Origin of the sequence: Streptomyces sp. CC228A, from assembly GCF_021390935.1 — a bacterium.
GTDB lineage: Bacteria > Actinomycetota > Actinomycetes > Streptomycetales > Streptomycetaceae > Streptomyces.
In genome coordinates this window covers 287,255-344,925 of sequence record NZ_JAJPUI010000003.1, presented here as the reverse complement: position 1 = coordinate 344,925, position 57,671 = coordinate 287,255, and the positions used below count along the sequence as shown (strand labels likewise).

43 protein-coding genes, 2 tRNA genes and 7 pseudogenes (1 of these 52 cut by a window edge) are annotated in these 57,671 nt (G+C 73.6%); 38 read left to right on the top strand and 14 right to left on the bottom strand.

Annotated elements, in window-relative coordinates; genetic code table 11:
- Positions 1–353, top strand: a pseudogene (locus tag L6E17_RS11465) (hypothetical protein); it begins 203 nt to the left of the window's first position.
- 967 nt (positions 354–1,320) lie between these two features.
- Entirely contained in the window at positions 1,321–2,505 is a 1,185-nt protein-coding gene (locus L6E17_RS11460; protein ID WP_236240660.1) for a hypothetical protein, read from the top strand.
- A 231-nt stretch (positions 2,506–2,736) separates the two neighbouring features.
- Here the strand turns inward: L6E17_RS11460 and L6E17_RS11455 are convergent, their stop codons facing one another.
- Positions 2,737–3,816, bottom strand: coding sequence for a M48 family metallopeptidase (locus L6E17_RS11455; RefSeq protein ID WP_236240659.1), 1,080 nt, complete (start codon positions 3,814–3,816; stop codon positions 2,737–2,739).
- A gap of 271 nt (positions 3,817–4,087) precedes the next feature.
- Between L6E17_RS11455 and L6E17_RS11450 the strand changes: the two genes are divergently transcribed.
- The 7 genes from L6E17_RS11450 to L6E17_RS11420 all read left to right on the top strand — a co-directional run bounded on the left by L6E17_RS11450 (position 4,088) and on the right by L6E17_RS11420 (position 8,736).
- A complete protein-coding gene (locus L6E17_RS11450) occupies positions 4,088–4,252 on the top strand; it encodes a hypothetical protein (protein WP_236240658.1) in 165 nt (54 codons plus the stop codon).
- A 52-nt stretch (positions 4,253–4,304) separates the two neighbouring features.
- Positions 4,305–4,925: a nicotinate-nucleotide adenylyltransferase gene (gene nadD, locus L6E17_RS11445; protein ID WP_071267339.1), complete on the top strand. Its 621-nt coding sequence runs from the start codon at positions 4,305–4,307 to the stop codon at positions 4,923–4,925.
- 19 nt (positions 4,926–4,944) lie between these two features.
- On the top strand, positions 4,945–6,768 hold the full coding sequence (locus L6E17_RS11440) for an LCP family protein (RefSeq protein ID WP_236240657.1): 1,824 nt from the start codon (positions 4,945–4,947) through the stop codon (positions 6,766–6,768).
- 101 nt (positions 6,769–6,869) lie between these two features.
- Complete coding sequence (gene rsfS, locus L6E17_RS11435; protein ID WP_236240892.1) at positions 6,870–7,316, top strand: ribosome silencing factor; 447 nt, start codon at positions 6,870–6,872, stop codon at positions 7,314–7,316.
- On the top strand, positions 7,313–7,966 hold the full coding sequence (locus L6E17_RS11430; RefSeq protein WP_236240891.1) for a histidine phosphatase family protein: 654 nt from the start codon (positions 7,313–7,315) through the stop codon (positions 7,964–7,966). The genes rsfS and L6E17_RS11430 overlap by 4 nt, the downstream gene beginning before the upstream one ends.
- 150 nt (positions 7,967–8,116) lie before the next feature.
- A tRNA-Ala gene (locus L6E17_RS11425) sits at positions 8,117–8,189 on the top strand.
- Between the two features lie 313 nt (positions 8,190–8,502).
- Entirely contained in the window at positions 8,503–8,736 is a 234-nt protein-coding gene (locus L6E17_RS11420; RefSeq protein ID WP_030494108.1) for a hypothetical protein, read from the top strand.
- On the opposite strand, the gene L6E17_RS11415 is transcribed toward L6E17_RS11420, so the two are convergent.
- Positions 8,715–10,049 (bottom strand): glycosyltransferase 87 family protein, encoded by a 1,335-nt coding sequence (locus L6E17_RS11415; protein ID WP_236240890.1) that lies wholly within the window; start codon positions 10,047–10,049, stop codon positions 8,715–8,717. The genes L6E17_RS11420 and L6E17_RS11415 overlap by 22 nt on opposite strands.
- Before the next feature lie 153 nt (positions 10,050–10,202).
- Between L6E17_RS11415 and L6E17_RS11410 the strand changes: the two genes are divergently transcribed.
- Positions 10,203–10,275 (top strand) — tRNA-Ala (locus L6E17_RS11410).
- A gap of 56 nt (positions 10,276–10,331) precedes the next feature.
- Here L6E17_RS11410 and L6E17_RS11405 read toward each other — a convergent pair.
- Both L6E17_RS11405 and L6E17_RS11400 read right to left on the bottom strand, forming a co-directional pair.
- A pseudogene (locus L6E17_RS11405) lies at positions 10,332–11,926 on the bottom strand (NADH-ubiquinone oxidoreductase-F iron-sulfur binding region domain-containing protein).
- Positions 11,923–13,383 carry a hypothetical protein gene (locus tag L6E17_RS11400; RefSeq protein ID WP_236240656.1) on the bottom strand — a complete coding sequence of 487 codons (1,461 nt, stop codon included), beginning with the start codon at positions 13,381–13,383 and terminating at the stop codon, positions 11,923–11,925. Before L6E17_RS11400 ends, L6E17_RS11405 begins: the two are co-directional and overlap by 4 nt.
- Positions 13,384–13,811: 428 nt before the next feature.
- Here L6E17_RS11400 and leuS point away from each other — a divergent pair, with 428 nt between their 5' ends.
- The 6 genes and pseudogenes from leuS to L6E17_RS31430 form a co-directional block, all read left to right on the top strand.
- On the top strand, positions 13,812–16,679 hold the full coding sequence (gene leuS, locus L6E17_RS11395; protein ID WP_236240655.1) for a leucine--tRNA ligase: 2,868 nt from the start codon (positions 13,812–13,814) through the stop codon (positions 16,677–16,679).
- A 146-nt stretch (positions 16,680–16,825) separates the two neighbouring features.
- Positions 16,826–17,677 (top strand): hypothetical protein, encoded by an 852-nt coding sequence (locus tag L6E17_RS11390; protein WP_236240654.1) that lies wholly within the window; start codon positions 16,826–16,828, stop codon positions 17,675–17,677.
- Between the two features lie 99 nt (positions 17,678–17,776).
- Positions 17,777–18,622, top strand: coding sequence for a DegV family protein (locus tag L6E17_RS11385; protein ID WP_236240653.1), 846 nt, complete (start codon positions 17,777–17,779; stop codon positions 18,620–18,622).
- Positions 18,623–19,697: 1,075 nt separating this feature from the next.
- A complete protein-coding gene (locus tag L6E17_RS11380; RefSeq protein ID WP_308315866.1) occupies positions 19,698–20,435 on the top strand; it encodes a ComEA family DNA-binding protein in 738 nt (245 codons plus the stop codon).
- Between the two features lie 402 nt (positions 20,436–20,837).
- The gene (locus L6E17_RS31435) at positions 20,838–22,190 is read left to right on the top strand and encodes a ComEC/Rec2 family competence protein (RefSeq protein WP_374109038.1); all 1,353 of its coding nucleotides are present in this window, start codon (positions 20,838–20,840) and stop codon (positions 22,188–22,190) included.
- A 176-nt stretch (positions 22,191–22,366) separates the two neighbouring features.
- Positions 22,367–22,831: pseudogene (locus L6E17_RS31430) on the top strand (ComEC/Rec2 family competence protein); the annotation flags it as partial.
- 295 nt (positions 22,832–23,126) lie between these two features.
- Here the strand turns inward: L6E17_RS31430 and L6E17_RS11370 are convergent.
- Positions 23,127–23,594 carry a pyridoxamine 5'-phosphate oxidase family protein gene (locus L6E17_RS11370; RefSeq protein WP_236240652.1) on the bottom strand — a complete coding sequence of 156 codons (468 nt, stop codon included), beginning with the start codon at positions 23,592–23,594 and terminating at the stop codon, positions 23,127–23,129.
- Between the two features lie 406 nt (positions 23,595–24,000).
- Here L6E17_RS11370 and L6E17_RS11365 point away from each other — a divergent pair, with 406 nt between their 5' ends.
- Together L6E17_RS11365 and holA are read left to right on the top strand one after the other, a co-directional pair.
- Positions 24,001–24,228 (top strand): hypothetical protein, encoded by a 228-nt coding sequence (locus L6E17_RS11365; protein WP_236240888.1) that lies wholly within the window; start codon positions 24,001–24,003, stop codon positions 24,226–24,228.
- A gap of 65 nt (positions 24,229–24,293) precedes the next feature.
- Positions 24,294–25,276, top strand: a pseudogene (gene holA / locus L6E17_RS11360) (DNA polymerase III subunit delta).
- A gap of 436 nt (positions 25,277–25,712) precedes the next feature.
- Here the strand turns inward: holA and rpsT are convergent.
- Positions 25,713–25,979, bottom strand: a complete 267-nt coding sequence (gene rpsT, locus L6E17_RS11355) for a 30S ribosomal protein S20 (protein WP_236240651.1) — start codon at positions 25,977–25,979, stop codon at positions 25,713–25,715.
- Positions 25,980–26,205: 226 nt separating this feature from the next.
- Between rpsT and lepA the strand changes: the two genes are divergently transcribed.
- The 3 genes from lepA (at position 26,206) to hemW (ending at position 32,175) form a co-directional block, all read left to right on the top strand.
- Positions 26,206–28,074: a translation elongation factor 4 gene (gene lepA / locus L6E17_RS11350; protein ID WP_236240650.1), complete on the top strand. Its 1,869-nt coding sequence runs from the start codon at positions 26,206–26,208 to the stop codon at positions 28,072–28,074.
- A 342-nt stretch (positions 28,075–28,416) separates the two neighbouring features.
- Complete coding sequence (locus tag L6E17_RS11345) at positions 28,417–30,306, top strand: long-chain fatty acid--CoA ligase (RefSeq protein WP_236240649.1); 1,890 nt, start codon at positions 28,417–28,419, stop codon at positions 30,304–30,306.
- A 636-nt stretch (positions 30,307–30,942) separates the two neighbouring features.
- Positions 30,943–32,175 (top strand): radical SAM family heme chaperone HemW, encoded by a 1,233-nt coding sequence (hemW, locus tag L6E17_RS11340; RefSeq protein ID WP_236240648.1) that lies wholly within the window; start codon positions 30,943–30,945, stop codon positions 32,173–32,175.
- A 19-nt stretch (positions 32,176–32,194) separates the two neighbouring features.
- Here hemW and L6E17_RS11335 read toward each other — a convergent pair whose 3' ends face one another.
- From L6E17_RS11335 to L6E17_RS11325, 3 genes and pseudogenes are all read right to left on the bottom strand, one after another.
- Positions 32,195–33,079, bottom strand: coding sequence for an IS982 family transposase (locus L6E17_RS11335; RefSeq protein WP_236238908.1), 885 nt, complete (start codon positions 33,077–33,079; stop codon positions 32,195–32,197).
- 206 nt (positions 33,080–33,285) lie between these two features.
- Positions 33,286–34,095 carry a DUF3097 domain-containing protein gene (locus L6E17_RS11330; protein ID WP_236240647.1) on the bottom strand — a complete coding sequence of 270 codons (810 nt, stop codon included), beginning with the start codon at positions 34,093–34,095 and terminating at the stop codon, positions 33,286–33,288.
- 28 nt (positions 34,096–34,123) lie between these two features.
- Positions 34,124–34,764: pseudogene (locus tag L6E17_RS11325) on the bottom strand (MBL fold metallo-hydrolase).
- 291 nt (positions 34,765–35,055) lie between these two features.
- Here L6E17_RS11325 and hrcA point away from each other — a divergent pair.
- The 6 genes and pseudogenes from hrcA to L6E17_RS11295 all read left to right on the top strand — a co-directional run bounded on the left by hrcA (position 35,056) and on the right by L6E17_RS11295 (position 40,575).
- A complete protein-coding gene (gene hrcA / locus L6E17_RS11320) occupies positions 35,056–36,072 on the top strand; it encodes a heat-inducible transcriptional repressor HrcA (RefSeq protein WP_236240887.1) in 1,017 nt (338 codons plus the stop codon).
- Positions 36,073–37,215, top strand: a complete 1,143-nt coding sequence (dnaJ, locus tag L6E17_RS11315; protein ID WP_236240646.1) for a molecular chaperone DnaJ — start codon at positions 36,073–36,075, stop codon at positions 37,213–37,215.
- Between the two features lie 135 nt (positions 37,216–37,350).
- Positions 37,351–38,480: pseudogene (locus L6E17_RS11310) on the top strand (nitronate monooxygenase).
- Positions 38,477–39,220, top strand: coding sequence for a 16S rRNA (uracil(1498)-N(3))-methyltransferase (locus L6E17_RS11305; RefSeq protein WP_236240645.1), 744 nt, complete (start codon positions 38,477–38,479; stop codon positions 39,218–39,220). Before L6E17_RS11310 ends, L6E17_RS11305 begins: the two are co-directional and overlap by 4 nt.
- An 84-nt stretch (positions 39,221–39,304) precedes the next feature.
- Positions 39,305–39,664, top strand: a complete 360-nt coding sequence (locus L6E17_RS11300) for a histidine triad nucleotide-binding protein (RefSeq protein ID WP_236240644.1) — start codon at positions 39,305–39,307, stop codon at positions 39,662–39,664.
- Positions 39,665–39,669: 5 nt separating this feature from the next.
- A complete protein-coding gene (locus tag L6E17_RS11295; RefSeq protein WP_236240643.1) occupies positions 39,670–40,575 on the top strand; it encodes a ribonuclease Z in 906 nt (301 codons plus the stop codon).
- A gap of 108 nt (positions 40,576–40,683) precedes the next feature.
- Here L6E17_RS11295 and L6E17_RS11290 read toward each other — a convergent pair.
- A pseudogene (locus tag L6E17_RS11290) lies at positions 40,684–41,618 on the bottom strand (polyprenyl synthetase family protein).
- Positions 41,619–41,939: 321 nt separating this feature from the next.
- Positions 41,940–43,103: a tetratricopeptide repeat protein gene (locus L6E17_RS11285; RefSeq protein ID WP_236240642.1), complete on the bottom strand. Its 1,164-nt coding sequence runs from the start codon at positions 43,101–43,103 to the stop codon at positions 41,940–41,942.
- 251 nt (positions 43,104–43,354) lie between these two features.
- Here L6E17_RS11285 and L6E17_RS11280 point away from each other — a divergent pair, with 251 nt between their 5' ends.
- The 7 genes from L6E17_RS11280 to era all read left to right on the top strand — a co-directional run bounded on the left by L6E17_RS11280 (position 43,355) and on the right by era (position 49,559).
- The gene (locus tag L6E17_RS11280) at positions 43,355–44,485 is read left to right on the top strand and encodes a PfkB family carbohydrate kinase (protein ID WP_236240641.1); all 1,131 of its coding nucleotides are present in this window, start codon (positions 43,355–43,357) and stop codon (positions 44,483–44,485) included.
- A gap of 134 nt (positions 44,486–44,619) precedes the next feature.
- On the top strand, positions 44,620–45,615 hold the full coding sequence (locus tag L6E17_RS11275; RefSeq protein WP_236240640.1) for a PhoH family protein: 996 nt from the start codon (positions 44,620–44,622) through the stop codon (positions 45,613–45,615).
- Positions 45,616–45,628: 13 nt separating this feature from the next.
- On the top strand, positions 45,629–46,126 hold the full coding sequence (gene ybeY, locus L6E17_RS11270; protein ID WP_071265101.1) for an rRNA maturation RNase YbeY: 498 nt from the start codon (positions 45,629–45,631) through the stop codon (positions 46,124–46,126).
- Positions 46,127–46,131: 5 nt separating this feature from the next.
- A complete protein-coding gene (locus tag L6E17_RS11265; RefSeq protein WP_236240639.1) occupies positions 46,132–47,427 on the top strand; it encodes a hemolysin family protein in 1,296 nt (431 codons plus the stop codon).
- Positions 47,424–47,780 (top strand): MmcQ/YjbR family DNA-binding protein, encoded by a 357-nt coding sequence (locus L6E17_RS11260; RefSeq protein ID WP_236240638.1) that lies wholly within the window; start codon positions 47,424–47,426, stop codon positions 47,778–47,780. Before L6E17_RS11265 ends, L6E17_RS11260 begins: the two co-directional genes overlap by 4 nt.
- Positions 47,781–47,806: 26 nt before the next feature.
- On the top strand, positions 47,807–48,160 hold the full coding sequence (locus L6E17_RS11255; protein WP_236240637.1) for a cytidine deaminase: 354 nt from the start codon (positions 47,807–47,809) through the stop codon (positions 48,158–48,160).
- Positions 48,161–48,608: 448 nt separating this feature from the next.
- Positions 48,609–49,559, top strand: coding sequence for a GTPase Era (gene era / locus L6E17_RS11250; protein WP_374109037.1), 951 nt, complete (start codon positions 48,609–48,611; stop codon positions 49,557–49,559).
- Positions 49,560–49,572: 13 nt separating this feature from the next.
- On the opposite strand, the gene L6E17_RS11245 is transcribed toward era, so the two are convergent.
- Both L6E17_RS11245 and L6E17_RS11240 read right to left on the bottom strand, forming a co-directional pair.
- A complete protein-coding gene (locus L6E17_RS11245; protein ID WP_236240635.1) occupies positions 49,573–49,839 on the bottom strand; it encodes a protealysin inhibitor emfourin in 267 nt (88 codons plus the stop codon).
- A 9-nt stretch (positions 49,840–49,848) separates the two neighbouring features.
- The gene (locus L6E17_RS11240) at positions 49,849–50,904 is read right to left on the bottom strand and encodes a M4 family metallopeptidase (RefSeq protein WP_236240634.1); all 1,056 of its coding nucleotides are present in this window, start codon (positions 50,902–50,904) and stop codon (positions 49,849–49,851) included.
- Positions 50,905–51,197: 293 nt separating this feature from the next.
- Here L6E17_RS11240 and leuA point away from each other — a divergent pair, with 293 nt between their 5' ends.
- Positions 51,198–52,955, top strand: a complete 1,758-nt coding sequence (gene leuA, locus L6E17_RS11235; RefSeq protein ID WP_236240633.1) for a 2-isopropylmalate synthase — start codon at positions 51,198–51,200, stop codon at positions 52,953–52,955.
- Between the two features lie 170 nt (positions 52,956–53,125).
- Positions 53,126–53,830 carry a TerB family tellurite resistance protein gene (locus tag L6E17_RS11230; RefSeq protein WP_236240632.1) on the top strand — a complete coding sequence of 235 codons (705 nt, stop codon included), beginning with the start codon at positions 53,126–53,128 and terminating at the stop codon, positions 53,828–53,830.
- 57 nt (positions 53,831–53,887) lie between these two features.
- On the opposite strand, the gene L6E17_RS11225 is transcribed toward L6E17_RS11230, so the two are convergent.
- A complete protein-coding gene (locus L6E17_RS11225) occupies positions 53,888–55,255 on the bottom strand; it encodes an FAD-dependent oxidoreductase (RefSeq protein WP_236240631.1) in 1,368 nt (455 codons plus the stop codon).
- A 320-nt stretch (positions 55,256–55,575) separates the two neighbouring features.
- Between L6E17_RS11225 and recO the strand changes: the two genes are divergently transcribed.
- A complete protein-coding gene (gene recO / locus L6E17_RS11220) occupies positions 55,576–56,322 on the top strand; it encodes a DNA repair protein RecO (RefSeq protein ID WP_236240630.1) in 747 nt (248 codons plus the stop codon).
- Positions 56,323–56,373: 51 nt separating this feature from the next.
- The gene (locus L6E17_RS11215) at positions 56,374–57,252 is read left to right on the top strand and encodes an isoprenyl transferase (protein ID WP_236240886.1); all 879 of its coding nucleotides are present in this window, start codon (positions 56,374–56,376) and stop codon (positions 57,250–57,252) included.
- The last annotated feature ends 419 nt before the right edge of the window (positions 57,253–57,671 follow it).

The following is a 57,671-nucleotide window of genomic DNA, read 5'->3' as shown; positions in this document are numbered from 1 at the left end:
GTACGGCTCCCACGACCCGTACGACCCCGCCGGGCACCCCGGCGCATACGGCGACGACCCGTACGGCTCCGCCCACATCCACGACCCGTACGGCCCCTACGGCGGCGCTCTGCGCCCCTACCGGCCGGGCGGCCGCTGGTACCGGCCCCGTCGCCTGGATCGTGGCCCTGCTGATGGGGCTCGGCATGGTCGTCCTCGCCTTCACCGCCGTGTACCGCAGCGCGGCGTCCGCCGGCCGCGACGACCAGATCCCCGCACCGGCGACGACGGACCTGCCGCAGGGCGACGGCGACGCCCTCCGGGGCCCCGCCCCCGCCCCCCCACCTACCACCAGTCCCCACCCCGCCCCCTGACCCCCCGGCCCAGCCCTCGCGGGGTTGACGGCTCCCCGCCCCGCCGGGTGGGCGCTGAGGGCTCTGCGGCCCGCATCCGGCCGACTCGGGTGCCGCGGCGGGTGCCGCGGCGGACACGGTACGGACGCGGCGGCCCGAGCCCACAGCGCGCACCACGCGGCTGCCCGCGCCACCAGGAGCACCCGCACCACGGCACGAGCCCCCGCAGCCGCGCCCACCGCTCCCAGGCCTTCGCGGGCTCCGTCGCAGGAGCCCCCCGAGGAGCCGTAGCGTTTCCCCGGCCGGACCCGCAGGGCACCCCGCCGGCAGCCGCAACGTCACCAGCCACCGCGGCTCCCTCCCGACCAGGCGCCACGCCCCCAGGGCTCCGGGCCTGCACCGACGCAGCCCGACACAGATACGGAGGGCCCCTGGACCGCTGTCCCCACCGTGCCCCCGGCAGCCCGGCAGCCCGGCAGCCCGGCAGCCCAGCAGCCTGGCAGCCAACCCCCATGAGCTCGGACCCGGACCCGGCGCTGGAGCGGATCTGGAGCCCGGACCCGGCCCCGACCCGGAGCCCGGACGCCTGAGGCACAGAGGGCCGGCCGCCCCGCCTCGGCAGCCCAGCGGCCCAATGCCCCGGCAGGCCGGCAGCCGCTGTGCGCCTGCCGAGCAAGAGGCCCTCGGCAGCCAGCAGCTCCAGTGCGCCCGCTGTACTGATCTCCGGCCGCCTGGCAGGCTGCCGCGGCGCGCCCGCCGACTGGACGCCAGCCCGCCAGCCTGCCGACGGGGCAACCCGGGAGCGGGCGGTCCGCCGCTCACGGCGGTCCGTCGGCCTCGGCCCGGCAGTCTCGCCTGTCAGGCCTGCACCTCGCCCCCCGGCATGCGCCCTGTTCGACCCCGCAGATGGACCAAGGGCTGAGCGGTTACCCACAGTTGGGGTCCGTCCGGGCGTTTACCGGGACCCCGCCGGACCTACCCTCAAGGTATGGCAGGGAGTGTCGACCCGCCCGACGGGACACCCGACGGCACACCCGAGGGGCGCCCCGGCGGTGGAGAGGACGAGTACCGGTCCGTCGTCTTCGACGAGTCGTTCATCCGGGCTGCCTCCCTCCACGAGTTGTCCGCCCGGGAACGCCTGGACGACCAGACCCGTGACCCCGTCCGCCACCGGGCAGACGCTTCCGATCACGAGCTTCACGAGCTTCACGGCGGCCGCGACGGGCGCGGCCCCGAAGGGGACGGCGACCACGGCTACCTGCCGCCTTCGAGACATCGGCACGGATCCCGGACAGGCGCCCTCGCCCTGGTCCTCATCGTCGCCATGATTTTCGCTGCGGCTGTCCACCTCGCTTTCCGCGGGCCCCACGGCCCGCCGCTCGACCAGCCGGCCGAACCGGCCCGCATGGCGCTCGTCGCCCTCGCCCCTCAGGGCCCCGTCCCGGGTGGGACCCCCGCCGAGCTGTACACCCACGGCCCCGCCGCGCAGCACCGCACCGGCGCCGCGGGCATCACCCTGCCGCCCGCTCGGAGCACTGCCCACTTCACCCAGAGCCAGGTGCTCGCGGCGCTCAGCACGGCGAAGGACTACCTGGTCCAGTCTTCGCTGGACCCCGCCGTCCTGACCGGTGGCACGGACCGCCCCGTACGGCTGCTCCTCGACCCCGACCAGCTGGCGCAGTTCGACCGCAGCCTTGACCGCCCCGCCGCGGACGGCCGGCACACGGTCGGGGGCTGGCTCGTGCGGTTCGACCCGGACCATGTGGCGCTCGCCGACCCGGAAGTGCGGGTCCACGGCACCCTCGGGTACACCGAGACCTCCGCCGACGAGCTGGAGGTGGTCTCGCAGCACACCTTCACCTACGCGCTCCGCCCGGCGGCCTCCGACCCCGGTACGGCGGACGCCTCCTTGTTCACCGTCCGCCGGGAGCTCCTCTTCCGCTTCGACCGCGAGGACCTGCGCCTCCACCGTGCCGAGCTGGTCACCAGCCGCCTGTGGGCGGGTCCGCTGGACTGCGCCACGGACGTGTCCGGGACCCTGAGCCCCCTCCTGGCAGGTCAGAGGGCGACATCGACCACCGCGCCGGCCGCGGATCCCTATGCGACGGCCCCGGCCACCGGCGTACCGGCCTGCTCCGCCCTGGCTCCCGACGCCCAGCCCACGCCCCCATGACCCGGCGGGCTGACCGCTTGCCCGGCACGGATTCGGCGTGCCACCCCCTCACCGTCCCCGGTGGCGTTCCGGCAGCGCGCCGGCGGGCCGCCGGGGAAGGGGACCGACCTGGGACGGAGAGGGGCCCGGGGTGTAGCCGCCCGTCGCCGCCCGGCCGCCTGGGACGCAGCCGCCCGTCATGGGGGCAGGCCGCCCCGGCGCCGACCGGTCGTCCATGAACCGCAGACCGCCTCAGGGGGTTTTCGAGGACCCGTTGCTGTCGCCGCCGCTCCCAGCGGACCGGGACTGGCCGCCGCCCGTGAACTTCTCGAACAGCTTGCCGCCGAGGTCGCCGGCGCCGCCGGCTATGTCCCCGACCAGCTTCATCAGCGGATCCTTGCTTCCGCGCACCGAGTCCGCGTAGTGACTCGCCGACTCCCGGACGGAGTCCGTCACCGACGTGTCCTTGTCCTCCGAGCGCTTCGCGTAGTGGCCGTCCATGATCCGCTGGTAGTCGCGGCTCTCCGCCCACTTCTTCAGCTCGGCCGCCCGGACCGTGGTGAAGGGATGCGTGCGGGGCAGCATGTTGAGGATCTTCAGGACGGAATCCCGCAGGTCGCCTCCCGCCTCGTACTCCTCCGCCTGGGCCAGGAAGGCGTCCACGTTCATCTCGTGCAGGTGGTGGCCGCCGGCGAGCTTCATCAGCCCCCGCATGGACGCCTGGAGGTCCTGGCCGACCAGCAGGCCGGCCCGGTCGGCCGACAGCTCCGACTTGCGGAACCACTCCCGCAGCGCCGTGACGATCGCCGTGATGGCCACATTGCCGAGGGGGATCCAGGCGACCTTCAGCGCGAGGTTGGTGAGGAACAGCAGCACCGTGCGGTACACGGCGTGTCCGGACAGGGCGTGGCCCACCTCGTGGCCGACGACCGCCCGCATCTCCTCCTCGTCGAGGAGCTCGACCAGGCCCGTGGTGACCACGATGATCGGCTCGTCCAGCCCGATGCACATCGCGTTGGGCTTCGGGTCCTGCGTGACGTACATCGCCGGGACCTTCTCCAGGTCCAGGATGTAGCAGGCGTCGCGCAGCATCTCGTGCAGCCGCGCGAACTGCGTCTCGCCGACCCGCACCGAGTCCGACAGGTACAGCAGGCGGAGGCTGCGCTCGGGAAGCAGGCCGCTCACCGCCTTGAAGACGGTGTCGAAGCCGCTGAGCTTGCGCAGGGCGACGAGGGCGGAGCGGTCCGCCGGATGTTCGTAGGCCCGGGAGGAGATCCCGGGGAAGCGTGTGCGCCGACGGCTCGGCACGCCCTCGTGGTCGGTCTCGGTCATGGAAGCCCCCTGTTTTCGTGCGAGATGCGAAAGGTGTCTCGTACGACACCCAGCGTAGGCGCTGCCGCCGCCAGGCCGTCGGGCCTGTGGACAACCGCCTGTGGACAACGGTCGGCGGAGCTCGCCGGCGGCACCCGGTGCCCTGGCCGGCGCCCCGGCCGACGCACCGGTCACGAAGACAACGACCACGTCGGCGTGAGCGTGCCCGCGGGCCCCGCATACGATGTGCGCGAAGTCTCCGCTCCCACCCCGATGGATAGGTCTTCAGAAGATGAGCAGCCTGCACTCCGCCGCCGCCACCCTGGTCACCCTCGCCGAGGGCTCCGAGCACGGCGGCAACCACGAAAGCCTCAACCCCTACGTCACCGGCGGCGGCGCCCTCGTCGTGCTGCTCCTGATGCTGTGGGTCACCACCCGCTTCAACCGCGACCGCTGAGCCGGTGAGCGCCGGGACCGGCCGCACCACCGTGCCGTTAGGCTCTGCACGCATGGGAGAGCAGCAAGTGCCGCGGAGCTCCGGCAAACGCCGACTCGGCGTGATGGGCGGGACGTTCGACCCGATCCACCACGGACACCTGGTGGCCGCCAGCGAGGTGGCCGCCTTGTTCCATCTGGACGAGGTCGTGTTCGTACCGACCGGGCAGCCGTGGCAGAAGTCCCACAAGACCGTCTCGCCCGCGGAGGACCGCTATCTGATGACGGTCATCGCCACGGCGTCGAACCCGCAGTTCTCGGTCAGCCGCCTCGACGTCGACCGGGCGGGCCCGACGTACACGATCGACACGCTGCGCGAGCTGCGTGCGCTCAACCCCGACACCGACCTGTTCTTCATCACCGGCGCCGACGCGCTGTCCCAGATCATGCCGGGCTGGCGCAACGCCGAGGAGCTGTTCTCCCTGGCGCACTTCATCGGGGTCACCCGGCCGGGCCATGACCTGTCGGACGACGGCCTGCCCAAGGGCGGAGTGTCCCTCGTGGAAGTGCCCGCGCTGGCGATCTCGTCTTCCGACTGCCGCGCGAGGGTCGCACACGGCGACCCCGTCTGGTATCTGGTGCCGGACGGTGTGGTCCGCTACATCGCGAAGCGCCAGTTGTACCGCGGCGAGTGAGCCACGGAGAGGGGCACCGGTGAACGACCACCAGCACAACCCGTACGACCCGTACTACACGCCGCAGCCGCAGATCATCGGCTACGACGAGTACGGGCAGCCGGTGTACCAGCACGCCGAGGCGCAGCAGCAGCCCTACGGCGATCCGTACGCGGGGCAGCAGTACCCTCCCCAGCCCCCGCAGCAGGACTACGGCCAGTCCTACGACCCGTACGGCCACACCGCCCACCAGCAGCAGCCCTATGCCCCCGGCCAGGAGGACTACGGCTACGGTGGGTACGCCGCCGGCTACGGGACGCAGACCTGGCAGGACCAGCAGTCGGTGCCTCTCCAGTCCCAGCAGCCGCAGGGACTTCAGCCCCAGGGACTTCAGCAGCCCCAAGCGCCTCATCTCCCCCAGCAGCCCCAGCAGCCCCAGCAGCCCCAGCAGGCCCCCCAGCCCCAGCAGGCCCCCCAGGCCCACGAGGCCCCCCGCACCCAGCAGGCCGCGCCCGCGGCGGCCGCACCGGAACCGCACAGGTCTGCCCCCGCCGCACCGGACGCGCCTGCCCGTGCGGGCGGCAAGGCCGCCGGGGACGACGCCGACTACCGCACGGAGCAGTTCTCCTTCGTCGAGGAGCCGGACGAGGACTCCGAGGACGTCATCGACTGGCTGAAGTTCACCGAGAGCCGCTCGGAGCGCCGCGAGGAGGCCAAGCGCAGGGGCCGCAACCGCGTCGTGGCGCTCGCCGTGGTCCTCGCCCTCGCGTTGGTCGGCGGGGCCGGCTACCTCTGGAGCGCCGGCCTGCTGCCCGGCTTCTCCAAGGACGAGGACCGCAAGGGCGGCGGCAACGCGACCGGGCCGCAGAAGCGGGACGTGATCGTGCTGCACCTGCACGACACCAAGGACCAGGCCACCTCCACCGCGCTGCTGGTCAGCAACGAGACCACCCGGCAGGGCACCACCGTCCTGCTGCCCAACGCCCTCGCCGTGGGCAACGACGACGGAACCAGCACCACGCTCGCCAAGTCCGTCGAGGACGACGGCTCCTCCGGCACGCGCGAGGCCGTCGGAACACTGCTCGGCACGAAGATCACCGGCACCTGGCGCCTGGACACGCCGTACCTGGAGAACCTCGTCGAGCTGGTCGGCGGCATCGACCTCACCACCGACACCGAGATCCCCGCCGAGAAGGAGGGGGAGCCCCCGCTGGTCGCGAAGGGCGAGAACCAGACCCTGGGCGGGCGCGCGGCCGTGGCGTACGCCACCCACCGCGGCTCCGGGGAGTCCGAGGTGCAGCAGCTCCAGCGGTTCGGCCAGGTCGTGCACGGAATCCTGCGCAAGATGTCGGACGACCCGCAGAGCGCGACCATGACGGTCCAGTCGCTTGCGCAGATCCTGGACCCGTCCCTGCCCGAGAAGGACCTCGGCGCCTCACTGGCCAAGCTGGCCGAATACGCCAAGGCCGGCGACCACAAGACCGCGCTGCTCCCCGTCCAGGGAGACGGGCGGCTCAGCGAGGACGACAGCCGCAGCGTCGTGCGGGACATCCTCGGCGGCTCCGTCAAGGCACCCGAGCAGGGCTCCGCGGTCCGCGTCGCCGTCCGCAACGCCACCGGGAAGGCCGACACGACGGAAGCGGCCCGCATCGTCCTGGTCAACGGCGGATACGCCGTCATCGACAGCGGCACGGCCGACAGGGCGGGCTCGTCCCAGGTCCTCTACCGCGACGACGCGGGCAAGCCGATGGCCGAGGAGGTCGCCAAGACCCTCGGCCTGCCCGCCGGCGCGGTGGAGAAGGGCGAGGCGTCGGCGAACGCGGACGTCACCGTGGTCCTGGGCGGCGACTACAAGGGCCGGTAGGAGGCAGGGCCGGCAGGCGGAGGGCAGCGTCACGGTGTGCGGTGCCTCCGGCGCCACATGAGACCCTTGAAGTGTCCTTGACCGACGACGAAAGCCTGCCTGTGACCGCCACCGACCGATCCATCGCGCTTGTGAACGCCGCCGCGCAGGCGGCCGCCGACCGGCTCGCCCACGACATCATCGCCTACGACGTCAGCGACGTGCTGTCGATCACCGACGCCTTCCTCCTGGCCTCCGCGCCCAACGACCGCCAGGTCAAGTCGATCGTCGACGAGATCGAGGAGCGGCTCCTGAAGGAGCTCGGCGCCAAGCCCGTCCGCCGCGAGGGCGACCGCGAGGCCCGCTGGGTGCTGCTGGACTACGTGGACATCGTGGTCCACGTGCAGCACAGCGAGGAGCGGGTCTTCTACGCCCTGGAGCGGCTGTGGAAGGACTGCCCCGAGCTGGAGCTCCCCGAGGACGCCGTGCGCACCCGGGGCAAGGCCGCCGAGCACGCCCGGCTCACCGGCGCGGACGGCTCCGGCCCGGACGGCGGTGAGCTGAGCTGAGCGCCGCCAGGGGCGGCCGGGGCCGCCGTATCGTCCTCTGGCGCCACGGCCAGACCTCGTGGAACCTGGAGCGCCGTTTCCAGGGGAGCACGGACATCGAGCTCACCGAGACCGGTGTCGCGCAGGCCCGCCGGGCCGCCCGGCTGCTGGCCGCCCTCAAGCCGGACGCGATCATCGCCTCGGACCTGCGGCGCGCCGCGGCGACCGCCGCGGAACTCGCGGCGCTCACCGGGCTGCAGGTGAGCCACGACTCCGCGCTCCGGGAGACGTACGCCGGGGTGTGGCAGGGACTCACCCACGAGGAGATCCTCGAACGGCACGGCGACGAGTACCGGGCGTGGAAGCGCGGCGAACCGGTCCGGCGCGGCGGCGGCGAGCTGGAGACCGAGGTCGCCGACAGGGCCGCCCCCGTGGTGCTGGCGCACGCCGAGAAGCTGACCGCTGACGGCACCCTCGTCGTGGTCAGCCACGGCGGCACGATCCGCACCACCATCGGCCGGCTGATCGACCTGGAACCCCGCAGCTGGGAGAGCTTGGGCGGCCTGTCGAACTGCTGCTGGTCCGTCCTCGGCGAGGGCGCCCGCGGCTGGCGGCTGCTGGAGCACAACGCCGGCACGCTGCCCGAGCCGGTCCTCGGCGACGACGACTGAGCGCCGCCAGGGGCGGCCGACCCCTGGCGGCCGCCCGTGCCTCAGCCGGAACGGCGTGCCGCGGCGGCGCCGACCGGGCCGGATTTCCCTTCCGGGCGGGGGACAGGCTAAAGTTCTTCTTGTTCGCAGCGCGGAGCGCGAAGAACGCAAGGGGCTATAGCTCAGTTGGTAGAGCGCTTGCATGGCATGCAAGAGGTCAGGAGTTCAATTCTCCTTAGCTCCACAGTCAAGGATCCCGTCCCCGCAGGGGGCGGGATTTCTGCTGTGCGGTCCCGCGTGATGCCCGACGCCGCTCCCGCCCCCACCGTGCCGTGGCACAATCGGACCGCCGGAGGGGCGACGGACCGGACGGGAGGGAGTGTGCGCGCCATGGCCGCCAGCAGAAGCGAGGAACCCGCTGTCCCGCTTGCGGCCCGTCGGCGGCAGACCGGCCTCGCCTGCCCGGAGTGCGGATCCTCACATGTCGCCCAGATGCTCGGTGACAACGGCGGCGTGTCCTATGTGTGCCGTCCTGCGGCCACAGCTGGAGCTGAGTGATGGGTGCACACAGGAGGAAGTGCGACTGGTGCGGCAGCGGGACGCCGATCGTCCGCGACATGGACCCGGTGAACCCCGACTACCAGTACTGGTGCGAGGAATGCGCGCGGGCGCTGATCATAAAAGGCGACCCCATCGAGACGTACCGCGAGCTTGAGGGAGAGCCCATCTACGGGCGGCTCCTCGACGAGCACTGCACCCTCAAGAGGTTCTACTCCTTCGCGACCGCCTGAGGCCCGCCCGGGACTGCGTGCGGCACGCTCCCGACGGACCGAGGACTACCCGCATCCGCGTGCGGCCCGTTCGCGCCTCCGGGGCGGCGCCCCCGCCGCCTCGCAGCGAGAGCCGCCAACAGGCCGGTGCCCAGCAGCGTGTAGAGCGCCGACAGCAGCATCTGCCCCGGCGTCTGGTGCAGTTCCAGCCGTACGGGAGCCGGGGCGTGCGGCACCCACCACAGCGCGTTCGACGCGAAGACCAGCGCCGCCGCCACCGCCCACACGGGGCGGGCCCGGACCGCCAGCAGCACCAGCATCGGCACGCACCACACCCAGTGGTGCGACCATGAGATCGGACTGACCAGCAGCCCCGTGGTGGCGCACGCCACCACCGCCACCGGCCGGTCCCCGCGCAGTGCCGCCCGCACCGCCACGGCCAGGCCGAGCACCGCCACCGGAACCGCCGCGGCGATCCACCACACCCCCGGGTCCGTGGTGTGCAGCAGCCGCGCGACCACCCCGCTCAGCGACTGGTTCGCCGTCTCCTCCGTGCGGCCCACCCGGCTCGTCTCGAAGATCATCTCGGTCCAGAAGCGGCGCGAGTCGTACGGCAGGACGAGATGCGAGGCCACCGTCACCACCAGGAACGCCCCCGTCGCCCGCACCGCCTGCCGCAGCCACGGGTTCCACCACTCCGCTCGGCCCCCGCCACGCGCGCGTGCCACCCCCGCGAGGACCAGGAACGCCACGAACAGGCCCGGTGTCAGCTTGACCGCGGTGGCCAGCCCGATGCCCACCCCGGCCCACCGGCTCCCCTCCCGGCGCGTGAGGTCCCACAACACGGCCACCGTGATGAGCAGGTTGATCTGCCCGTACCGGAAGGTCTGCCACACCGGCTCGCACCACACCACGACCGCCGCGAGCAACAGCGCGGCCCCCGGGCGGGCGGCCAGGGCCGCCACCCGGCCGCCCCGACCCGGCGGTCCCGACCGGACCAGGCGCAGCGACAGATGCGCCAGGGCCACCAGCAGCAGCAGGTTTCCCAGCGCGGCCAGCACCTGCATCTCCGGCACCCCGACCAGCGTCAGAGGCGTGAACAGCAGCGCCGCGAACGGCGGATACGTCGTCGGCAGGTTCGCCGACGTGGCGCGCATGGCGTACAGGTCGCCGCCGGCCAGCACGGTCTCGGCCTCGGCCCGGTAGACGGACAGGTCGAGCAGGTTGACGTGGGCGGCGCGCTGCGCCACCCAGAAGCCGGCGAAAGAGAGCAGGCAGGCCGCCGCGGCGGCCCACGGCACGCCCCTCAGACGGGTCTGCGCGGTCGCGGTCAGGGTCACGACAGCCGACGCTACCCGCCCCCGATCCCGCCCCCGCGCGGTGGTCGGACAATCGATTTGGAGATTCCCCGGAGGACCCCGTAATGTTCTCTGTGTCGCCGCGAGGGCGCCCGGAGTGAGGGAAACCAAGCGGGCGGCACACCGCAAGGGGCTATAGCTCAGTTGGTAGAGCGCTTGCATGGCATGCAAGAGGTCAGGAGTTCAATTCTCCTTAGCTCCACAGGGAAGGAAGCGGGCCATCCGATCGGATGGCCCGCTTCGTCGTCGTACGGGCCGTCAACTCCTTCCCGGCCCCAGAGCCTTACGGCTCGCCGCAGGCAGCGCCGGCCGCTCCACGGGCCGCGGACCACCGCCGCCCGCCGTCTGCTCAAGCCGCAGCGCCAGGGCCGGGCACCGCCGCACGGCCCGCTGGGCGCGCCCCCGCAGATGCGTCGGCACCGACGTGTCCGCGAGGACCGGGAAACCGTCGGCGCCCATGCGGACCAGCTCGGGTGCGATGTCCGCGCACAGCCCGTGGCCCTGGCACAGCGTCCAGTCCACGGCCAGCCGCTCCCCGGTCGGGATGGACTCCTCGGCCTCCTCGTAGCCCGGCGAGGGCAGCGGCAGCACGCCCGTCGTCGGACGCCCGCAGCCCCCGTCCAGGACGTGCGCCGCCAGATCGTCCGTGAACGCCGAGAGCGACGACGAGAAGAAGCGCGCGGAGCCGTCCGGATGCTTGCACGCCCCCCGGCCCTTCACGGCCCCCACGACCTCCCGCAGCGCCTCCAGCGCGGCCGGGCCGCCGCCGTTCAGCACGTCCGACAGCCCGCCCGCGGCCGCGGGCAGCCCCAGCCGGCACGGACCGCACTGCCCGGCCGTCTCCGCGGCCAGCCAGTTCGCCACCCGCAGCGCCTCCCCCAGGGGGCACGTCTCCGGGCCGATCGGCAGGATCGCGCCCGCGCCCAGCGAACCGCCCACCGCCGCCAGGGAGGCCTTCGACACGACAGCCTCGTGCACGGCCGCCGCATCGATCCAGTTGCCGTGGTAGCCGCCGGTCAGCACGCCCTGCGGCAGCGGCGGGGCGCCCGCCAGCTGCAGCACGTACCGCAGCGGCACCCCCGTGGGCACCTCCACCACCATGGGGCGGGCCACCGCACCGGACAGCGTCAGCAGCACCGTGCCGGGCTCGCCGTCCACACCGGCGTTCGCGTACCGGTGCGGGCCGATCCGGGCGGCCACCGCGAGCTGCGCGAACGTCTCCGCGTTCGACAGCAGCGTCGGAGCCCCGCCCACGCCGGACTCCGACGCCCGCTCCCGCCGCCCCGGCGGCAGCGCCGCCCCCCTCCGACGGCGCGGATCACCGCCGACGCCTCACCGGACACCATGCGCTCCGGCGTACGCACCACACGCGCGCGCAGCGGCTGCCCCCGCCGGTCGGACAAGCCGCGCTCGGCGAGCGCGGCCCGCACGGAGATCTCCGTCGAATTGCGGGTCACCGCCACCACCAGGGTGCGCGCGCCCAGCGCCTCCGCAGCCAGCAGGGCACCGTCCAGGATCAGGTGCGGGGCGCGGTTCAGCAGCACGGTGTCCTTGCGGCAGGCGGGTTCCCCCTCGCTGCCGTTGACCACGACGACGGGCCGCACCCCGCGGCGGATCGCCGCCTCCGCCACCGCACGCAGCTTGCGCGCGAACGGGAAGCCCGCGCCGCCCCGCCCGCGCAGGGAGACCTCCTCGGCCAGAGCCGCCAGCCGCTCCCCGGCGATCGGCTCCAGCGGGCCGTGCACCTTCAGATGCATCGGCAGATCCAGGCGCTCCACCAGGTCGAAGCCCTGGGTGAGCTGGGGGAGGCCGACGACGCGGACTTCGGGGACGTCGGGCAGCGGGGCGTTCACGGGCGGTCTCCTGCGGGTGCGGTCCACGGCTCGCCGGCGGCCGGGCGGAAGGCGGGACCGGACGAGGGCCCGGCGGCCGGCTCGCTAAACTGGTACGTGCCGGAGGGTCCGGTTTGCTCATCGGCCGGGAAGAACGCACCGTGCGGCTCCCCCTGCGGGGGCGGTGCGTACGCGCGCGGAGCGGGTGACGGAGTCGGCGGCGGCGGAGACGGAGTGGGCCAGAAACCGGGACGCACCGAAGGCTCCTCCTCGACGACGGGGAGCTCCTCCGTCATGGGGACGCGCTCGGCGAACGGGATCCTCTGGGTCGGGTCCGCCGCCCCGGGACGCACGCCGGACGGCCCCGATCCGCCCGCCGATGCCGTCCCGTCCGCGCCGGCTCTGTAGGGCACGGAGCCGTCCGGCGGCCCGGAGCCCGCCCCCAGGGACACCGCCCGGTACCCGGCCGAGATACCCCCGCCGGGGCCGCGCTCGCCGCGCAGCGGCGGCTCGCTGCCGGGCCGGTACGCGTCGGCTGCGGCGCCGTAGTCCCGCGCCCCGGTCCCGTACGCGCCGTAGTCCGGTGCGGACAGCGGCGCGTCGCCCTGTCGGGCACCCGCTCCCTGCCGGCCCGGTTCCGGCTCGTACGGGTGAGGGCGCGGCGCCTCGGCCCCGAACGAGGCGCCCAGGGCCGTGGCACCCGGCAGCGGTGCCGTCGCCGGGTCGCGCCGGCCGCGACCGCGCCCCCGTGCGCGCACCGGCGCCTGAGCACCCTCCGGGGCGGGACCGACGAGCATGAGCACCCGGTCGGCCAGCCGCTCCTGCAGCGGCGCGGGCAGGAACCGCACGGACACCGCCGCCGCGACGGCCAGCAGCGCCAGGCAGTACAGCGCCGTCACCCATCCGGCGGCGGGGCGGCCCGCGTACAGGCCGTGGATTAGCGCCGCGCACCACGCCGGGTACGCGAGCATGTGCAGCGGCCGCCAGCGGGCCGCGATGGCGCCCCGGCCGGCCAGGGTGCTGCGCAGGGCCCCGGTCGCCGCGACCACCACCATCAGCAGGCCCGCGAGCGAGCCGAACCCGATGAGGCCGGCCGTGCCGGTGACGCCCAGGCCGAAGGGTATGAGGGCGCCCACGAGTTCCACGTGGCCGAGCGACACCTTCACGGTGCCGTGCAGCAGCAGGAACCCGAGGGACGCCACGGCGGTGCCGCGGTGGATGCCCTGGGCCAGGAGCCGCTGCCGGGGGGTGAGGAGCAGCCGGTCGGTGGCGACGATCGCCCAGGCGACGGACGCGGTCAGCGACACGAGCGCCAGCACGCCCGTGCCGAAGTCGAGGAACTCGCGGAAGCCGTCGCTTCCGCCGAGGACCAGCAGGGGGAGGAGGACCACGGCGGCCGCGTACAACCCGCCCTGGACCGGCCGGCTCAGCCCCTGCTTCTCGGCGGGCGACGTGCGTGTCTTGCGATGAGGGGTCATGGGCGACTCCGAATGGTGCGGATGGGGTCCCGTTCGCGCATGCTAGGGCGACGCATACCAGTGAGTACGGTGTTTGCGCGTTTACCGTTGAGATCGGCCGCCAACTGACTCGGAGGTTGCCCGGGAACGCGCCGATACGCCGAGTAAGCGGTACCGCCCGCGTAGTGCGACCGTCACGCCACTGCGCGTGTCCGACCCTCGGGGCACTCCGATGCGGCCGGGAGGGGCCCTGCGGTACCCTGACGCCATGCGTGCCGTACGCCTTCTGCTTAGCGAGCCGCGCTGATCAGTGCCGACGGGTGAAGAAACCCGGTCGGAATCGGCGCGGCGTCCCCTCCTGTGCGAGGGGCTTTTTCATTTCGCCGCGCTGGGGAATTCCGCGCGGCAGCGGCAGCCAGGCAGAGACGATCGATGGAGCTTCAGAGGACATGACCGAGACGAATTCGGCTGCCGAGACGGCGGCCCCGCATCGTTATACGGCGGCCATGGCGGCCGACATCGAGGCACGCTGGCAGGACTTCTGGGACGCGGAGGGCACGTACGCCGCCCCCAACCCGAGCGGCGACCTGGCAGGCGACCCGGCCGTCGTGGCGCAGCCCAAGAAGTTCATCATGGACATGTTCCCGTACCCGTCGGGTGCGGGCCTGCACGTCGGCCACCCCCTGGGCTACATCGCCACCGACGTGTACGCCCGCCACCAGCGCATGACCGGGCACAACGTCCTGCACACCCTGGGATTCGACGCGTTCGGCCTGCCCGCCGAGCAGTACGCGGTGCAGACCGGCACCCACCCCCGGGTGTCGACCGAGGCGAACATCGCGAACATGAAGGCCCAGCTGCGCCGCCTGGGCCTGGGCCACGACAAGCGGCGGTCGTTCGCCACGATCGACCCCGACTACTACAAGTGGACCCAGTGGATCTTCCTGCAGATCTTCGACTCCTGGTACGACGAGGAGGCGCAGAAGGCGCGGCCCATCGCCGACCTGGTCGCCCGGTTCGAGAGCGGTGAGCGGCCCGTACCCGGCACCACGCGCGCGTGGAGCGAGCTGACCGCCGCCGAGCGCGCCGACGTCCTGAGCGGCTTCCGCCTGGCGTACGCCTCCGACGCGCCCGTCAACTGGTGCCCCGGCCTGGGAACCGTCCTGGCCAACGAGGAGGTCACCGCCGACGGCCGCTCCGAGCGGGGCAACTTCCCCGTGTTCAAGGCGAAGCTGCGCCAGTGGAACATGCGCATCACCGCCTACGCCGACCGGCTGCTGGACGACCTGGACGCACTGGACTGGCCCGAGGCCATCAAGCTGCAGCAGCGGAACTGGATCGGCCGCTCCGAGGGCGCCCGCCTGGACTTCGCCGTCGGCGACGAGGCGATCACGGTCTTCACCACCCGCCCCGACACGCTGTTCGGCGCCACCTACATGGTCCTGGCGCCCGAGCACGAGCTGGTCGACACGATCGTCCCCGAAGCCTGGCCGGCGGGCACCAAGCCGCTGTGGACCGGCGGGCACGCCACCCCCGCGCTGGCCGTCGACGCCTACCGCAAGCAGGCCGCCGCCAAGTCCGACGTCGAGCGGCAGGCCGACGCCAAGGAGAAGACCGGCGTCTTCACAGGTGCATACGCCACCAACCCGGTCAGCGGCGAGCAGGTGCCCGTCTTCATCGCCGACTACGTCCTGATGGGCTACGGCACCGGCGCCATCATGGCCGTCCCCGCCCACGACACCCGCGACTTCGCCTTCGCGCGCGCCTTCGAGCTGCCGATGCGCTGCGTCGTCCAGCCGACCGACGGCCGCGGCACCGACCCGGCCGCCTGGGACGACGCCTTCGACTCGTACGACGCGGTGATCGTCAACTCGACCGGCGACGGGCTGTCCCTGGACGGGCTGGGCGTCGTCGAGGCCAAGACCAAGATCACGGAGTGGCTGGAGGCCCGCGGCACCGGCGAGGGCACCGTCAACTTCCGGCTGCGCGACTGGCTGTTCAGCCGGCAGCGCTACTGGGGCGAGCCCTTCCCGATCGTGTACGACGAGGACGGCGTTGCCCACCCGCTGCCCGAGTCGATGCTGCCGCTGGAACTGCCCGAGGTCGACGACTACGCGCCGCGCACCTTCGACCCGGACGACGCCGACACCCAGCCCGAGACCCCGCTGTCCCGCAACAGCGAGTGGGTCCACGTCACCCTGGACCTGGGCGACGGCCCCAAGCAGTACCGCCGCGAGACCAACACCATGCCCAACTGGGCCGGGTCCTGCTGGTACGAGCTGCGCTACCTGGACCCCCGCAACAGCGACAAGCTGGTCGACCCGGACATCGAGCAGTACTGGATGGGCCCCCGGGAGGGCATGCCGCACGGCGGCGTCGACCTGTACGTGGGCGGCGCCGAGCACGCCGTACTGCATCTGCTGTACGCCCGGTTCTGGTCCAAGGTCCTGTACGACCTGGGCCACGTCTCGTCCGCCGAGCCGTTCCACAAGCTGTTCAACCAGGGCATGATCCAGGCGTACGTCTACCGCGACGCCCGCGGCATCGCCGTGCCGGCCGCCGAGGTCGAGGAGCGCGACGGCGCGTTCTGGTACCAGGGCGAGAAGGTCAGCCGCGTCCTGGGCAAGATGGGCAAGTCCCTGAAGAACGCCGTCACCCCCGACGAGATCTGCGCCGAGTACGGCGCCGACACGCTGCGCCTGTACGAGATGGCCATGGGCCCCCTGGACGTGTCCCGCCCCTGGGACACGCGCGCGGTCGTCGGCCAGTTCCGGCTGCTGCAGCGGCTGTGGCGCAACATCGTCGACGAGGCGACCGGCGAGGTCACCGTCACGGACGCCGAGCCCGACGAGGACACCCTGCGGGCCCTGCACAAGGCCGTCGACGGCGTCACCCAGGACATGGCCGGGATGCGCTTCAACACGGCCATCGCCAAGATCACCGAGCTGAACAACCACCTGACCAAGGCGAACCGCCCCGTGGCCCGCTCGGTCGCCGAGCCTCTGGTCCTGCTGGTCGCGCCGCTGGCCCCGCACATCGCCGAGGAGCTGTGGCGCAAGCTGGGCCACACGGACTCCGTCGTCCACCAGGACTTCCCCGTCGCCGACCCGGCGTACGTCGTCGACGACACCGTGACCTGCGTCGTGCAGATCAAGGGCAAGGTCAAGGCGCGCCTGGAGGTCCCGCCGGCCATCAGCGACGCCGACCTGGAGGCGCAGGCCCTGGCCGAGCCCACCGTGGTCAGCGCGCTGGGCGGCGCCGGCATCCGCAAGGTCATCGTCCGGGCGCCGAAGCTGGTCAACATCGTCCCGGCGTAGCACCCCAAGGCCCCTACGGGCCGACCGGGAACCCGGCGCGGCCTCGTGCCGGGTTCTCCCCTACGGGCAGGTTGGGGGTTCCGAGGGAACCGCCAACCTGCCCGTTCCGTTTACGGTGGAGAGAACAACGACATCGAGGGGACCCCATGGAAGCCGCGATCACCGCGATCACGATCCTGGCGCTGCTCATCGTCGCCCTGGTCGCCCTCGGTGTGTACGCCACGGTGAAGCTGGTCCGCGCGACCAAGCGGGGCGTCGACCGCACCATCGACCAGGCGCGGCGTGCCGTCGAGGACACCACCCTGCGGGCGAAGAGCCTCGGCCAGGCCGGTGTCGCGGGGGAGCTCGCGCAGCTGCGGCTTTCCCTGCGCACGTCGATGCGGGCCACCCAGGACGCGCTGCAGGCCGGAGCGGTGGAGGACGCGTCGCTGAAGGAGTCGCTGGACGTGTTCCACCGGCTCAGCGCCCACGGCCGCGAACTCGACGACGAGCTGCGGCGCATGGAGCAGGATCCGGACCGCGCCCGGGTCGCCGCATGCCTGGAGGAGCTCAAGGAGCGCACCCGCAAGGTCACCGAGTCGGCGGACGCGCTGCGCTGGGCCGCCCGCGACCGCGCCCGGCGGTTCGCGCAGGAGGACCTGGACGCGCTGAGCCGGCAGATCGAGATGGAGGCCGGCGCCCTGCGCCACTGGACGGAGTCCGCGCCGCCGACCGCCGCCCCCGGCACGTCGACGGGCCCCGCGCAGCCGCCGGCCGGCCGGGACCTGTCGGGGGCGCCCTGGCCGCAGGCGTCGGCGGACACGGCGTCCGACCAGGTCTGGCCCGCCGACGCGGAGCATGACCGCACGGTCGTGGATGCGCCGCGGGGCGAGGAGCGGCCCCCCGCGGACGGACAGCGCGAACCCGGCGGCGAACGACCGGCGATCACCGCCCGTGACCCCCGTCTCGACCTCGGATACCCGTGGGAGAAGTCGCCGCGGCGCGAGACGTCCACCTGATCGCGGACCGCCCCGGCCGCTCCCCGGGAAGGGGCGCGGCACGGCTGCGGCACCGGCCCGGGCTGCCCTCGGACGCCGCCTGCCGGTAACCTCCCGCTCATGTCCCGCCATGTCGCGATCGTCACCGATTCCACGGCCTACCTGCCGCCGCAGGCGATGGAGCGGCACGGTATCACCGCGGTCCCGCTGACCGTCGTCCTCGGCGACCGCGCACTCGAAGAGGGCACCGAGATCTCCGCCCGCTCCCTCGCCGAGGCGCTGCGCAAGCGGCGGCCCGTCACCACCTCGCGTCCGAGCCCCGAGACGTTCGCCTCCCACTACCGGGCCGTCGCCGCCTCGGGGGCCACCGCGATCGTCTCCCTGCACCTCTCCGCCGAGCTGTCCGGCACCTACGAGGCCGCGCTGCTCGCCGCCCGGCAGGCACCCGTGCCCGTCCGCGTCGTGGACACCGGGATGGTCGCGATGGCGCTGGGATTCTGCGCGCTGGCCGCGGCCGAGGCGGTCCAGGCCGGCGCCACACCGGACGAGGCCGTCGCCGCCGCGGAGAAACGAGCCGCCGGGACGTCCGCGTACTTCTACGTCGACACGCTGGACTACCTGCGCAGGGGCGGCCGCATCGGGGCTGCGCGCGCGCTGCTCGGCTCCGCCCTGTCGGTGAAGCCGCTGCTGGAGCTCGCCGGCGGCCGGATCGAACCGAAGGAGAAGGTGCGGACCGCCTCGAAGGCCATCGCACGGCTTGAGGAGATCGCCGTGGAGCGCGCGGGCGCCGCGCCCGTCGACATCGCGGTGCACCACCTCGCCGCCGACGAGCGGGCTGACGCGCTCGCCGAGCGGCTGCGCGAGCGTGTGCCGGGGTTGACGGACCTTCACGTCAGCGAGGTCGGCGCGGTCATCGGCGCTCACACGGGGCCCGGTCTGCTCGGCGTTGTCGTGTCGCAGCGCTGACCGGGGCCGGGACCCGCCCCCCATGGGTGGGGGACATCGGCTGCTTCCCTCCTGTGGGTGACCTGGTTATCCACAACTGCGGGGTTTTCCACGGAAATACGGTTCACTCAGCGCGTTCGGGCAGATACGCCTACCGTGCTGTGTCATGACGACTCCATCACCCTCCGTAACGGACGCGGGAGTGGCGACGCCCCGCACCTCGGTCCAACCCGGCACCTCGGTCCCATCCCGCACCTCGGTCCAACCCCGCACCTCGGTCCAACCCGGCACCTCGGTCCCATCCCGCACCTCGGTCCAACCCCGCACCTCGCTCCAGCCCGGCACCTCGGCCCGACCCCGTTCCCTCGCGGCGACCAGCGGCCCGGGGCGGGCCCGGGGCAGCGACGGCCGCGCACGCGGCCGCCACCGGGCTCCCGCCCGCGGGCTCGGCCTTGGGGCACGCGCCGCGGCCCGGAACCCTGGCACGGACTCCTCCGCGGCCGCGGCTGCACTTCGGTCGCGAGCCGACGCCCTGCTGGCCGGGAACGCCCCGCCGTTTGCCGCCTCCCCAGAGCCGCCGTATGCCGCTTCGCCGGAGCCGCTGCCTGCCGCCTGCCCAGAGCCGCCGGTCGGCGGTCCGTCCGCCCCGGGGTCCGCTGTTGCTGCCGGTGCGGCAGCGGGCGTCTCTGCTGGGCCGCTGACCGGCGTCTGCGGTGGGCCATCGTTCTGTGCCTCCTGTGCCTCGTCTGCCTCCTGTGCCCCCGCCGAGCCGCTGCGCGGTGCCTCCGCGGCGCCGCTGTCGGCTGGGCCGGCGTCCGCTGTCCCTGCCGGTGCACCGACGGCCGCCTCGGGTTCGTCGCTGTCCGCTGCCTCAGCCGGGCCGCTGTCCGCCGTCTCGGGTTCGCCGCCGTCCGCTGCCTTCGCGGAGCCGCACCCCACTGCCGCCATCGCCCAGCCGTCCGCACCCCCGGCCGGTCTCCGGACGAGCCCGCCCAGTAGCCGCGAGGCCCCGCTCTCGGCGAACCCCGCCGAGGCGGCGGCATCCGCCGAGGAGGCCCCGGCCCCGCTGGGACGGCGGGAGCGGTGGCGGCTGGCCGTGCGGGAACGGCTGCCGCTGTGGCTGTGGGGCCGGTGCGGCATGGAACGCAGGACACTGGCTGCGCTCGCGGTCGTCCTCCTGCTGGGCGTCGTGCTCGCGGGGAGGTACTTCCTGGCCGGACGCCCGGAGGTGGTGCGCGCCCCGGATGTCGTGGGCCACGCTCGGCCCGCCGGCGCAGAGCCGCCTGCGGTGGCCGCCGCGGCGCCGGGGGCATCGGCCGACGGCCCCACCGCCCCGGTGGAAGCACGGCAGGCGGGCACCGCGCGCCCCGACCGGCAGGCATCGGGGTCGCCGCCGCCGGTGGTCGTCGTCGATGTGAGCGGCAAAGTGCTGCGCCCCGGCGTGCTGCGGCTGCCGCTCGGGTCGCGGGTGGTGGACGCGCTCCGCGCGGCGGGCGGTGTCCGACCGGGTGCGGACGTGACCGCCCTCAACCGGGCACGGGTACTCGTCGACGGCGAGCACGTGGTGGTGGGCGTCCCGGGCGTCGTCCCGGCTCCCGCGGCAGCAGCGCTCTCCGTGCCCGCGGCGGGCCCCGCCGCTACGGGACCGGTCAGCCTGAGCACCGCCACCGCCGAGCAGCTCGACACCCTTCCGGGAGTCGGCCCCGTCCTGGCCCGGCAGATCATCGACCACCGCACCCGCAACGGCGGCTTCCGGTCGGTGGAGGAACTGCGGGACGTGCGGGGCATCGGCGCACGACGGTTCGCCGATCTGCGGCCGTTGGTGCGGCCGTGACAGGCTCGGCTGAGGCTCCCCCGGCGGCGGCCCCGGGAGGCGCGTCGCCCGGGTGTACCGCCGGATCGGGGACGGACCCGCCGAGGCGCTCGCCACCCGAAGCCGGCACCCTGTCCGCCACGGTCGGGACGGGCACCGGGGAGGCGGCTGCGGCTGACAGCGCGACCGCGAGCGGACTGCCGCCCGGCGCCGGGCACGCCCCGGACGGCCACCGCTTGGGGAACCTGCCGCACCGGAAGGACGAAACCGTCGACCTGCGGCTCGTCGGGCCGGCCCTCGCGGCCTGGGGCGCGGCCGCATGGGCGGTCGCCGCCCCCGGCGGCGCCACGGCCCTGGCCGTCGCCCTCTGCGGCGCGGCGGCGGCGGCCTTGCTCCTTCCCGGGTGGGGAGAGGCACCCGTCGATGGCGGACCACCGCCGTGGCCGCGGCCGGAGTGCTGCTCGGCGCGGCGGCGGCGCGGCCTCGGCCGGCCTGCACGGCGCCGACACCCGGCGCGGCCCCGTGCCCGAGCTGGCGGGGAAGGACGCGCGGGTCACCGCCGAAGTCGCCGTCTCCTCGGACCCGCGGCCGAGTGTTCCCGCAGTCCGCGGTGGCCGCGCCGCTCCGGCGTCCGTCATCGTGAACGCCGTGGTGACCCGGGTGACCGCCCCGGACGGAACGGTGACCCGGGTCAGGACCCCTGTCCTGCTCATCACCCAGCTCGGGGACGGCGGACGCCAGGGGAAGGAGTGGCTGCGGCTGCTGCCGTCGACGCGGCTGCGGCAGCACGGCCGGCTGGCTCCGCCCAGAGGCGCAGGTGAGCCCTTCGCCGCCGTGCTGTACGCCGACCCGGGACCACCGCGGATCACCGGCCGGCCGAATGCCCTGCAGCGCACGGCGGGAAGCCTGCGGGCGGGGTTGCGGGCGGCGACCGACGGGCTGCCCCCCGACGCCCGCGCCCTGCTGCCCGGCCTGGTCGTCGGCGACACCTCGCGCATTCCCGAGGACCTGCGGGCCGCGTTCGAAGCGACGGACCTGACGCATCTCCTGGCAGTGTCGGGTTCCAACCTCTCCATCGTGCTCCTGCTGCTCATCGGTCCGGCGGGGACGGCGGGGAGAGCGGAGCGGGGCGGGCTGGCGCCCCGGCTCGGGTTGTCGCTGCGTGTGACGGCGGTGGCGGGCGGGGCGCTCACCCTCGCGTTCGTGGTGGTGTGCCGACCCGAGCCGAGCGTGCTGCGGGCCGCCGCATGCGGACTGGTCACGCTGCTCGCCATCGGCACGGGCCGCCGCAGATCCCTGCTGCCCGCGCTGGCGGCCGCCGTGCTGCTGCTGGTGCTGTACGAGCCGTGGCTCGCGCGGAGTTACGGATTCCTGCTCTCGGTGCTGGCGACGGGGGCCCTGCTCACCATCGCTCCGCGCTGGAGTGCCCGGCTTCAGGCCCGCAGGGTGCCGCCGCGGATCGCGGAGGCGCTCGCCGCGGCGGCCGCAGCGCAGGCGGTGTGCGCTCCGGTGGTGGCCGTGTTCGCGGAGAGTGTCAGCCTGGTGGCGGTTCCGTGCAACCTGCTCGCCGAATTCGCGGTGGCTCCCGCCACGGTGCTCGGGTTCGCCACGCTGGCGGCGGCACCCGCGTCTCTCCAGGTGGCTCGGATCCTGGCCGAGTGCGCCGCGTGGCCCGCGGGGTGGGTGGCCTCCGTGGCGCGCGCCGGCGCGGCGCTGCCCGGGGCGACAGCGGACTGGCCGGGGGCTGGCAGGGCGGGCTGCTGCTGGCCGGCGTGACCGTGCTGCTCCTGGCGCTGGCACGGCGGGCTTCGCACCGCCCGTGGGCGCTGCTGGGCTGTGCGGCCCTCCTGGTGGCGGCTGTTCTGCGGCCGGCACCGCTGACCAGGCTCGTGACCGGGTGGCCGCCACCGGGGTGGGTGCTCGTGCTGTGCGACGTGGGTCAAGGGGACGCCATGGCTCTCGCCGCGGGCGACGGCGCCGCCGTCGTCGTTGACGCGGGCCCCGATCCGGAGGCAGCGGACAGGTGCCTGCGCGAACTGGGGGTCAGCCGGGTGCCGCTTGTGCTGCTCACGCACTTCCACGCCGACCACGTCGCGGGGCTGCCCGGCGTGCTCCGCGGCAGGGACGTCGGTGCCGTCCAGACCACGGCGCTGCTGGAGCCTTCTGCCCAGGCGGAGTTCGTCCACCGGACGGCTGCCGCGGCCCGTGTGCCCGTCGTACGCGCCGTTCCCGGGGAGCGCCGCAGGACGGGGCCGCTCGACTGGCGGGTGCTGTGGCCGCCCGGCGGCCCGGACATGGGAGGTGCCGATCCCGAGGAACCGAACGACGCCAGCGTGGCCCTCCACGTACGGGCGGCAGGCGGGGTGAGCCTGCTGCTCCTGGGCGACCTCGAACCCCCGGCGCAGCGCGGGCTGCTGCGGGCGCATCCCGCTCTGCCCCGCGTGGACGTGCTGAAGGTCGCCCACCATGGCTCCGCCCATCAGGAGCCCGCACTGCTGAGGCAGGTCGGGCCGCGGCTCGCGCTGGTGTCGGCAGGGCGCGGCAATCCGTACGGCCACCCGTCGCCGCGTACCCTCGCCGACCTGCGGGAAGCCGGCGCGGCGGTACTGCGCACGGACCGGGACGGCGCGGTCGCCGTGACCGGTGCCGGGCCAGACCTCCGCGCGGTGGCCCGTGGCCGCGGACGCAGGCGCCCGCCCGGAGGCGTGGCGTTCACACCAGCCAGACACCGTCGCGCATCAGCAGCCGCCCGGCCAGTTCGTTCTCCTCGCGCCAGGCCCTCACCGTCCGCAGCGCCACACGGAGGTAGATCCACGGTTCCCGGTCGCGGGGGTCCCACCCGAGCTTGGCCGCGAACGCGTCCGCCGCCGCCGTGTCCAGTTCGCGGCCTTCGACGACCTCCGCGTCGCCGTCCAGCAGCACCACGTCCCGGGTATGGCCGAGACTCAGCCGGACCCGGCCGCGCGGGGTGAGGTTGCGGGCCGTGGGCGTGGTGCGCCGGGTGCTCATCAGCAGCGTCTCGTCGTGCCACAGGAACGACAGGGGGGTGAGGAAGGGTTCGCCGGCGGAGGAGGAGGTCGCCACCCACACGTCGTCGTCGTGCTCCAACCGGTGCAGGACGTCCCGCCTGCGCTGATCACGGCTGCGGGCGGCGGGGAAGTACGGCGCGTCACTGATCATGATCACGACGCTAGCGGTCCTGTGCCCGGCAGCGCCTCGGGCCGCGGACCCAGGTCTTCGGACCCAGGTCTTCGGTCCCAGGCCTTCGGACCCAAACCCTCGGACTCAGGCCCCGCCTCGCCAGGCCCCGCTCCTCCACCCTTGCGTCGCCAGGCCCTGCGTCGCCAGGCCCCGCTTCTCCACCCCTGCCTCACCAGCCGCAGCCCCCAGCCCGGTCCCCGTCCCGCCGGGCTCCCGTCGAAGGCGGCTTGCTGCACCGGGCCCGCGGACCCAGGTCGTGTGGGGCGCTGGTGCCGGCGGCGGCCTGCCGCAGCCTGTACCTGCGCGTCCGTTCGACACGAGGGGGTCTCACAATGGTGCCGTGAACGATGAGTACGACGACAGGGACGCCGCGGAGCTGCGGCACGTGCTGGTCCTGCCGGACCGCGACGCGGCCGAGGAGGTGGCCGAAGCGCTGGTCGAACGCTACGCACTCGACGAGGAACCGCAGCTGGTGAGGGACGCCCTGGCCGGTGAGGACGACGCCGAGGACGCCCAGTGGCTCGTCGTCGTCGAGGACCCGGACAGCCGGCTCGTCCCCGGGGAACTGCACGACTTCGTCGCCGAGTGGGACGGCTGGCGCGAGGCGGAGTAGCCGGTGCGGCCTGCCCGTCGGCGGCTCGCGGCCGGGTGTCGGTGGGGCGTGCGATGCTGGGGGCGATGGCCAGCAAGAAGACGACAGACGATCCCCTCGCGCCCGTCACGCTCGCGGTGGGACAGGAGGACCTGCTCCTGGACCGCGCCGTGCAGCAGGTGGTGGCGGCGGCCCGCGCCGCGGACGCCGACACCGACGTACGGGACCTCACCGCCGACCAGCTCCAGCCCGGCACGCTCGCGGAGCTGACGAGCCCCTCGCTGTTCGCCGAGCGCAAGGTGCTGGTCGTGCGCAACGCCCAGGACCTGTCCGCGGACACGGTCAAGGACGTCAAGGCGTATCTCGCTGCGCCCGTGGAGGACATCACCCTGGTGCTGCTGCATCCCGGCGGCGCAAAGGGCAAGGGCCTGCTGGACGCGGCACGCAAGGCGGGGGCCCGTGAGGTCGCGTGCCCCAAGACCACCAAGCCGGGGAGCGGCTGACGTTCGTGCGGCAGGAGTTCCGCACGCTCGGCAGGTCGGCGACCCCCGAGGCGTGCCAGGCCCTGGTCGACTCGGTCGGCAGCGACCTGAGGGAGCTGGCCTCCGCGGTGGCCCAGCTCACCGCGGACGTGGACGGCACCATCGACGAGGCCGTCGTCGGCCGGTACTACACGGGCCGCGCCGAGGCGTCCAGCTTCAACGTCGCGGACCGCGCCGTCGAGGGCCGCGCCGCGGAGGCGCTGGAGGCGTTGCGCTGGTCGCTCGCGACCGGCGTGGCACCCGTGATGATCACCAGTGCGCTCGCCCAGGGCGTGCGAGCCATCGGGAAGCTGTCGTCGGCCCGCGGCGGCCGCCCTGCCGACCTGGCCCGCGAGCTGGGGATGCCCCCGTGGAAGATCGACCGCGTACGGCAGCAGATGCGCGGCTGGACACCCGACGGGGTCGCCGCGGCACTGCGGGCCGTCGCGGAGGCGGACGCGGGAGTCAAGGGCGGTGGCGACGATCCGGAGTACGCGCTGGAGAAGGCCGTCGTCGCCATCGCCCGCGCGGCGCGCTCCCGCCGCTGAGCCTGCCGGGCGCACCACCTTGCGCCCCTGGCGCCCCGCTCCCTCGCCGCCCGGGCCCGGCTCGTGGGCGCGACCGCCCCGACGCCTCCTCGCGGACGCGCGGCCCGGCCCCGTACGGCGGCGTCGCAGCAGCCACCCGCGGACGTGAGCGACGGACAGCAAGAACGGTCCCGGCGGACTCAGGGGTTTCCGGCATGCCGAAGGCCCCGGGGCCGTCCTGGGGAAGGAGCGGCCTCGGGGCCTTCGGTTCACGATGCTGAGCCCGTACCCGCGTGGCGAACGCAGGCCGCGTACGGGCTCGGGGTGCCGGTCGGGAGCGTGGTAGAGAGGGCCCGCTGGACCCCGTCCGGCGATCAAGTCGTCCGGTCGGTCACCCCGGGGCGTCGGCCCGTGGGGTGGGCGCCGGTTCCGGGGTCGCCCCCGGAGGGTTCAGTGCTCAGCCCTTGAGGGAGGCAGCCTGGGAAGCGATCGCCGACTTCTTGTTGGCGGCCTGGTTCTTGTGGATGACACCCTTGGAGACGGCCTTGTCGAGCTTGCGGGCGGCCTCGCGAGCGGCCACGGTGGCCTTCTCGACGTCGCCGGAAGCAGCAGCCTCACGGGCCTTGCGGAGCGCGGTCTTGAGCGACGACTTGACGGCCTTGTTACGCAGGCGCGCCTTCTCGTTCGTCTTGATCCGCTTCATCTGGGACTTGATGTTCGCCACGAAAGAGCCTTTTCAGGTTCGTAAGGATTCTTCGATCACGCCCCGTACCGAAAGGGGGCACGAGACACAGCTACCTAAGCTACCAGCAGCCCTCATGGCGGCCCAAACCGTGTGCCGGTCCCCGTCCGTGGGACCATGGAACCCATCATCGACCCGACGTAGACCCGAGTAGACCGAGCAGAGACCCCGGCGAGCCTGCCAGGCGTCTCGAGAATCAGGACCCTGCGTGCCCGCGACCCCTAGCCACGTGCCCGAGCCGAGCCGTACCGACCCGGCGCTGATCCGCAACTTCTGCATCATCGCGCACATCGACCACGGCAAGTCGACTCTCGCCGACCGGATGCTCCAGCTCACCGGTGTGGTCGAGCAGCGGCAGATGCGCGCTCAGTACCTCGACCGCATGGACATCGAGCGCGAGCGCGGCATCACGATCAAGTCCCAGGCCGTCCGTCTTCCCTGGGCGCCCACCGAGGGCGAGCACCAGGGGAAGACCCACATCCTCAACATGATCGACACCCCGGGCCACGTGGACTTCACGTACGAGGTGTCGCGTTCGCTCGCCGCGTGCGAGGGCACGATCCTGCTGGTCGACGCCGCGCAGGGCATCGAGGCCCAGACCCTCGCCAACCTCTACCTGGCGATGGAGAACGACCTCACGATCATCCCGGTCCTCAACAAGATCGACCTTCCGGCAGCGCAGCCGGAGAAGTTCGCGGAGGAGCTCGCGAACCTCGTGGGCTGCGACCCGGAGAACGTGCTGCGCGTCTCCGCCAAGACCGGCCTCAACGTCGACGCGGTGCTCAACCGGGTCGTGCGGGAGGTCCCGGCCCCGGTCGGTGTCGCGGACGCCCCCGCGCGCGCGATGATCTTCGACTCCGTGTACGACTCCTACCGCGGCGTCGTGACGTACGTCCGGGTCGTCGACGGCCAGCTCAACAAGCGCGAGCGCATCCGGATGATGTCGACCGGCGCCACCCACGAGCTGCTGGAGATCGGCACCAACTCCCCCGAGATGCTCGCCGCCGACGGCCTCGGCGTCGGCGAGGTGGGCTACCTGATCACCGGTGTGAAGGACGTCCGCCAGTCCAAGGTCGGTGACACCATCACCAGCCAGTCGAAGGGCGCCACGGAGGCGCTCGGCGGCTACAAGGACCCCAAGCCGATGGTGTTCTCCGGCCTCTACCCGCTCGACGGCTCCGACTACCCGGAGCTGCGCGACGCGCTCGACAAGCTGCAGCTCAACGACGCGGCGCTGGTCTACGAGCCGGAGACCTCCGCGGCTCTCGGCTTCGGCTTCCGCGTGGGCTTCCTCGGCCTGCTGCACCTCGATGTGATCCGGGAGCGCCTGGAGCGCGAGTTCGGCCTCGACCTGATCGCCACCGCCCCGAACGTGGTCTACCGCGTCGTCATGGAGGACGGCGAGGAGCACATCGTCACCAACCCGAGCGAGTTCCCCGAGGGCAAGATCAGCGAGGTGTACGAGCCGGTCGTGCGCGCCACGATCCTCGCGCCCTCCGAGTTCATCGGCTCGATCATGGAGCTCTGCCAGAACCGCCGGGGCACCCTCCTCGGCATGGACTACCTCTCCGAGGACCGCGTCGAGATCCGCTACACGCTGCCCCTCGCCGAGATCGTCTTCGACTTCTTCGACCAGCTGAAGTCCAAGACCCGCGGTTACGCCTCGCTGGACTACGAGCCCACCGGCGAGCAGAGCAGCTCCCTCGTCAAGGTCGACATCCTGCTGCACGGCGACAAGGTGGACGCGTTCTCCGCGATCACCCACAAGGACCAGGCGTACGCGTACGGCGTGCGGCTCGTGGCCAAGCTCAAGGAGCTCATCCCGCGGCAGGCGTTCGAGGTGCCCGTGCAGGCGGCGATCGGTTCGCGGGTCATCGCCCGCGAGACCATCCGCGCCATCCGCAAGGACGTCCTCGCCAAGTGCTACGGCGGTGACATCTCCCGTAAGCGCAAGCTGCTGGAGAAGCAGAAGGAAGGCAAGAAGCGGATGAAGATGGTCGGCTCGGTGGAGGTCCCGCAGGATGCCTTCATCGCGGTGCTGTCCAGCGACGAGTCCGCGGGCAAGGGCAAGAAGTAGCGGTACGGCCGCCCCGGCATCGGCCGCGCCCCGTGGGCGCGGCCGACCGGGAGCAGGGCTGTACCGACCGGTAGGGACCGGAGGCGCTCGTTCGGATGGCGGACGGGCGCTTCCGTCTTTTCACCGCCGCGCCACACTCGTTATGAACCGGGTATGAACCAGGCGTCCACAGACCCTTACGTGGCGGGGCGCAGCGCTCTAACCTGATCCCGCTCGCGGTTACTCGCGAGTTAAACAGCCGGTCGAACAGTACGCCGACAGCACGACAGCGCGTGGTGCGGAGCCAGAGCCGCCGCCCCCGCCCCAGTCAGCGGTCCTGCCCCAGGCCCACCGGAGGACGCCGTGAGCGACACCCAGACCCAGATCGAGAACCGGCCGCCCTCCGTGGCGACCCTCTTCCTTGAGCGCGTGGCGCGGACCCCGGACGCGGAAGCCTTCCGCTACCCGGTGCCGGACCCGTCCGGCCAGGGCCCCGACGCCTGGAAGTCGCTCAGCTGGGGCCAGGCCGCCGACCGCGTCTACGCCCTCGCCGCCGGCCTCGTGGACCTCGGCGTCCGGCCCGAGGAGCGCGTGGCCCTCGCCTCCGGCACCCGCGTGGAGTGGATCCTCAGCGACCTCGCCATCATGTGCGCGGGCGCCGCCACGACCACCGTCTACCCGCAGACGAACGCCGAGGAGTCGGCGTTCATCCTCTCCGACTCCGAGAGCCGCGTCCTCATCGCCGAGGACGCCGCCCAGCTCGCCAAGGCCCGCGAGCGCCGCGCCGACCTGCCGGACCTCCACCACGTCGTGGTGATCGACGCGGCCGACGCCGCACCCGCCGAGGGCGACCCGGAGGGCTGGGTCGTCAGCCTCGACGAGCTGGAGCGCCGCGGCAAGGCGTACCTGGAGAAGCGCCCCGACGCGGTGAAGGAGCGGGTCGCCGCGATCAGCTCCGACCAGCTCGCCACCCTCATCTACACCTCCGGCACCACCGGCCGCCCCAAGGGTGTGCGCCTCCCGCACGACAACTGGTCGTACATGGCCAAGGCCATCGCCGCGACCGGGCTCGTCCGCGAGGACGACGTGCAGTACCTGTGGCTGCCCCTCGCCCACGTCTTCGGCAAGGTGCTGCTCTCCGGGCAGATCGAAGTCGGCCATGTCACGGCCGTCGACGGCCGCATCGACAAGATCATCGAAAACCTGCCGGTGGTCCAGCCGACCTACATGGCGGCCGTCCCGCGCATCTTCGAGAAGGTGTACAACGGCGTCGCCGCCAAGGCCCGCGCCGGCGGCCCCGCCAAGTACAAGATCTTCCAGTGGGCCGCGGGGGTCGCCCGCGAGTACGCCAAGGCCAGCCAGGACAGCTACCGCCGCACCGGCAAGGCATCGGCGCCGTTCGCCCTCACCGCCAAGCACAAGGTCGCCGACGCCCTCGTCTACTCCAAGCTGCGCCAGGCGTTCGGCGGGCGGCTGCGCGCCGCCATCTCCGGCTCGGTCGCGCTGGCGCCGGAGATCGGGTACTTCTTCTCCGGAGCCGGCATCCACATCCTGGAGGGCTACGGCCTCACGGAGTCCAGTGCCGCCAGCTTCGTCAACCCGGGTGAGGCGTACCGCACCGGCACCGTCGGCAAGCCGCTGCCCGGCTGCGAGGTCCGCATCGCCGACGACGGCGAGGTGCTGCTGCGCGGCCCCGGCATCATGCAGGGCTACCACAAGCTGCCGGAGAAGACCGCGGAGGTGCTGGAGCCGGACGGCTGGTTCCACACCGGTGACATCGGCGAGCTGTCAGCCGACGGCTACCTCAGGATCACCGACCGCAAGAAGGACCTGTTCAAGACGTCCGGCGGCAAGTACATCGCGCCGACCGAGATCGAGGGCTCGTTCAAGGCGGTCTGCCCCTTCGTGTCCAACATCGTCGTCCTCGGCGCCGACCGGAACTACTGCACCGCCCTCATCGCGCTCGACGAGGCCGCGCTGACGGGCTGGGCCACTGAGCACGGCCTCGGCGGCAGGCCGTACGCCGAGCTCGTGGCGACGCAGCAGGTGAAGGACATGGTGCAGGGGTACGTGGACCGGCTCAACGCGAACCTGCAGCGCTGGCAGACGATCAAGAAGTTCCGGCTGCTGCCGCGCGACCTCGACGTCGAGCACGGCGAGCTCACCCCCAGCCTGAAGCTGAAGCGCCCGGTCGTCGAGCGGGAGTACAAGGCCCTGATCGAGGAGATGTACGAGGGCGCCCGCGAGGCCTGAACCCCGGCGGGGCGGGGGCGCGGGGGCGGCTCCCGGGTGCCGGGGCGTGCCCCGGGCACCCGGAGCAGCTCGCGCGCCGTGCGGGCCCCCAACCCCGCACGCCCCCGTGTCGGCCACCGCCACCCGCAGCCGCGCCCGTGTCGGCCCCCACGGCCCACCCCGCCCCCGTGTCGGCCACCGCCACCCGCCGCCCCCGCCTGCCCCGTTCTGCCTGGGGTGTGCGCGCCCGCGGGCAGGCCCGACGACATCCGGCTGCCCTTCCCGTGGCTCGGGCAACCGGCCCGGCACGCCTGCCTGCCTGCCCCCGAGGGGTGGTCCGTCCAGGCCCTGCGGCCGGGGGCGCACGGCCCGCCGGTCGCAGCCCCTGCGGGCCGCACCGGGCCAACGCCCCGGGGTACCGCGCTGAGCGCTGCCCCGACCCCGCCCACGCCCCGGCCTGCGGCGGGGGTGCCCCGGCGCCCGGGACGCGGGGCCTGACGGCGTGCTCCGGGCCCGCCGCCCGATCGCGCCGGGGTGACGGCCGCCCACGCCGGCCTGCGGCGGGGATGCCCCGGCCCCCGCCCCCGGGACGCGGGGCCTGGCGGCGTGCTCCGGGTCCGCCGCCCGCTTCCGGCGGGGTGACGGACAATGGACCCCATGCCTTCCGTACTGCCCGACGGCGAGCCCGTGCCCGAGGACGGGTCACTGCCCCCGTCGGCCCTCCACGGGGCCGCCCAGCGGCCCCTCGGGTTCTACCTGCACGTGCCGTACTGCGCGACCCGCTGCGGCTACTGCGACTTCAACACCTACACCGCCACCGAGCTGCGCGGCTCCGGCGGTGTCCTCGCCTCCCGCGACAACTACGCGGCGACCCTGGCCGACGAGGTCCGGCTCGCCCGCAAGGTCCTGGGCGACGACCCCAGGCCCGTGCGGACCGTCTTCGTCGGCGGCGGCACGCCGACCCTGCTCGACGCCGCCGACCTCGTACGGATGCTCACCGCCGTCCGGGACGAGTTCGGGCTCGCCGACGACGCCGAGGTCACCACCGAGGCCAACCCCGACTCCGTCGACCCGGCCTACCTCGCCGCGCTCCGCGAGGGCGGATTCAACCGGATCTCCTTCGGCATGCAGTCGGCCCGCCCGCACGTGCTGCAGGTGCTCGACCGGACCCACACCCCCGGCCGCCCCGAAGCCTGCGTCGCCGAGGCCCGCGCCGCCGGGTTCGACCACGTCAACCTCGACCTGATCTACGGAACCCCCGGTGAGAGTGACGACGACTGGCGCGCCTCCCTGGACGCCGCCATCGGCGCCGGCCCCGACCACGTCTCCGCGTACGCCCTCATCGTCGAGGAAGGCACCCGGCTCGCCCACCGCATCCGGCGCGGCGAGGTCCCGATGACCGACGACGACGTGCACGCGGACCGGTACCTGATCGCCGAGTCCGCCCTCACCGCTGCCGGCTTCCAGTGGTACGAGGTGTCGAACTGGGCCACCAGCGAGGCGGGGCGCTGCCTGCACAACGAGCTGTACTGGCGCGGCGCCGACTGGTGGGGCGCGGGCCCGGGAGCCCACAGCCACGTCGGCGGGGTCCGCTGGTGGAACGTGAAGCACCCCGGCGCCTACGCCGCCGCCCTCGCCGGGGGCCGCTCGCCCGGCGCTGGGCGGGAGCTGCTGTCCGACGAGGACCGCCGCGTGGAGCGCATCCTGCTGGAGCTGCGCCTGCGGGAAGGCTGCGAGCTGACCCTGCTGAAGCCCGCGGGGCAGGCCGCCGCCGAGCGCGCCGTACGGGACGGACTCCTCGATCCGGGTCCGTACGCGGAGGGACGCGCGGTCCTGACCCTGCGCGGCCGCCTGCTGGCGGACGCGGTGGTCCGCGACCTGGTCGACTAGATGAATGAGTCCGATGTCTTCAGTGGTCGTAGGCGATCAGTGATCGCTTGACGGGGGCGTTGGTGGCCCAGTTGTGCCAGATGCCGGCGGCGAGGGCGAGGAGTCGTTGGCCGGTGCGGGCGAAGACTCCGGCCGGGGTTCTGCCGCCGTGCTGTTCGAGGCTGAGCTGGCCCTTGAGGGTGTCGATGACGGCTTCGATCCACTGCCGGACCCGGGCGATCTTTCCGTGCCGGGCCGGTTCGTCCTCGCGGTCCGGCCGCACCAGATGAACCCCGAGCCGCTCGGAGCAGAACGCTTCGAACTCCTTCCCGGCGAAGCCCTTGTCGGCGAGGATCACCTGTCCTTGGCGGACGAGGTGGTGGTCGCGTTCGAGTAGCGCGGCCATCACCTCCCGTTCGCCGATCTTGGGGTTGGCCAGGCACCAGGTGACGGGCATGCCTTCGGCGGTGGTGACCAGGTAGAGGCGGAAGCCCCAGAAGAAGCGGGAGTGGCTGCGGCAGTAGCCGTACCCGCAGTGTCCGGCCAGGTCGGAGCGTTTGACGGTCTCGCGGGAGGCCGCGCAGGGCAGCGGGGTGGAGTCGATCAGCCGCAGGTCGTCGTTCCAGGTCGGCACCTGCCGGGCCAGTGCCTCGATCACGCGGCTGATCAGGGGGCCTGCGGCGTTGAGGCGCTTGTTGTAGGCGGACTGCTGGGGCAGGTAGCGGAACAGGTGGCCGAGGCGGGCGTGGGCGAAGCGGATCCAGTGCCGGGCCGAGGGAAAACCGAGCAGGACCTGGGCGACCGCCAGGCACAGCAGTTCGGCGTCCGTCAGTTTCGGGGGTCGCCCGATCCGGCGACAAGGCGCCACATGGTCGTCGATGAACACGTACAGTGCCGCCAGAAGGGCGTCCAGGTTTGTCTTCACACACTGACCAACGGGCGCCCTTCGCCATGGTCGCGACCAGCACGAACATCGGACTCATTCATCTAGCCGGTACCGCCGACCAGCCGGTACCGCCGACCAGCCGGTACCGCCGAAGCGGTCGGCCGCGGCCCCGCCCCGCGGCGGCGGCCGTGCCCCACAAGCCCCGGACCCCCGCCGCCCCGGCGGGGTGCCGCTCGGGGACAGGGTCAGGCCGGGCTCGTCACCCAGTCGATCAGGTGCTCCACCCGGCCCAGCAGCTCGGGCTCCAGGTCCTTGTACGAGTGGACCGCGGCCAGGATCCGCCGCCACGCCGCACCGGTGTCCCCGGCGGGCCAGCCCAGGGCCCGGCACACGCCGGTCTTCCAGTCCTGGCCGCGCGGCACCGTCGGCCAGGCCGGGATGCCCAGCGCGGACGGCTTCACCGCCTGCCACACGTCCACGTACGGATGGCCCACCACCAGGACGTGCGGGTCCGTGACGGACGCCGCGATCCGCGACTCCTTCGAACCCGGCACCAGATGGTCGACCAGCACCCCCAGCCGGGCGTCCGGGCCCGGACGGAAGTCCCGCACGACCGCCGGCAGGTCGTCGACGCCCTCCAGGTACTCGACGACCACGCCCTCGACGCGCAGGTCGTCGCCCCACACCTTCTCGACCAGCTCGGCGTCGTGGCGGCCCTCCACGTAGATCCGCCCCGCCCGGGCCACCCGCGCCCGCGCACCCGGCACGGCGACCGACCCCGAGGCGGTGCGGGACGGGCGCGCGGGCACCGCGCCCCGGGGCCGTACGAGGGTGACGGTGCGGCCCTCCAGCAGGAAGCCGCGCGGCACCAGCGGGAACACCCGGTGCTTGCCGAACCGGTCCTCCAGCGTCACCGCGCCCGCCTCGCACCGGACGACCGCCCCGCAGAAGCCCGTCGCCACCTCCTCCACCACCAGGTCGGGCTCCGCGGGCACCTCCGGCGCGGGGGCCTGCTTCTTCCACGGCGGGGTCAGATCGGGGTCGTACTGGCGCATGCCGCCGACGGTACGGCACCGTGATCCGTCACCGCACGCCGAACCTCCGCGCCAGCGCGTCGCGTTGGGCGCGGACGAACGCCGCGTCCACCACCGCCCCGTGCCCCGGCACGTACAGCGCGTCCTCGCCGCCCAGCTGCAGCAGCCGGTCCAGGGCCGCCGGCCAGCAGGACGGCACCGCGTCAGGGCCGGCCTGCGGCTCGTCCGACTCCTCCACGAGGTCGCCGCAGAACACCACCTCGGGCGGCCCCCGCCGGGCGCGGGCACCAGCAGGGCCAGGTCGTGGCCCGTGTGGCCGGGGCCCGCGTTCGCCAGCAGCACCTGCCGGCCGCCCAGGTCGAGGGTCCACTCGCCGCTCACCACGTGGTGCGGGTGCACGAGGACGTCCACGGCCTCGCCCGCCTCGTCCGGCGCCACCCCGTGCCGGACCGCGTCCGCCCGCAGCGCCTCCCGGTCCCGCCGCAGCAGCTCCGCCATCCCGACCGCGCCGAACACCTGCGCCCCGGCGAAGGCCGCCGCGCCCAGCACATGGTCGAAGTGGGCATGGCTCAGTGCGATGTGCGTCACGCGGCGCCCCGCCCCCAGCAGACCCTGGGCCTGTGCACGCAGCTCCGCGCCCTCACGCAGCGTGGCGCCCGCGTCGAACAGCAGGGCCGCGGTGCCGCCCACGACGAGCCCGGCCGTGGCGTCCCACCCGGGCAGCCGCCGCCTGCCCACGCCCTCCGCCAGCCGCTCCCATCCGAACTCTTCCCAACCGACGTCCATACGGCGACGCTATCCGCATCGCCCCCGACCGGCGCGCGGGGTGTGACGCGGTGGGTGACCGCCGCCCTTGCCACGCCATGACCTCGGCGCCGTACACTGGCGCGGGGATGACTGGCACTCGGACACGGTGAGTGCCAACAGATGCCGCGGCAGCTTGTCAGCAGTGAGATCCCGAGCCAACTGGAGGTGCGCGCCGTGCTGAGTGAACGCAGACTCGAGGTCCTGCGCGCCATCGTCCAGGACTACGTGGGCACCGAGGAGCCCGTCGGCTCCAAGGCGCTCACCGAGCGGCACAAGCTGGGCGTCTCACCGGCCACCGTGCGCAACGACATGGCGGTGCTGGAGGAGGAGGGCTTCATCGCCCAGCCCCACACCAGCGCCGGGCGCATCCCCACGGACAAGGGCTACCGCCTCTTCGTCGACCGGCTCGCCGGGGTCAAGCCGCTGTCGCCGCCGGAGCGCCGCGCCATCCAGAACTTCCTGGACGGCGCGGTCGACCTGGACGACGTGGTGCACCGCACGGTCCGGCTCCTCGCCCAGCTGACCCGCCAGGTCGCGGTCGTGCAGTACCCGTCGCTGACGCGTTCGACCGTCCGGCACGTGGAGCTGCTGTCGCTGGCCCCGGCGCGGCTGATGCTGGTGCTGATCACGGACACCGGGCGGGTGGAGCAGCGCATGGTCGACTGCCCCGCCCCGATCGGCGAGACGTCCGTGGCCGACCTGCGGGCCCGGCTGAACAGCCGGGTCGTCGGGCGGCGCTTCACGGACGTGCCGGAGCTGGTGCAGGATCTCCCGGAGTCCTTCGAGTCGGAGGACCGGGCGACGGTCTCCCTGGTGCTGGCGACCCTGCTGGAGACGCTGGTCGAGGAGACCGAGGAGCGGCTGGTGATCGGCGGGACCGCCAACCTCACCCGCTTCGGACACGACTTCCCGCTCACCATCCGGCCCGTACTGGAGGCGCTGGAGGAGCAGGTGGTGCTGCTCCGGCTGCTCGGTGAGGCGACGGACCCGAAGATGACCGTCCGCATCGGGCACGAGAACGCCCACGAAGGGCTGAACTCCACGTCCGTCGTCGCGGTCGGCTACGGTTCGGGCGACGAGGCGGTGGCGAAACTCGGCGTGGTCGGACCGACCCGCATGGACTACCCCGGAACGATGGGAGCGGTACGCGCAGTGGCACGTTACGTCGGACAGATCCTGGCGGAGTCGTAAGTGGCCACGGACTACTACGCCGTACTCGGCGTGCGCCGCGACGCGTCCCAGGACGAGATCAAGAAGGCCTTCCGGAGGCTCGCCCGCGAGCTGCACCCGGACGTGAACCCCGATCCGAAGACGCAGGAGCGGTTCAAGGAGATCAACGCCGCCTACGAGGTGCTGTCGGACCCGCAGAAGAAGCAGGTCTACGACCTCGGCGGCGACCCGCTGTCCTCCTCGGGCGGCGGCCCCGGCGGTGCGGGCGGTTTCGGAGCCGGCGGCTTCGGCAACTTCTCCGACATCATGGACGCGTTCTTCGGCACGGCCACGCAGCGCGGCCCGCGGTCGCGGACCCGGCGCGGCCAGGACGCCATGATCCGCCTGGAGGTCGAGCTCGACGAGGCGGCCTTCGGCACGACGAAGGACATCCAGGTCGACACGGCCGTGGTGTGCACCACGTGCTCCGGCGAGGGCGCCGCGCCCGGGACGACGGCGCAGACCTGCGACATGTGCCGCGGCCGCGGTGAGGTGTCCCAGGTCACCCGGTCCTTCCTGGGCCAGGTCATGACGTCCCGGCCGTGCCCGCAGTGCCAGGGCTTCGGCACGGTCGTCCCGACGCCGTGCCCCGAGTGCGCGGGCGACGGGCGGGTGCGGTCCCGCCGCACGCTGACCGTGAAGATCCCCGCCGGTGTCGACAACGGCACCCGCATCCAGCTCGCAGGCGAGGGCGAGGTCGGCCCGGGCGGCGGCCCGGCGGGCGACCTGTACGTGGAGATCCACGAACTGCCGCACCCCGTCTTCCAGCGGCGCGGGGACGACCTGCACTGCACGGTGACCATCCCGATGACCGCGGGCGCCCTCGGCACGAAGGTGCCGCTGGAGACCCTGGACGGCATGGAGGAGGTCGACATCCGTCCCGGCACGCAGTCGGGGCAGTCGATCCCGCTGCACGGGCGCGGCGTCACGCACCTGCGGGGCGGCGGGCGCGGCGACCTCGTCGTGCACGTCGAGGTGCAGACCCCGACGAAGCTCGACCCGGAGCAGGAGCGGCTGCTGCGGGAGCTGGCGAAGCTGCGGGGCGAGGAGCGGCCCACAGGGCAGTTCGCGCCCGGGCAGCAGGGCCTGTTCTCCCGGCTGAAGGACGCGTTCAACGGCCGTTAGTCCGCCCCCGGCGCGGCCGGCCCCCGCAGCGGGAGCCGACCGCGCCGGGACACGGGCGGCCCGCCCCGCCGGTGATCGCGGGGCGGCGCACGACGGGCCGCGCGGGCGGCCGGAGGGGCGTGGCACGATGCCTGCATGTCGTCCGTGCTGAATGGGCTGTGGCGGGTGCCGATCGTGCAGGCCCCCATGGCCGGGGGTGCCTCGTGTCCCGGGCTCGCCGCCGCCGTGGCGGAGGCCGGCGGGCTCGGCTTCCTGGCCGGCGGGTACAAGACCGCCGACGGCCTGTACCAGGAACTCAAACAGGTACGCGCGCTCACCGGCCGGCCCTTCGGCGTCAACCTGTTCCTCCCGCAGGGCCGGTGCCCCGGCGAGGAGGGCGGCCCGACCGGACCGGCCGGCGCCCCGCCGCCCGTCGCGCCGGCGGCCCTCGACCTGTACCGCCAGCAGATCGCCGGCGAGGCCACCTGGTACGACACGCCCCTCGGCGACCCCGACGACAGCGGGCGTGACGACGGCTACGACGCGAAGGTGGCCATCCTGCTCGACGAGCCCGTGCCCGTCGTGTCCTTCACCTTCGGCTGCCCGGAACCGAAGGTGCTGGAGTCCTTCGCCCGCGTCGGCACCCGCACCGTCGTCACCGTCACCACCGCCGCGGAGGCCGTCGCCGCCGAGCGCGCGGGCGCCGACGCCCTGTGCGTGCAGGGCATCGAGGCGGGCGGCCACCAGGGCAGCCACCGGGACGACCCCCAGATCCCGCCCGGCGCCCGCGGCGCGGCCTGCTCGCGCTGCTCGCCTGCGTACGGGAGGCCGTGCGGCTGCCGCTGATCGCGGCCGGCGGCATCATGCGGGGCGGCCAGATCGCCGCCGTGCTGGCGGCCGGCGCGGAGGCCGCGCAGCTCGGCACTGCCTTCCTGGCGTGCCCGGAGTCCGGGGCGCACCCGCTCCACAAGCGGGCCCTCACGGACCCGGTGTTCACCCACACGGAGCTGACCCGCGCGTTCTCCGGGCGCCCGGCGCGCAGCCTCGTCAACCGCTTCCTGCGGGAGCACGGCCCCTACGCCCCGGCCGCGTACCCCGAGGTGCACCACATGACCAGCGGCCTGCGCAAGGCCGCGGCCGCCGCCGGGGACCCGCAGGGCATGGCCCTGTGGGCCGGGCAGGGCCACCGGCTGGCCCGCGACCTGCCGGCCGGGCGGCTCGTCCACGTACTGAACGCGGAACTCCGGTCGGCCGGCTCCGCGCCGATCCAGAGAGGCATGCCATGACCGCCCCCGTCTTCGTCGTCGAGGACCTGACCGGCGCCGCCCCGGGCGCCACCACCGCCCTGGACGGCGCGGAGGGCCGCCACGCCGTGTCCGTGCGCCGGCTCCGCGTCGGCGAGGACATCGTGCTGACCGACGGCGCGGGCCGCGGCGTCTTCGGCACCGTCGCCTCCGTCGAGGGCAGGGACCGGCTCGACGTCGCCGTCGCGGAGGTGCGGGACGAGCCCGTGCCCGCCCCCCGCATCACGGTCGTGCAGGCCCTGCCCAAGGGCGACCGCGGCGAGCTGGCCGTGGAGACCATGACGGAGACCGGGGTCGACGCGGTCGTGCCGTGGGCGGCGTCGCGCTGCATCACCCAGTGGAAGGGCGACCGGGGGCTGAAGGCGCTCGGGAAATGGCGCGCCACCGCCCGCGAGGCCGGCAAGCAGTCCCGCAGGCTCCGCTTCCCCGAGGTCGCCGACGCCGCCACCACCCGGCAGGTGGCCGCCCTCCTCGCCGCCGCCGACTTCGCGGCCGTCCTCCACGAGGAGGGCGCCGCACCGCTCGCCACCGCCGAACTGCCCGCCGAGGGGCACATCGTGCTCGTCGTGGGCCCCGAGGGCGGGGTGTCGCCCGACGAGCTGGCGGCCTTCGCCGAGGCCGGGGCCAAGCCGTACCGCCTGGGCCGCAGCGTGCTGCGGACCTCCACCGCCGGCACCGCCGCCACCGCGCTGCTGCTGGGCCGCACGGGACGCTGGTCCTGACCGGCGCCCTCCGCGGGGCCGGCGGGGGACGCGGCGGATAGGGTACGGACGTACCCGTCCGCCGAGCCGAGAGAGGCTGCCCGCATGGCCGGAGAGCCGCAGAGCGACTGCCTGTTCTGCAAGATTGTGGCGAAGGAGGTGCCCGCGACGATCGTCCGGGAGACCGACACGGCCCTCGCCTTCCGCGACATCAACCCGCAGGCGCCCACCCACGTGCTGATCATCCCCAAGGCGCACCACCCCGACGCGGCCGCGCTCGCCGCCGCCGAGCCCGCCGTCGCCGCGGACGTGCTGCGCATGGCGGGCGAGGTGGCCGCCGACGAGAAGACCGACGGCACCGGCTACCGCATCGTCTTCAACACCGGCACGGGCGCCGGGCAGACCGTGTTCCACGTCCACGCCCACGTCCTGGGCGGCCGCGGCCTCGCCTGGCCCCCCGGATAGACACCGTGTCCGTCCGCGAACTCGTCGTGCTGGGCACCGCGTCGCAGGTGCCCACCCGGCACCGCAACCACAACGGCTACCTGCTCCGCTGGGACGGCGAGGGCCTCCTCTTCGACCCGGGCGAGGGCACCCAGCGCCAGATGCTGCGGGCCGGGGTCGCCGCGCACGACCTCCACCGCATCTGCATCACGCACTTCCACGGCGACCACTCGCTCGGGGTCGCCGGGGTGATCCAGCGCATCAACCTGGACCAGGTCCCGCACCCGGTGGCCGCCCACTACCCGGCCGGCGGGCAGCGGTTCTTCGAACGGCTGCGGTACGCCACGGCCTACCGCGAACGCGCCCGCATCGAGGAGCAGCCGGTCACCGCGGACGGGGTCGTCGCCGCCACGCCCGCGTACACCCTGGAGGCGCGGAAGCTGTCCCACCCCGTGGAGTCCTTCGGGTACCGGCTCACCGAGCCGGACGGGCGGCGCATGCTGCCGGAGAGGCTCGCGGCGCTCGGCATCACGGGCCCCGACGTCGGCCGCATCCAGCGGGAGGGCGAACTGCGCGGCGTCCGCCTCGACGAGGTCAGCGAACCACGGCGCGGGCAGCGGTTCGCCTTCGTCATGGACACCCGGCTGTGCGACGGCGTCCACGCCCTCGCCGAGGGCTGCGACATGCTGGTCATCGAGTCCACGTTCCTCAACGAGGACGAGTCGCTGGCCGTCGAGCACGGCCACCTGACGGCAGGTCAGGCCGCGGCGGCGGCGCGGGACGCGGGGGTGCGGCACCTGGTCCTCACCCACTTCTCGCAGCGCTACCACGACCCGTCCCTCTTCGAGGCCCAGGCCCGCGCCGCCGGGTTCACCGGGGAACTGACCGTGGCCCACGACCTCGTGCGCGTGCCCCTCCCCAAGCGCCCCTGACCGCTCCCGGACCCGGTCCTCCACCACCGGGTCCGGCCGCCGTCGTCAGGCCCTCCCGGCACCATCGCGTCCGGTGCCGGGCGGCCCGTCATCCGGCCCCTGCGGGCCTCACCGCGCCCGGTCCGCGAGGACGGCCAGCAGCGCCTCCAGGTCCCGCACCGCGCCCGGGGCGAGCGGCGCCTGCCGCAGGCAGCCGCGGGCGGCGTCCAGGCCGCGCCGCGCCTCCGCCAGGGCCGCGGCACGGCCGCCGGCCTCCTCCACCAGCGCCGCGGCCCGCGCGACCTCCCCGGCCTCCCCGGCGTCCGGTGACTCCAGCAGCGCCGCGAGCTCCCGTGACGCGCGCCCCCGGCGGCCAGCGCCGCGAGGACGGGGAACGTCTTCTTCCGCTGCCGCAGGTCCCCGTGCACCGGCTTCCCGGTCACCGCCGGGTCGCCCCAGACGCCCAGCAGGTCGTCGACGGCCTGGAACGCCACCCCCAGGTGCCGCCCCGCCCGGTCCAGCGCGGCCACCGCCCCGTCCGGCGCCCCGGACAGCTGCGCGCCCAGCGCCGCCGCGCAGCCCAGCAGGGCGCCGGTCTTGTGCTCCGCCATGGACCGGTAGGCCCCCGGCCGCACCGCGCCGGGCCCCGTCCACGGACGCCGCTCGAAGCACAGGTCCTCCGACTGGCCCCGCACCAGCGCGGCCAGCGCGTCGCACAGGCGCCGCACGGCCGCCCCGGTGTGCGGGCCCGGCACCTCGGCGAGGACCTGCACGGCGAGCGCGAACAACGCGTCACCGGCGAGCACGGCCGGCCCGGTCCCGTACGCCTTCCACACCGTCTCGCGCTGCCGCCGCACGGCGTCGCCGTCCATGATGTCGTCGTGCAGCAGCGAGAAGGCGTGCACCAGCTCCACGGCGACCGCCCCGGGAACGGCGGCCGAGCCGTCCGCCCCGGCCGCCTCCGCCCCCAGCACGGCGAGCGCCTGCCGCAGCCCCTTCCCCTCGGAGGCCCCCGGCGCGGGACTGCCGCCCGTGTCCCGCCAGCCCATCGCGTACGCCGCCATCTCCCCGGTGTACGGGTCCAGCCGCCGTACCGCGTCCGCCAGCGCGGGCCGCACCCGGGCGCGGCACCGCCGCAGCACCCCGGCCGCCCGCGCGGCGTCCCCGCGGGCCCGGCTGCGTCCGCGGCGCCGTGCGACTGCGCAGCCCCCGCCGGGGCGCCTCCGGCGTCGGACGGGTCCGCCAAGGCGCCCCCCACCGCGCGCGGAGCCGCACCCGGAGCCGCACCGCCGCCCGACGCCTCCTGAGCCCCCGGCGCCCCCGGAGTCCCTGGAGCCCCCGGGCAGCGGAGGGCGCCGCTGCCGCCGGGTACGCCGTCGCCCGGTTCATCGCGCCCCCTCCGCTCCGCCGGCCGTCGACAGCGCCGCCACCTCGACCGCCGCCAGGGTGCCGGCGGCGGCATCCGGCCGCCGGGACGGCACGGGCGCCGGCAGCGGCCCCACCTCCAGTTCCGCCGCCGCCTTCGCCGCCATGTCCCGGGCGTGGTGCAGACCGATCCGGTCCAGCTCGTCCCGCAGCGCGGCGAGCTCCGCGGCCGTCTCCGCCGCCGACCGGCCCAGCCGGGCCCGCGCCTTCACCAGGCCCAGCCGGGACAGGGCCGTGCCCCGCGGCTCCTCCATGGCGCGGAACTCCTCCAGCGCCCTGGCGTACAGCTCCTCCGCCTCCGCGTGCCGGCCCGCCCGGTACAGCACGTTGCCGCGCATCTTGTGGTTGTACGCCAGCGCGCTCGACAGCCGCATCGCGCGGCACGTCTCCTCCGCCTCCGACAGCAGCGCCAGCGCCCGCTCCACATCGCCGTCCCGCACCGACACCACGTCCGCGATGCCGCGCAGCGCCCAGGCCCGGCCCCGGTGGTCGTCGGCCCGCAGGGCCGTCTCCGCCGCCTCCTCGAAGAGCTCCAGCGCCTTGTCGTACGCCCCCGTGTTCCGGTGCATCTGCGCGATGCCCTCCAGCGCCCACACCGTGTGCCGGGCCTCGCCCCGCCGGCGGGCCTCCGCCAGCAGCTGCTCGTGCAGCTCGCCCACCGCCTCGTAGTCCCCCTGGATGCGGCCCGTCTCGGCGAGCCCGGCCAGCGAGTAGCCCCGCACGACGACGTCCCCGCCCCGCTCGCCCAGCTCCGCGGCCAGCCGCAGCAGCCGGTACGCCAGCCGCAGCGCGCCCCGCTGCCGGGCGAGCGTGCCGCCGCTCCACAGCGCCCACGCCCTCGCCGCCGTGTCACCGGCCTCGCGGGCCGCCCGGAAGCTGGCCTTCCACGCCCGGTCCGCCTCCGCGACCCGCCCCAGCCTGCGCTGCGCCTCGGCCACCGCCAGCCCGCACCGCGCGGTCTCCCGCAGGTCGCCGGCCTCCTCGGCCGCCCGCAGCTCCGCCACGGCCTTCGCCAGGACGTCCTCCAGCGACGCGTTCACCGACATCGACCCCACGGCGCCCTGGTACTCGGGCGCGAACGCCTTGCCCCGCGCACCCGACCGCTCCATCTGACCTGCCGTCATACCAGCCTTCCCTCAGTCGACTTGATGACCAAGACGGCCGGCGGCGGACCGGGTTCCGGAAAAGCCGCGAAGTCCCTCCACATGCGGGTGCGGGGTCCTCCCCGAGTGCTACGCATTCCGCAGGACCCTCCTCAGTGAGATGTACGGGGACTACTCGGCGAAGCGCCGCCATCACGACCCGTCGCCGCCCGGAATCCGGCAGACTGTCGTAAATCCGCACCGCACCCGCACCACGCGACCGGGAGTTCCCTGTGACCACATCCGCCGCTCCCGCAGGAGGAGACCACCCGCGGCGACAGCACACGGCGGGCGTCGACCCGCTGGGCACCCTGCGCACCCCCGAGGACCCGGACTGCGACGTCTTCCTCACCGGCACGGTCTTCCTGGACATCGTCTTCACCGGCCTCGACAGCGCCCCCGCGCGCGGCACCGAGACCTGGGCGCGCGGCATGGGCTCCAGCCCCGGGGGAGTCGCCAACATGGCGACGGCGCTCGCCCGCCTCGGGCTGCGCACCTCGCTCGCCGCCGCGTTCGGCGACGACCACTACGGCGAGTACTGCTGGGACGCCCTCGCGCGCGGCGAGGGCATCGACCTCTCCCGGTCCCGCACCGTGCCCGGCTGGCACTCCCCGGTGACCGTGTCCATGGCGTACGACGGCGAACGCACCATGGTGTCCCACGGCCACGAGGCACCGCCCCCGGAAGGCGCCCTGCCCATGTGCCCGCCGCGCGCCCGCGCCGCCGTCGCCTCCCTCGCCCCCGGCCGCCGGGAGGCATGGGTCGCCGAGGCCGCCCGCCGCGACACGCGGATCTTCGCCGACGTCGGCTGGGACGAGACCGGCCGCTGGGACCTCGCCGCACTGGCCGACCTGGAGCACTGCGAGGCGTTCCTGCCCAACGCCGAGGAGGCCATGCGCTACACCCGCACCGGCTGCCCCCGCGCCGCCGCCCGCGCCCTCGCCGACAAGGTGCGGCTCGCCGTGGTCACCCTCGGCTCCGACGGCGCCTACGCCGTCGACAGCGCCACCGGCGAGACCGCCGAGGTGCCCGCCATCGCCGTCACGGCCCTCGACCCCACCGGCGCGGGCGACGTCTTTGTCGCCGGCTTCCTCACCGGCACCCTCGCCGGCTGGCCGCTCGCCGACCGGCTGGCCTTCGCCGGCCTCACCGCGGCCCTCTCCGTGCAGGAGTTCGGCGGCTCGCTGTCCGCGCCCGGCTGGGTGGAGGTCGCCGCCTGGTGGCAGTACGTGCAGAGCTGCTCCGACCAGGACCCGGCCGCGCTGCGCCGCTACTCCTTCCTGGACGGCCTGCTGCCCGCCCCCAGCCGCCCCTGGCCGCTGCGCCGGGCGGTGCCCACGATCGGCTTCCGCCGCTCGGTCTGAGCGCACGGGCCCGGCGCCGCCGCGGGAAAAGCCCTCGGCCTCCCCGGCCGCACGCCGTACCCTGGACAGTCCAGAGGTTGTCGAGCGGCGAGAACCCTGCAACAGGAGGTATGCGCAGGCCAGAGAGCCGGCCCATGACTCACACACCCACAGACCAGGTACGCGCGCACTTCACCGTTCCCGCGAAGCACCCGATGGTGACCGTGCTCGGCTCGGGTGACGCGCTGCTCCGCGTGATCGAGGACGCGTTCCCGCACACCGACATCCACGTCCGCGGCAACGAGATCAGCGCTGTCGGCGACGCCGCGGAGGTCGCCCTCGTCCAGCGTCTCTTCGACGAGATGATGCTGGTCCTGCGCACCGGACAGCCGATGACGGAGGACGCCGTGGAGCGGTCGATCGCCATGCTGAAGGAAGAGACCGGGGGAACGGGCGTCGAGACCCCGTCCGAGGTCCTCACCCAGAACATCCTGTCCAGCCGCGGCCGCACCATCCGCCCCAAGACGCTGAACCAGAAGCGGTACGTCGACGCGATCGACAAGCACACGATCGTGTTCGGCATCGGACCCGCGGGCACCGGCAAGACCTACCTCGCCATGGCGAAGGCGGTGCAGGCCCTCCAGTCCAAGCAGGTCAACCGGATCATCCTCACCCGCCCCGCCGTCGAGGCGGGCGAGCGCCTCGGCTTCCTGCCGGGCACGCTCTACGAGAAGATCGACCCCTACCTGCGCCCCCTGTACGACGCGCTGCACGACATGCTGGACCCCGACTCGATCCCCCGCCTGATGGCGGCCGGGACCATCGAGGTCGCCCCCCTGGCCTACATGCGCGGCCGCACCCTCAATGACGCCTTCATCATCCTCGACGAGGCGCAGAACACGAACCCCGAGCAGATGAAGATGTTCCTCACCCGGCTCGGGTTCGACTCGAAGATCGTCATCACGGGCGACGTGACGCAGGTGGACCTGCCGAACGGCACCAGGAGCGGTCTGCGCCAGGTCCAGGACATCCTGGACGGCGTCCCCGACGTCCACTTCTCCCGGCTCACGTCCCATGACGTGGTACGGCACAAGCTCGTCGGCCGTATCGTCGACGCGTACGAGCAGTACGACAGCAAAAACGGGAAGTAGACCGAACAGCACCATGTCGATCGACGTCAACAACGAGTCGGGCACTGAGGTCGACGAAGAGGCCATCCTCGACGTCGCCCGCTACGCCCTGACCCGTATGCGCATCCATCCCCTCTCCGAGCTGTCGGTGATCGTCGTCGACGCCGAGGCCATGGAGCAGCTGCACATCCAGTGGATGGACCTGCCGGGCCCGACGGATGTCATGTCCTTCCCGATGGACGAGCTGCGTCCGCCGTCGAAGGACGACGAGGAGCCCCCGCAGGGCCTCCTCGGCGACATCGTGCTCTGCCCGGAGGTCGCCGAGAAGCAGGGCCGCGAGGCACCGACGCAGCACTCCATGGACGAGGAGCTCCAGCTCCTCACCGTCCACGGGGTGCTGCACCTGCTCGGGTACGACCACGAGGAGCCCGACGAGAAGGCCGAGATGTTCGGCCTCCAGGCGGCCATCGTCGACGGCTGGCGCGCGGAGAAGGGCCTCACCGGCCCCTCCCCGGCGCCGACCGTCTCCTGAGCGCCGTGACCGCGCAACTGGTCCTCGGCGCGGTGGCGCTCGTCGTCGTGGCCTGGCTCGCCGCGTGCGCCGAGGCCGGCCTGGCCCGGGTGTCCACCTTCCGCGCCGCCGAGGCCCTGCGCACCGGCCGGCGCGGAGCCGCGAAGCTCGTGCAGGTCGCGTCGGACCCCACCCGCTACCTGAACGTGGCGCTGCTGGTCCGGGTCGCCTGCGAGATGGCGGCCGCCGCCCTCGTCACGTACGTCTCGCTGGAGGAGATCGAGGAGACCTGGCTCGCCCTGGTCTCCGCGATCGGCGTGATGGTCCTGGTGTCGTACGTGGCCGTCGGGGTGTCGCCCCGCACCATCGGGCGCCAGCACCCGCTGAACACCGCCACCGCCGCCGCGTACGTCCTGCTGCCGCTGGCCAGGATCATGGGGCCGGTGCCGCAGCTCCTGATCCTCCTCGGCAACGCCCTCACTCCGGGCAAGGGCTTCCGCAAGGGCCCCTTCGCCTCCGAGGCGGAGCTGCGCGCCATGGTCGACCTGGCCGAGCAGGAGTCCCTCATCGAGGACGACGAGCGCCGCATGGTGCACTCCGTCTTCGAGCTCGGCGACACGCTGGTGCGCGAGGTGATGGTGCCGCGCACCGACCTGGTGTCCATCGAGCGCTTCAAGACGATCCGCCAGGCCCTCACGCTGGCCCTGCGCTCCGGCTTCTCCCGCATCCCCGTCACCGGGGAGAACGAGGACGACATCGTCGGCGTCGTGTACCTGAAGGACCTCGTCCGGAAGACCCACATCAACCGGGAGTCTGAGAGCGAGCCGGTGTCCACGGCCATGCGGTCCGCGACGTTCGTCCCCGACACCAAGAACGCGGGCGACCTGCTGCGGGAGATGCAGCAGGAGCGCAGCCACGTGGCCGTCGTCATCGACGAGTACGGCGGCACCGCCGGGATCGTCACGATCGAGGACATCCTGGAGGAGATCGTCGGCGAGATCACCGACGAGTACGACCGCGAGCAGCCGCCCGTCCAGGACCTCGGCGACGGCCGCTACCGCGTCACGGCCCGGCTCGACATCGGCGACCTCGGCGAGCTCTTCGGCCTCGGCGCGTACGACGACGAGGACGTGGAGACCGTCGGCGGCCTGCTCGCGAAAGCGCTCGGCCGGGTGCCGATCGCCGGGGCCACGGCGGTCGTGGACCTCCCGGACGGGCGGTCCCTGCGGCTCACCGCCGAGTCCCCCGCCGGCCGCAGGAACAAGATCGTGACCGTGCTGGCGGAGCCCGTGCCGCCGGCCCCGGAGGGCGGGGCCGCGTGACACCCGAGCGGCTCAGGGCGCTGTGCCTCGACCTCCCCGCGGCGGCCGAGGACTTCCCGTTCGGCCCGGAGACCTCCGTCTTCCGGGTCGCGGGGAAGATGTTCGCCCTGAGCGCGCTCGACGCGCAGCCCCTGAAGGCCAACCTCAAGTGCGACCCGGACGACGCGGTGCGGCTGCGCGCCGAGCACCCGGGCGTGGTCGTGCCCGGCTGGCACATGAACAAGCGCCACTGGAACACGGTCACCGTCGGCTCCCTGCCCGAGCGCCTGGTCCGCGAACTGGTCGAGGACTCGTACGACTTGGTGGTCGCCGGCCTGCCCAGGGCCGAGCGGCTGAGACTCGGCCGCCCGTAGCGGCGGACGCGATCTATGCTCGGGGCATGACACAGAGCACCGGACTTGACCCCGAGGACCGCAAGATCGTCACCCTGGCGCGCAGCGCGCGGGCCCGCAACGGCGTGCCCGAGGGCGCGGCGGTCCGGGACGAGACGGGGCGCACGTACGTCGCCGGGACGGTCGCCCTGGAGTCGCTGGAGCTGAGCGCGCTGCAGACCGCCGTGGCGATGGCGGTGGCGAGCGGGGCGAAGTCGCTGGAGGCTGCGGCGGTGGTGTCGGAGGCGGACGCCGTCTCCGACGCGGACCGGGCCGCCGTCCGCGATCTGGGCGGCGCCGCGACGCCGGTCCTGCTGGCCGGACCGGACGGGGCGGTGCACACCACGGTGACGGCGGGCTGAGCCTCCTCACGCAGTCGCCGGCCGCCCGCGTCGCAGCCGTTCCGTAGCTGCCTCGCGGCGGCCGTCCGGCGCCTGTGGGCTGCCTGCCGAGCCGCCTCATCTGACCGTCCGGCGCCCGTCGGCCGCCGCACGGGCCGCCCCGCGCCGGCCGCCGGAGCGGGCGCCGCGGCGGAGGGCCGTCGCCCGCGCCGCCGGGACCGCGGGACGCGGTGTACCCCGGGCCGCCCCGGGCCGTGTGTCCGGGCGCCGACGGGGCGCCGGGGCGGGGCCGTGACCGGGCCGTACGGGGCGCCGGGACGGGACCGGGGCCCGCCGCCGTACGGAAGGCGGGGAGGGGGCGCCGGCGGGGTTTCGCGAGGCCGGGCGCCCCTTCTGCGGCGGGTCCGCGCCCGCCGTGGGAGCCCGCCGGGAGGCGCCGGGGGCGGCGGACGTGCGGGGATCGGGGACAATGGCGGGCATGAGCGTTCGTAAAGCTGAAGACGAAGCGGTCCACCGGGCCGGGTTCGCGTGTTTTGTCGGCCGGCCCAACGCGGGCAAGTCCACCCTCACGAACGCTCTGGTCGGGCAGAAGGTGGCCATCACCTCCAACCGCCCCCAGACCACGCGGCACACCGTGCGCGGCATCGTGCACCGGCCGGACGGGCAGCTCGTGCTGGTCGACACACCGGGGCTGCACAAGCCGCGCACCCTCCTCGGTGAGCGGCTCAACGACATCGTGCGCACGACGTGGGCCGAGGTGGACGTGATCGGCTTCTGCCTGCCCGCGGACCAGAAGGTGGGGCCGGGCGACCGGTTCATCGCCAAGGAGCTGGCCGGGATCAGGAAGACCCCGAAGGTGGCCATCGTCACCAAGACGGACCTGGTCGACTCCAAGACGCTCGCCGAGCAGCTCATCGCCGTGGACCGCCTCGGCAAGGAGCTGGGCATCGAGTGGCAGGAGATCGTGCCCGTCTCCGCCGTGGGGGAGAAGCAGGTGGGCCTGCTCGCCGACCTGCTGGTGCCGCTGCTGCCGGAGGGCCCGGCGCTCTACCCGGAGGGCGACCTCACCGACGAACCGGAGCAGGTGATGGTCGCGGAGCTGATCCGCGAGGCCGCCCTGGAGGGCGTGCGGGACGAGCTGCCGCACTCCATCGCCGTCGTCGTGGAGGAGATGCTGCCCCGCGAGGGGCGCCCCGCCGACCGGCCGCTGCTGGACATCCACGCCAACCTGTACATCGAGCGCCCCAGCCAGAAGGGCATCGTCATCGGCCCCAAGGGCAAGCGCCTGAAGGAGGTCGGGATCACGTCCCGCAAGCACATCGAGGCGCTGCTCGGGACGCCCGTCTTCCTCGATCTGCACGTGAAGGTCGCGAAGGACTGGCAGCGGGACCCGAAGCAGCTGCGCCGGCTCGGCTTCTGAGCCGCGGCCCGGCTCAGGCCCCCTCGCGCAGGACCCTGCCGACCAGTTCCCGCTGCGCGTCCGTGAGCTGCGGGTCCCCGCAGCTCACCGTGCGGCCGTCGACCGTGATCGTGTAGGTGAACCCGTCCGGGACGGCCTCGCGGGGGCCGTCGCCCGCCCCCGCGAGGGCCGCCTCGGCCAGGGCGTGCCACACGGCGGCGTCCGGGCGGGCCGCCGTGTCCACGACGGCGCGCCGTTCGATGCCCGCGAAGCCGCCCTCGCGTCGTACCTCGATCCGCATGGTGCCTGTCTAGCGCGTCGGGACCCCGACCGTCGACCACGCCTTCACGACGGCCCGGTCCTCCGCGCCGCCCTCGCCGTAGCGCTCGCGTGCGGCCGCGACCGTCAGCCGGGCGAAGTCGGCGAAGTCGGCGGTCTCCCCGAGCTCGCCGCCGGTCAGCACGTCGTACCAGATCTGCCCGGCCCGCTCCCAGGCGTGCCCGCCCAGTGCGGTGGCCAGCAGGTAGAAGGCGTGGTTGGGGATGCCCGAGTTGATGTGCACGCCGCCGTTGTCGCGGCCGGTCCGCACGTAGTCGTCCATCGTCGCGGGCTGCGGGTCCTTGCCGAGCAGGTCGTCGTCGTACGCGGTGCCGGGGGCCTTCATGGACCGCAGGGCCGTGCCCTCCACCCGGTCGGTGAACAGCCCCTCGCCGATCAGCCAGTCGGCCTGGTCGGCGGTCTGGCCCAGTACGTACTGCTTGACCAGCGACCCGATGACGTCCGAGACCGACTCGTTCAGTGCGCCGGGCTGGCTGAAGTAGGCGAGGTTCGCGGTGTACTGGGTGACGCCGTGGCCGAGTTCGTGGGCGATGACGTCGACGGGGATGGTGAAGTCCCGGAAGATCTCGCCGTCGCCGTCGCCGAACACCATCCGCTCGCCGTTCCAGAAGGCGTTGCCGTAGTCGCGGTCGTAGTGGACGGTCGCGTCCAGCGGCAGCCCGGAGCCGTCGATCGAGTCCCGGCCGTAGGCCTCCATGAGCAGCTCGAAGGTCGCGCCGAGCCCGGCGTACGCCCGGTTCACGGTCGCGTCGCGGGTCGGTTCCCCGCCCTCGCTGCGGACCTTCCTGCCGGGCAGGCGCGTGCCGTTCTCCGCGTCGCACACGGTGCGGTGGGGGCGGCCGGCGGACGCGGGCCGGGCGGCGGCGCGGGCGGCGGCGGTGGTGAGGCTGCGGCCGGTCCGGTGGCCGGCGTCCGCGATGAGGGTGCGGCGGGCCGCGTCGGCGACGGCCGCGTCGGGGGCCTGGGCCAGCCGGTCCAGGAGGTGCGGGGGGATGATTCCGCAGAACACGCGGTGCAGAGGAGTCATGTTCCGCAATGTGGCAGCGTGTCACTGTCCTGTCACGCGTTGCGACGGGGATTGATGAAAAGGAGTGATAGGTCACTGTTTGGGGGTTAGTCGCCGGGAATCCCGCATACTGATACGACCCCTCCGCCATCGGGGACACTCGGCTACGCTGCTGCACATCATGCGTTTCGGGCTGCTTCTCCTTAGCTGCCGCGGCGAGGGCCTGTAGTCGTAGGCCGACCCCCTCCCCGCGGAGTCTGGTGCTGCTTCGAACAGTCGGCCGTCCCCCTGTCGGACCCGAGGAGCCCTACGCAATGTCCCAGCCCGTTGGCCGTCGCACGCCCGTCACGAACGCGACCCACACCCAGCAGCCGTCCGGTATGCCGATCCACAAGTACCGCGGCTACGAGCAGGTCGTGCTGCCCGGCCGCACCTGGCCGGAGCAGCGGATCACCAAGGCGCCGCGCTGGCTGTCGACCGACCTGCGGGACGGCAACCAGGCCCTGATCGACCCCATGTCGCCGGCGCGCAAGCGGGAGATGTTCGACCTGCTGGTCCGCATGGGCTTCAAGGAGATCGAGGTCGGCTTCCCGTCGTCGGGTGAGACCGACTTCGCGTTCGTGCGCTCCATCATCGAGGAGGGCGCGATCCCGGAGGACGTGACGATCTCCGTGCTGACGCAGGCCCGCGAGGACCTGATCGAGCGGACGGTGGAGTCCCTGCGGGGCGCGCACCGGGCCACGGTCCACATGTACAACGCGACCGCGCCCGTCTTCCGCCGGGTCGTGTTCCGCGGTTCGAAGGACGACATCCGGCAGATCGCCGTCGACGGCACCCGCCTGGTGATGGAGTACGCCGACAAGATCCTGGGCGACGAGACGGTCTTCGGCTACCAGTACAGCCCCGAGATTTTCACCGACACCGAACTGGACTTCGCGCTGGAGGTCTGCGAGGGCGTCATGGACGTCTGGCAGCCGGAGGCGGGCCGGGAGATCATCCTGAACCTGCCGGCGACGGTGGAGCGCTCCACGCCGTCCACGCACGCGGACCGCTTCGAGTGGATGTCGCGGAACCTGTCGCGCCGCGAGTTCGTGTGCCTGTCGGCGCACCCCCACAACGACCGCGGCACGGCCGTGGCCGCCGCCGAGCTGGCCGTCATGGCCGGCGCCGACCGGATCGAGGGCTGCCTGTTCGGGCAGGGCGAGCGCACCGGCAACGTCGACCTGGTCACCCTGGGCATGAACCTGTTCTCCCAGGGCGTCGACCCGCAGCTGGACTTCTCGCAGATCGACGAGATCCGCCGCACCGCCGAGTACTGCAACCAGATGGAGGTCCACCCGCGCCACCCCTACGCGGGCGACCTGGTCTACACCGCCTTCTCCGGCTCCCACCAGGACGCCATCAAGAAGGGCTTCGAGGCGATGGAGGCCGACGCGGCCGCCGCCGGGAAGCAGGTGGACGACATCGAGTGGGCCGTGCCGTACCTGCCGATCGACCCGAAGGACGTGGGCCGCTCCTACGAGGCGGTCATCCGGGTCAACTCGCAGTCCGGCAAGGGCGGCATCGCGTACGTGCTCAAGAACGACCACAAGCTGGACCTGCCGCGGCGGATGCAGATCGAGTTCTCCCGGATCATCCAGGCGAAGACCGACGCGGAGGGCGGCGAGGTCACCCCGGCGGAGATCTGGGCGGTGTTCCAGGACGAGTACCTGCCGAACCCGGCCGACCCGTGGGGCCGCATCCAGCTGCGTTCCGGCCAGACCAGCAGCGACAAGGACGGCACGGACACGCTCACCGTCGAGGCGGTCGTGGACGGGCAGGACACGGTGCTGACCGGCACCGGCAACGGCCCGATCTCCGCGTTCTTCGACGCGCTGAACACCATCGGGGTCGACGCGCGGCTGCTGGACTACCAGGAGCACACCATGAGCGAGGGCGCCTCCGCGCAGGCCGCGTCGTACATCGAGTGCGCCATCGACGGCCGCGTCCTGTGGGGCATCGGCATCGACGCCAACACCACGCGCGCCTCGCTGAAGGCAGTCATCTCGGCCGTCAACCGCGCTGCCCGCTGACCCTCGGGCCCCCGCGGCCCGTACGGCCCCTACGGACCCCGTCCACCCCGCGTGGACGGGGTTCGGCCATGTCCGTGGCGTTCTCATGACGAGGTGCTGACGAGGCATCACTGATGTGGCTAACATCACGTGCACATCGGCACAGTGGCCGAGGCGTCTGGAGGTGCGACGTGCAGCCAGCACGGGGATCACGCGGATCACACGGCCGAAAACTCCGCCTTTGCTCCGTACACACCTCGTGGCACACCGTCGGCGACGGAGAGTTCTTCTGCCCCGGCTGCGGCGGCGACCGCAACTACCGCCGCAGGACCGGCCGCCGCCGGTTCGCCGTGCTCGGCGTCCCGCTCGTGCCGCGCGGCGCCACCGGGCCGGTGATCGAGTGCGCGGCCTGCCACGAGCACTGGGACCCCGACGTCCTGGAGCAGCCGACCACCGCCCGCTTCTCCGCGATGCTCCGCGACGCCGTGCACACCGTCGTCCTCGCCGTCCTCGCCGCCGGCGGCACCTCCTCGCCCACCGTCGTACGGACCGCCGTCGGCGCCGTACGGGCCGCGGGGTACGAGGACTGCACCGCCGACAGCCTCACCAGCCTCATCGACGCCCTCGCCGCCGACACCGGCCGCTACGTCACCGACGCCGAGGGGCCGTGCGGCGCCGCCCTCGCCATCGAACTGCACGAGGCCCTCGACCCGCTCGCCCCGCACCTCGCCGCCGTCGGACGCGAATCGATCCTGCTGCAGGGCGCCCGGATCGCCCTCGCCGACGGCGGCTACATCCCCGCGGAGCGCGAGGTGCTCACCACCGTGGGCGACGCGCTGTCGCTGCGCCCCGACGACGTCGCCCGCCTCATGGAAGAGGCCCGCGCCCCGTTCTGAGCCGCAGGGCACGGGAACGGGACGCGGGCCGGGCGCCCGCCGGACGCCGCGCGGGCGTCAGACCTCGACGCCGCTCGCCCGCAGCATCTCCTCGCGCTCCACGATCTTCACGCGCTCGCGGCCCTCGGCCTCGCCGCGCGCCCGCTCCGCCGCGTCCAGCCGGTACCAGCCGTCCCAGGTCGTGTAGGCCACGCCCCGGTCCTCCAGGAAGGCCACCACGGCCTCCTCGCCCGGCGTCTCCGGCGTGTGCAGGCGGCCCTCGCGGTGGTCCTCCAGCAGGTTCGCCACCGTCTCGTTGGCGTCGCCCTTGGTGTGGCCGATCAGGCCGATCGGACCGCGCCGGATCCAGCCCGTCACGTACGTGGACTGCACGTGCTCACCGCCCTCCATGACCCGGCCGCCCTCGTCGGGGACCGTGCCGGAGGCCGCGTCCCACGGCAGCTTCGGCAGCTCGTCGGACAGGTAGCCGACCGCGCGGTACACGGCCTGCACGTCCCAGTCGGTGAAGTGGCCGGTGCCCTTCACGTTGCCCGAGCCGTCCAGCTCCGTGCGCTCGGTGCGCAGGCCGACGACCTTCCCGTCCTCGCCCAGCACTTCGGCCGGCGACTCGAAGAAGTGCAGGAACAGCTTGTGCGGGCGGTCGCCCTGGTCGCGGATCGCCCAGTTCTCCAGAGTCTTGGCGACCATGTCGACCTGCTTGTTGGAGCGGCGCGCGTCGATCGAGCCCGCGTCGTAGTCGATGTCCTCGGGGTTGACGATGACCTCGATGCTCGGCGAGTGGTCCAGCTCCCGCAGCTCCATGGGGCTGAACTTGGCCTGGGCCGGGCCGCGCCGCCCGAAGACGTGGATCTCCAGCGCCTTGTTGGCCTTCAGGCCCTCGTAGACGTTCGGCGGGATCTCCGTCGGCAGCAGCTCGTCCGCCGTCTTCGCCAGGATGCGGGCCACGTCGAGCGCCACGTTCCCGACGCCCAGCACCGCGACCTTCTCGGCCTCCAGCGGCCAGGTCCGCGGCACGTCCGGGTGCCCGTCGTACCAGGAGACGAAGTCGGCGGCGCCGTACGAGCCGTCGAGGCCGATCCCCGGGATGTCCAGCGGACGGTCCGCGTCGGCACCGGTGGAGAACACCACCGCGTCGTAGAACGCGCGCAGGTCGTCCAGCGTGATGTCGGCCGGGTAGTCGACGTTCCCGAAGAGCCGCACCTGCGGCTTGTCGAGCACCTGGTGGAGGGCCGTGACGATGCCCTTGATGCGCGGGTGGTCGGGGGCGACGCCGTAACGGATGAGGCCGAAGGGCGCCGGCATCCGCTCGAACAGGTCGATGGAGACACCCGGGTCGGTGGCGGCCTCGGACTTCAGCAGCGCGTCGGCGGCGTAGATGCCGGCCGGGCCGGCGCCGACGATCGCGACCCGCAGGGGGCGGGGCATGGCAGGTTCCCTTCGAAAGACAGCACGTCTTGTCTGCCAGCCTCACAAGCACAGCGACGCGACGGTACCCGGTTCCGATCTATGACCCCATAAGTATGAGTTATGTCTTTTCCGGGCCGGTGGCGGGGTGGAGGCGCACACGGACGGGCCGCACCCCGCCCCTTCCGGCCCCGAGCCGCCGCGCGCCCGAGGCCCCGCGCAGCCCCTGACCGGCGCCGGGGGCGTCCGCGGGCGGGGCGGTCCCGGCTGCGTGCGCGGGCGGGGACGGTACGCGGCCGCCACCCGGCCGGAGCCCCCGCCCCGTACGGGACAATGGGCGCATGACCCTGTTCCGTGACGACGGTATCGTCCTGCGCACCCAGAAGCTGGGCGAAGCCGACAGGATCATCACCTTCCTCACCCGCGGCCACGGCCGGGTGCGGGCGGTCGCGCGCGGGGTCCGGCGCACCAAGTCCAAGTTCGGCGCCAGGCTGGAGCCGTTCTCGCACGTCGACGTGCAGTTCTTCGCCCGCGGCGGCGAACTCGTCGGCCGCGGTCTGCCGCTGTGCACCCAGACGGAGACCATCGCCCCGTACGGCGGCGGCATCGTCACGGACTACGACCGCTACACCGCGGGCACCGCCATGCTGGAGACCGCCGAGCGGTTCACCGACCACGAGGGCGAGCCCGCCGTCCAGCAGTACCTGCTCCTGGTCGGCGCCCTGCGCACCCTGGCCCGCGGCGAGCACGCGCCCCGCCTCGTCCTCGACGCCTTCCTCCTGCGCTCCCTCGCCGTCAACGGCTACGCCCCCTCCTTCGACGGCTGCGCCCGCTGCGGCCTGCCCGGGCCGAACCGGTTCTTCTCCGTCGCCGCGGGCGGGGTGGTCTGCGGGGACTGCCGGGTGCCCGGCAGCGTCGTACCCTCTGCGGAGGCCGTCGCTCTGCTCAGCGCGCTGCTGACCGGCGACTGGCAGACGGCGGACGCGTGCGCACCGCGCCACGTCAGGGAGGGGAGCGGACTGGTGTCCGCGTATCTGCACTGGCACCTGGAGCGCGGGCTGCGCTCGCTCCGCTACGTGGACAAGTAGAAGCAGCACGCAGAGAACCAAGAGGACATAGGAGAAGTGAGCCGCATGGCGATGGCACGACGCGGATTCCTCGGGCGCTCCCGGCGCGACTACCAGGACCCCGAGCCGCACCCGTCCGGCGCCCGCCCGCCGAAGATCCCCGGCGAGCTCGTGCCGGAGCACGTGGCGATCGTCATGGACGGGAACGGCCGCTGGGCGAAGGAGCGCGGCCTGCCCCGCACCGAGGGCCACAAGGTGGGCGCGGAGCGGGTGCTGGACGTGCTGCAGGGCGCGGTCGAGATGGGCGTCGGCAGCATCTCCCTGTACGCCTTCTCCACGGAGAACTGGCGGCGCTCCCCCGAGGAGGTGCGCTTCCTGATGAACTTCAACCGGGACTTCATCCGCAAGACCCGCGACCAGCTCGACGCGCTGGGCATCCGGGTGCGCTGGGTGGGCCGCATGCCCAAGCTGTGGAAGTCCGTGGCCAAGGAGCTCCAGGTGGCGCAGGAGCAGACCAAGGACAACGACCGGCTCACCCTGTACTTCTGCATGAACTACGGCGGCCGGGCCGAGATCGCGGACGCGGCGCAGGCCCTCGCGCAGGACGTGAAGGCGGGCCGGCTGGACCCGTCGAAGGTCACGGAGAAGACCTTCGCGAAGTACCTCTACTACCCGGACATGCCGGACGTCGACCTCTTCCTGCGGCCGAGCGGCGAGCAGCGCACCTCGAACTACCTGCTGTGGCAGAGCGCCTACGCCGAGATGGTGTTCCAGGACGTCCTGTGGCCCGACTTCGACCGGCGCGACCTGTGGCGGGCGTGCCTGGAGTACGCCCAGCGCGACCGCCGCTTCGGCGGCGCCGTCCCGAACGAGGAACTCCTCGCGATGGAGGCCGCGATGAAGGGCCGCGCGGAGCCCTCGGACGGCGGCGGCGCGCCTGCGGCGGGCTGAGCACGGGGCCCGGACGGCCGCCCCGAGCAGGCCGCCGCCCGCGGGTGCGGCGGGCCGGCCGTCGAAGGTCGGCGGCGCCGCGCCCGGTGCTCTGACGCGGCGGGACGCGGCGTCTTGCGGTAGAGGGGCCAGGTGTGTGGGGAGCGGCGGCGCGACCGCCGGCGGATGGCGGGCCGCTCGGTGGTGCACCGGCGGCGCCGACGGCACCGCGCAGCCCCGTCGGCGGGGCGGCGCGGCCGGCGGCGTACGGGGGTGCCGCCGTGCAGGACCCGGGGGCCGCAGAGTCGCGCGGCCGGTACCCGGGCTGCCGGCCCCGCGGGCCGGGGGCGCGGCCGGCGGCGTACGGGCCGTGGCCACGCCCCGCCCGGCGGACGGGTGCGGCGCCTTGAGGAGGCGCCCGGCCGGTACCGGGCCGCCGG

Bases quoted from the DNA above. Each gene is read 5' to 3' on its own strand.
- L6E17_RS11460 (WP_236240660.1), top strand. From the start codon at position 1,321: ATGGCAGGGAGTGTCGACCCGCCCGACGGGACACCCGACGGCACACCC.
- L6E17_RS11455 (WP_236240659.1), bottom strand. From the start codon at position 3,816: ATGACCGAGACCGACCACGAGGGCGTGCCGAGCCGTCGGCGCACACGC.
- L6E17_RS11450 (WP_236240658.1), top strand. From the start codon at position 4,088: ATGAGCAGCCTGCACTCCGCCGCCGCCACCCTGGTCACCCTCGCCGAG.
- nadD (WP_071267339.1), top strand. From the start codon at position 4,305: ATGGGAGAGCAGCAAGTGCCGCGGAGCTCCGGCAAACGCCGACTCGGC.
- L6E17_RS11420 (WP_030494108.1), top strand. From the start codon at position 8,503: ATGGGTGCACACAGGAGGAAGTGCGACTGGTGCGGCAGCGGGACGCCG.
- L6E17_RS11400 (WP_236240656.1), bottom strand. From the start codon at position 13,383: ATGACCCCTCATCGCAAGACACGCACGTCGCCCGCCGAGAAGCAGGGG.
- leuS (WP_236240655.1), top strand. From the start codon at position 13,812: ATGACCGAGACGAATTCGGCTGCCGAGACGGCGGCCCCGCATCGTTAT.
- L6E17_RS11390 (WP_236240654.1), top strand. From the start codon at position 16,826: ATGGAAGCCGCGATCACCGCGATCACGATCCTGGCGCTGCTCATCGTC.
- L6E17_RS11385 (WP_236240653.1), top strand. From the start codon at position 17,777: ATGTCCCGCCATGTCGCGATCGTCACCGATTCCACGGCCTACCTGCCG.
- L6E17_RS31435 (WP_374109038.1), top strand. From the start codon at position 20,838: ATGGCGGACCACCGCCGTGGCCGCGGCCGGAGTGCTGCTCGGCGCGGC.
- L6E17_RS11370 (WP_236240652.1), bottom strand. From the start codon at position 23,594: ATGATCAGTGACGCGCCGTACTTCCCCGCCGCCCGCAGCCGTGATCAG.
- hemW (WP_236240648.1), top strand. From the start codon at position 30,943: ATGCCTTCCGTACTGCCCGACGGCGAGCCCGTGCCCGAGGACGGGTCA.
- L6E17_RS11330 (WP_236240647.1), bottom strand. From the start codon at position 34,095: ATGCGCCAGTACGACCCCGATCTGACCCCGCCGTGGAAGAAGCAGGCC.
- L6E17_RS11305 (WP_236240645.1), top strand. From the start codon at position 38,477: ATGACCGCCCCCGTCTTCGTCGTCGAGGACCTGACCGGCGCCGCCCCG.
- L6E17_RS11300 (WP_236240644.1), top strand. From the start codon at position 39,305: ATGGCCGGAGAGCCGCAGAGCGACTGCCTGTTCTGCAAGATTGTGGCG.
- L6E17_RS11285 (WP_236240642.1), bottom strand. From the start codon at position 43,103: ATGACGGCAGGTCAGATGGAGCGGTCGGGTGCGCGGGGCAAGGCGTTC.
- L6E17_RS11275 (WP_236240640.1), top strand. From the start codon at position 44,620: ATGACTCACACACCCACAGACCAGGTACGCGCGCACTTCACCGTTCCC.
- ybeY (WP_071265101.1), top strand. From the start codon at position 45,629: ATGTCGATCGACGTCAACAACGAGTCGGGCACTGAGGTCGACGAAGAG.
- L6E17_RS11255 (WP_236240637.1), top strand. From the start codon at position 47,807: ATGACACAGAGCACCGGACTTGACCCCGAGGACCGCAAGATCGTCACC.
- era (WP_374109037.1), top strand. From the start codon at position 48,609: ATGGCGGGCATGAGCGTTCGTAAAGCTGAAGACGAAGCGGTCCACCGG.
- L6E17_RS11245 (WP_236240635.1), bottom strand. From the start codon at position 49,839: ATGCGGATCGAGGTACGACGCGAGGGCGGCTTCGCGGGCATCGAACGG.
- L6E17_RS11240 (WP_236240634.1), bottom strand. From the start codon at position 50,904: ATGACTCCTCTGCACCGCGTGTTCTGCGGAATCATCCCCCCGCACCTC.
- leuA (WP_236240633.1), top strand. From the start codon at position 51,198: ATGTCCCAGCCCGTTGGCCGTCGCACGCCCGTCACGAACGCGACCCAC.
- L6E17_RS11225 (WP_236240631.1), bottom strand. From the start codon at position 55,255: ATGCCCCGCCCCCTGCGGGTCGCGATCGTCGGCGCCGGCCCGGCCGGC.
- recO (WP_236240630.1), top strand. From the start codon at position 55,576: ATGACCCTGTTCCGTGACGACGGTATCGTCCTGCGCACCCAGAAGCTG.
- L6E17_RS11215 (WP_236240886.1), top strand. From the start codon at position 56,374: ATGGCACGACGCGGATTCCTCGGGCGCTCCCGGCGCGACTACCAGGAC.